At 39.4% G+C, this 45240-nt stretch carries 38 protein-coding genes, 1 tRNA gene and 2 pseudogenes; 20 read left to right on the forward strand and 21 right to left on the reverse strand.

The window, feature by feature from the left end:
• The coding region (locus tag ACSHXM_RS07705) for a hypothetical protein (RefSeq protein ID WP_435688172.1) at positions 1 to 436 on the forward strand (436 nt) is incomplete at its 5' end.
• Here ACSHXM_RS07705 and ACSHXM_RS07710 read toward each other — a convergent pair.
• Positions 423 to 1589, reverse strand: coding sequence for a LysM peptidoglycan-binding domain-containing protein (locus ACSHXM_RS07710; RefSeq protein ID WP_435688173.1), 1167 nt, complete (start codon positions 1587 to 1589; stop codon positions 423 to 425). The genes ACSHXM_RS07705 and ACSHXM_RS07710 overlap by 14 nt on opposite strands.
• Positions 1590 to 2099: 510 nt before the next feature.
• On the opposite strand from ACSHXM_RS07710, the gene ACSHXM_RS07715 reads away from it, so the two are divergent.
• The gene (locus tag ACSHXM_RS07715) at positions 2100 to 3455 is read left to right on the forward strand and encodes a sulfatase family protein (RefSeq protein WP_435688174.1); all 1356 of its coding nucleotides are present in this window, start codon (positions 2100 to 2102) and stop codon (positions 3453 to 3455) included.
• 514 nt (positions 3456 to 3969) lie between these two features.
• Here ACSHXM_RS07715 and ACSHXM_RS07720 read toward each other — a convergent pair.
• Entirely contained in the window at positions 3970 to 5067 is a 1098-nt protein-coding gene (locus ACSHXM_RS07720; RefSeq protein WP_435688175.1) for a helix-turn-helix domain-containing protein, read from the reverse strand.
• Between the two features lie 300 nt (positions 5068 to 5367).
• Here ACSHXM_RS07720 and ACSHXM_RS07725 point away from each other — a divergent pair, with 300 nt between their 5' ends.
• Positions 5368 to 6081 (forward strand): DUF2306 domain-containing protein, encoded by a 714-nt coding sequence (locus ACSHXM_RS07725; RefSeq protein WP_435688176.1) that lies wholly within the window; start codon positions 5368 to 5370, stop codon positions 6079 to 6081.
• A gap of 106 nt (positions 6082 to 6187) precedes the next feature.
• Here the strand turns inward: ACSHXM_RS07725 and ACSHXM_RS07730 are convergent.
• A tRNA-Arg gene (locus ACSHXM_RS07730) sits at positions 6188 to 6264 on the reverse strand.
• A gap of 211 nt (positions 6265 to 6475) precedes the next feature.
• Between ACSHXM_RS07730 and ACSHXM_RS07735 the strand changes: the two genes are divergently transcribed.
• On the forward strand, positions 6476 to 7843 hold the full coding sequence (locus tag ACSHXM_RS07735; protein ID WP_435688177.1) for an alkaline phosphatase PhoX: 1368 nt from the start codon (positions 6476 to 6478) through the stop codon (positions 7841 to 7843).
• Between the two features lie 63 nt (positions 7844 to 7906).
• On the opposite strand, the gene ACSHXM_RS07740 is transcribed toward ACSHXM_RS07735, so the two are convergent.
• From ACSHXM_RS07740 to cyaY, 9 genes are all read right to left on the reverse strand, one after another.
• Positions 7907 to 8914 (reverse strand): MBL fold metallo-hydrolase, encoded by a 1008-nt coding sequence (locus tag ACSHXM_RS07740; protein ID WP_435688178.1) that lies wholly within the window; start codon positions 8912 to 8914, stop codon positions 7907 to 7909.
• Between the two features lie 6 nt (positions 8915 to 8920).
• Entirely contained in the window at positions 8921 to 10087 is a 1167-nt protein-coding gene (locus tag ACSHXM_RS07745; protein ID WP_435688179.1) for a heme biosynthesis HemY N-terminal domain-containing protein, read from the reverse strand.
• On the reverse strand, positions 10084 to 11427 hold the full coding sequence (locus tag ACSHXM_RS07750) for a uroporphyrinogen-III C-methyltransferase (RefSeq protein WP_435688180.1): 1344 nt from the start codon (positions 11425 to 11427) through the stop codon (positions 10084 to 10086). The genes ACSHXM_RS07745 and ACSHXM_RS07750 overlap by 4 nt, the downstream gene beginning before the upstream one ends.
• A 29-nt stretch (positions 11428 to 11456) precedes the next feature.
• Positions 11457 to 12176, reverse strand: a complete 720-nt coding sequence (locus ACSHXM_RS07755) for a uroporphyrinogen-III synthase (protein ID WP_435688181.1) — start codon at positions 12174 to 12176, stop codon at positions 11457 to 11459.
• Between the two features lie 18 nt (positions 12177 to 12194).
• A complete protein-coding gene (gene hemC, locus ACSHXM_RS07760; RefSeq protein ID WP_435688182.1) occupies positions 12195 to 13136 on the reverse strand; it encodes a hydroxymethylbilane synthase in 942 nt (313 codons plus the stop codon).
• A 66-nt stretch (positions 13137 to 13202) separates the two neighbouring features.
• Positions 13203 to 13673, reverse strand: coding sequence for a GNAT family N-acetyltransferase (locus tag ACSHXM_RS07765; RefSeq protein ID WP_435688183.1), 471 nt, complete (start codon positions 13671 to 13673; stop codon positions 13203 to 13205).
• Positions 13674 to 13680: 7 nt separating this feature from the next.
• Entirely contained in the window at positions 13681 to 14157 is a 477-nt protein-coding gene (locus ACSHXM_RS07770; RefSeq protein WP_435688184.1) for a YHS domain-containing (seleno)protein, read from the reverse strand.
• 204 nt (positions 14158 to 14361) lie between these two features.
• A complete protein-coding gene (locus tag ACSHXM_RS07775; protein ID WP_435688185.1) occupies positions 14362 to 15033 on the reverse strand; it encodes an alpha/beta hydrolase in 672 nt (223 codons plus the stop codon).
• Positions 15034 to 15072: 39 nt separating this feature from the next.
• On the reverse strand, positions 15073 to 15390 hold the full coding sequence (gene cyaY / locus ACSHXM_RS07780; protein ID WP_435688186.1) for an iron donor protein CyaY: 318 nt from the start codon (positions 15388 to 15390) through the stop codon (positions 15073 to 15075).
• Positions 15391 to 15480: 90 nt separating this feature from the next.
• Here cyaY and gmk point away from each other — a divergent pair, with 90 nt between their 5' ends.
• The 12 genes and pseudogenes from gmk to ACSHXM_RS07840 all read left to right on the forward strand — a co-directional run bounded on the left by gmk (position 15481) and on the right by ACSHXM_RS07840 (position 27993).
• On the forward strand, positions 15481 to 16125 hold the full coding sequence (gmk, locus tag ACSHXM_RS07785) for a guanylate kinase (RefSeq protein WP_435688187.1): 645 nt from the start codon (positions 15481 to 15483) through the stop codon (positions 16123 to 16125).
• Between the two features lie 103 nt (positions 16126 to 16228).
• Complete coding sequence (gene rpoZ, locus ACSHXM_RS07790; protein ID WP_435688188.1) at positions 16229 to 16501, forward strand: DNA-directed RNA polymerase subunit omega; 273 nt, start codon at positions 16229 to 16231, stop codon at positions 16499 to 16501.
• A 102-nt stretch (positions 16502 to 16603) separates the two neighbouring features.
• A complete protein-coding gene (gene spoT / locus ACSHXM_RS07795; RefSeq protein WP_435688189.1) occupies positions 16604 to 18721 on the forward strand; it encodes a bifunctional GTP diphosphokinase/guanosine-3',5'-bis pyrophosphate 3'-pyrophosphohydrolase in 2118 nt (705 codons plus the stop codon).
• Positions 18722 to 18763: 42 nt separating this feature from the next.
• A complete protein-coding gene (locus ACSHXM_RS07800; RefSeq protein WP_435688190.1) occupies positions 18764 to 19150 on the forward strand; it encodes a RidA family protein in 387 nt (128 codons plus the stop codon).
• Between the two features lie 32 nt (positions 19151 to 19182).
• Positions 19183 to 19857, forward strand: a pseudogene (gene trmH, locus ACSHXM_RS07805) (tRNA (guanosine(18)-2'-O)-methyltransferase TrmH); the annotation flags it as partial.
• A 21-nt stretch (positions 19858 to 19878) separates the two neighbouring features.
• Positions 19879 to 20142 (forward strand): TfoX/Sxy family DNA transformation protein, encoded by a 264-nt coding sequence (locus ACSHXM_RS07810; RefSeq protein ID WP_435688208.1) that lies wholly within the window; start codon positions 19879 to 19881, stop codon positions 20140 to 20142.
• 19 nt (positions 20143 to 20161) lie between these two features.
• Positions 20162 to 20395: a PspC domain-containing protein gene (locus tag ACSHXM_RS07815; protein WP_435688191.1), complete on the forward strand. Its 234-nt coding sequence runs from the start codon at positions 20162 to 20164 to the stop codon at positions 20393 to 20395.
• A 287-nt stretch (positions 20396 to 20682) separates the two neighbouring features.
• The gene (locus ACSHXM_RS07820) at positions 20683 to 21459 is read left to right on the forward strand and encodes a substrate-binding periplasmic protein (RefSeq protein WP_435688192.1); all 777 of its coding nucleotides are present in this window, start codon (positions 20683 to 20685) and stop codon (positions 21457 to 21459) included.
• 60 nt (positions 21460 to 21519) lie between these two features.
• Positions 21520 to 23928 carry a response regulator gene (locus tag ACSHXM_RS07825; protein WP_435688193.1) on the forward strand — a complete coding sequence of 803 codons (2409 nt, stop codon included), beginning with the start codon at positions 21520 to 21522 and terminating at the stop codon, positions 23926 to 23928.
• 15 nt (positions 23929 to 23943) lie between these two features.
• Positions 23944 to 24552, forward strand: coding sequence for a LuxR C-terminal-related transcriptional regulator (locus ACSHXM_RS07830; RefSeq protein WP_435688194.1), 609 nt, complete (start codon positions 23944 to 23946; stop codon positions 24550 to 24552).
• Between the two features lie 196 nt (positions 24553 to 24748).
• Positions 24749 to 25507, forward strand: a complete 759-nt coding sequence (locus ACSHXM_RS07835) for a hypothetical protein (RefSeq protein WP_435688195.1) — start codon at positions 24749 to 24751, stop codon at positions 25505 to 25507.
• 233 nt (positions 25508 to 25740) lie between these two features.
• Positions 25741 to 27993, forward strand: a complete 2253-nt coding sequence (locus ACSHXM_RS07840) for a PEP-CTERM sorting domain-containing protein (RefSeq protein ID WP_435688196.1) — start codon at positions 25741 to 25743, stop codon at positions 27991 to 27993.
• Between the two features lie 273 nt (positions 27994 to 28266).
• On the opposite strand, the gene ACSHXM_RS07845 is transcribed toward ACSHXM_RS07840, so the two are convergent.
• From ACSHXM_RS07845 to ACSHXM_RS07855, 3 genes are read right to left on the reverse strand one after another with little or no spacing between them, the layout of a single operon-like run.
• Entirely contained in the window at positions 28267 to 29484 is a 1218-nt protein-coding gene (locus ACSHXM_RS07845; protein WP_435688197.1) for a serine hydrolase domain-containing protein, read from the reverse strand.
• Entirely contained in the window at positions 29468 to 30349 is an 882-nt protein-coding gene (locus ACSHXM_RS07850) for a hypothetical protein (protein ID WP_435688198.1), read from the reverse strand. Before ACSHXM_RS07850 ends, ACSHXM_RS07845 begins: the two co-directional genes overlap by 17 nt.
• Entirely contained in the window at positions 30346 to 31194 is an 849-nt protein-coding gene (locus tag ACSHXM_RS07855) for an alpha/beta hydrolase (RefSeq protein ID WP_435688199.1), read from the reverse strand. The genes ACSHXM_RS07850 and ACSHXM_RS07855 overlap by 4 nt, the downstream gene beginning before the upstream one ends.
• A gap of 165 nt (positions 31195 to 31359) precedes the next feature.
• Between ACSHXM_RS07855 and ACSHXM_RS07860 the strand changes: the two genes are divergently transcribed.
• Positions 31360 to 33582, forward strand: a complete 2223-nt coding sequence (locus ACSHXM_RS07860) for a winged helix-turn-helix domain-containing protein (protein WP_435688200.1) — start codon at positions 31360 to 31362, stop codon at positions 33580 to 33582.
• 186 nt (positions 33583 to 33768) lie between these two features.
• Here ACSHXM_RS07860 and ACSHXM_RS07865 read toward each other — a convergent pair whose 3' ends face one another.
• Positions 33769 to 34080, reverse strand: a complete 312-nt coding sequence (locus ACSHXM_RS07865; protein WP_435688209.1) for a DUF1330 domain-containing protein — start codon at positions 34078 to 34080, stop codon at positions 33769 to 33771.
• Between the two features lie 222 nt (positions 34081 to 34302).
• On the opposite strand from ACSHXM_RS07865, the gene ACSHXM_RS07870 reads away from it, so the two are divergent.
• On the forward strand, positions 34303 to 35448 hold the full coding sequence (locus ACSHXM_RS07870; RefSeq protein ID WP_435688201.1) for a hypothetical protein: 1146 nt from the start codon (positions 34303 to 34305) through the stop codon (positions 35446 to 35448).
• A 62-nt stretch (positions 35449 to 35510) separates the two neighbouring features.
• Here ACSHXM_RS07870 and ACSHXM_RS07875 read toward each other — a convergent pair whose 3' ends face one another.
• From ACSHXM_RS07875 to ACSHXM_RS07890, 4 genes are all read right to left on the reverse strand, one after another.
• The gene (locus tag ACSHXM_RS07875; protein WP_435688202.1) at positions 35511 to 39062 is read right to left on the reverse strand and encodes a family 16 glycoside hydrolase; all 3552 of its coding nucleotides are present in this window, start codon (positions 39060 to 39062) and stop codon (positions 35511 to 35513) included.
• Between the two features lie 200 nt (positions 39063 to 39262).
• Positions 39263 to 40513 carry a serine hydrolase domain-containing protein gene (locus tag ACSHXM_RS07880; RefSeq protein ID WP_435688203.1) on the reverse strand — a complete coding sequence of 417 codons (1251 nt, stop codon included), beginning with the start codon at positions 40511 to 40513 and terminating at the stop codon, positions 39263 to 39265.
• Between the two features lie 188 nt (positions 40514 to 40701).
• A complete protein-coding gene (locus ACSHXM_RS07885; protein ID WP_435688204.1) occupies positions 40702 to 41790 on the reverse strand; it encodes a helix-turn-helix transcriptional regulator in 1089 nt (362 codons plus the stop codon).
• Between the two features lie 133 nt (positions 41791 to 41923).
• On the reverse strand, positions 41924 to 42349 hold the full coding sequence (locus ACSHXM_RS07890; RefSeq protein WP_435688205.1) for a hypothetical protein: 426 nt from the start codon (positions 42347 to 42349) through the stop codon (positions 41924 to 41926).
• 281 nt (positions 42350 to 42630) lie between these two features.
• On the opposite strand from ACSHXM_RS07890, the gene ACSHXM_RS07895 reads away from it, so the two are divergent.
• Positions 42631 to 43038: a winged helix-turn-helix transcriptional regulator gene (locus ACSHXM_RS07895; RefSeq protein ID WP_435688206.1), complete on the forward strand. Its 408-nt coding sequence runs from the start codon at positions 42631 to 42633 to the stop codon at positions 43036 to 43038.
• A gap of 131 nt (positions 43039 to 43169) precedes the next feature.
• Here the strand turns inward: ACSHXM_RS07895 and ACSHXM_RS07900 are convergent, their stop codons facing one another.
• A complete protein-coding gene (locus ACSHXM_RS07900; RefSeq protein ID WP_435688207.1) occupies positions 43170 to 44636 on the reverse strand; it encodes an alpha/beta fold hydrolase in 1467 nt (488 codons plus the stop codon).
• A 164-nt stretch (positions 44637 to 44800) separates the two neighbouring features.
• Between ACSHXM_RS07900 and ACSHXM_RS07905 the strand changes: the two are divergent.
• A pseudogene (locus tag ACSHXM_RS07905) lies at positions 44801 to 45240 on the forward strand (hypothetical protein); the annotation flags it as partial.

Consider the following 45240-nt stretch of genomic DNA (forward strand, 5'->3'; position numbering starts at 1 on the left):
GGGTGAGCAATTCTCTAATGACCGAAAGTATAACGCCTTATTGCAGCTAGCTGATAAGTTTGAACTTGCCTATCCAGAGCATGATAAACCGAGAGAATTTAGGCTATTTGCTTACATTGAATTAGCAGAATTGAAGCTTAAGAAAAACGATAAAGAAGGTGCCATACCTTTATTTGAAAAAGCTATTTTAATCGAAAGTAAGCGCAAAAAAAGCTTAACTAAAAAGAATGAAGAACTAAAAAATCAACTTGCTAAACAATACCTAACATTGGGATTAAAGTCGTTTAAATCAGACTTAAATAAGGCAATAGAAATGTTCAATGAGAGTTTGAAATATAAGCCTAAAAACAATAAGGCACGTCAACATTTGATGCGTGCCACGCGTGTTCGAAATAACCTAAACAGAATAAAAAAACTAAACGCTAGTTCTTCTTAATTTTGTCTAATCTAGCTTTTAACTCAATTGCTTGAGCTCGATATAAACTAGCACTTGAATGATCTGGGTTCACTTCTAAGACTTGATCCCATTTTGCAATGGCTATATCCAATTCTTGTCTACGGAAAGCTGAAGAAGCTTCTCTGTGGAATTTGTCGGCGATATCTTTTTGCAAAATCAGCATATCTTCCATTGCTTGTAAATTATCTTGATCTAGATTAGTCGCCAATTTGAAATTTTTGAAGGCGGCTAATGACTCACCATTTATTAGGTTTAACTGTCCTGCATCTGCGTAATAGTTAGCGGCTGATTTATTATCAGTATCCGTTAATTCTTTAGCTCTGCCAATATAGGCTGTTAATGCTAAATTTCTCGTTTTTTTATCAAACTCACCAAAACTTTTTAAAGCTTCTACTTTTTCGGTTGCAGCTGAAAAACTGCCTTTTGAATTTAAAGATTCTAGCTCGTCAATCAAAGAACTGGCGGTAATTTCAGGCGCTTTCGGTGCTGCAATTTCAACCTCAGCTTCCTTAACTGTCTCAGCAACGTCTGGAGTGTCGGCAACAACATCGGCTTCCGGTGTTTCTGCTAATGGTGCTTCAGGTGCAACAACTTCAGCGGTAATAGATTGTTCTTTTTTACGTATCGTTTTTGCTAGTTGGGTTAATGGTATTTTAATTTGTTGGCCAATATCTACACGACTTGGGTTAGATATATCGTTATATTTTGCTAATGCATAAAACTTTAGAGCGGAACCTAAATAACGTTTGGCTAAAGTTGACAAACTGACACCAGAAGTTAAGTCCACCGTAAAAAAGTCAGCAGGAAAGTATTGCGTTGATTCTGTGGTTATTTGTTCAACTAAATTTTTGGCGCTATTACTGCGAGGAACGGCTTCTAAATATGCATTTAGTTCGGCCAATGCTTGACCTTCTTCGCCATTTTCTAGCTTTTCGAGAGCTTTGGTAAAGCGCTGTTTTGCTGTTAAACCAGCTTCAGCCGTGTAATTGATTAGCTCTTGAGTCGTTTTAGATTTGTTATTCGTGTTAACAGAGTCACTCTGTGCTGATTTCTCGCCAACGGCACCGCATCCCATCAAAACTAAACAACCAATAACGGCCGCTAATTTTGATTTACTTTCCATATAACTCATTGTTTATAACCCCTGAATATTATTAAGGCCTTTACTTTAAGGCTACTTGTTTCGAAAACACTATACTAAAAAATATGACGACTATTTGAGACTAGGCTTTTCGAGTTCGTATTTATACATACAACCATAACATTTTGAATATTATATAGTTATGTGTTTTTGTTGAAAACCTTAAAAAGGTAGATCGTAAACAAGAATTTTAATGCCCGAATAGGGCTTTGTATAAGGGTGTATTGCGTGAAGCTTCACCGACTAGCTGATTCTATTTACTGAGGCAATATTTAAACCTTACAATTTTTCTTTCAGAATCGACTCTTCTCTAGCATAGGTTAGTAAATCACCTGGTAAAATTAGGTTTGCATTAACGTATAAAATTATATTGTCTGTATTTATTTTTGACTAGTTGTAGTTAACTTTTTGTATCAGTTTGTCGCATTAACAGTCCTTTAAATTGCTAGTTTTCTAAATACTAGGCATAGTAGTTTTTTGACCTAATTCGGAATAATGGTAATGAAATTAACGCTTATGTTTGCACTACTGTGTATGGTTAGCTTTGGGGCTTTGGCTAAGCCAGTCTCAAGACAAACATCGCCTAATATCATTTTTATTTTTGCCGACGATTTGGGGTATGGTGACCTAAGTAGTTTTGGAGCCACTGATATTCAAACGCCTAATATAGATTCATTGGGCAAACAGGGTATTACTTTTACTGAGTTTTATTCTGCATCATCCATCTGCTCTCCATCGCGCGCTGGATTGCTTACAGGTCGAATGCCTCAAAGAATGGGTATTAATGGGGTTTTCTTCCCAGACAGTTGGACGGGAATGCCACCAGAAGAAGTCACAATGGCAGAAGTATTAAAAACCAAAAACTATCAAACCGGCATGGTGGGTAAATGGCACTTAGGCCATCACCAAAAGTTTTTGCCTTTGCAGCAAGGTTTTGATGAATATTTTGGCATTCCATACAGCAACGATATGGACGGCGTAGTTTATATGCGTGGTAATGATGTTGAAACAATGAAGGTTGATCAAAGTTTAATTACTAAAACTTACACCGATGAGTCACTAACATTTATCGAAAAACATAAAGATAAGCCATTCTTTTTATATGTTTCTCACAATATGCCTCACACTCCTATTTATGCTTCAAAACCTTTTTTAGGTAAGTCTAAACGAGGTTTATATGGTGATGTAATACAGGAGTTAGATTGGGGAGTTGGGCAGATAATCAATAAAGTTGAAGAGTTGGGGTTGTTAGAAAACACATTAATCATATTCTCTAGCGACAACGGCCCTTGGTTATCGATGAAAGAATACAGTGGTTCTGCAGGCGGTTTACGTGAAGGTAAAATGTACACGTTTGAAGGTGGTATGCGTGTACCTACTTTAGCCATGTGGAAAGGCAAAATTCCAGCAGGAAAGCAGTATCATAATGTGGTCACTCAGATGGACTGGTTTCCAACATTTGCAGCTATTACAAATACTACCCTCAATCACAATATTCCTATCGATGGTAAGGACATTACACAAGTTTTAACATCGAGTGGTGCTCGCCAAAATACTTTTGTGTATTTTGACAATGCAAAGCTGGATGGTTACCGAAGCGGCGATTGGAAACTAAAACTTCCTTTTAAGGGGTATAAAGGCTCTCCTTGGAAAAACGCTGTTGCTCCACATGGCCTGTCTTTGTTTAACTTAAAAAAAGATCCTGGAGAGACAGTTAATTTAGTTAAAAAATACCCTCAAATGGTTGAGCAGTTAACCAACGAAATGCACCAGCAAGCTAAATTATTAGGCAAGCTTCCTGCTACGATCACAGTGCGTCAAAAAGCGGATGAGAGCCAAGTGCCCTTTGTGAAATGAGCTTTTTGTAAGAGTAAATTGTTAATTAGTCTCCTTAAAAAACAAATTAATGTTAAGGACCTTTTTTTGACTAATAGTGCCATTAAATTGTCTAAATAATTTACACTTCTAACTTTGGTTTATATAAAAGCCAATATAATCAAACGCTTGCAGCTTGGCATACTAAGTGCTTTGTATTAAGTAGTAAAACAGTATCAAATTTTGTAAATGACCTATTCTATATGGGTCAGTTAATAGCCAAATTAATCTTTGGCGTTAAGGGAATCAGGTAAAGATCTTCCCTTAGATGTAAAGAAACTGCAAAGTAAAGCCCTAACGGGGTTTCATGAAATAACTTTGGTTACGTGCCAAAGTACTATAGCCGAAGCGGGACTTTCGGCTTTTTTTTGTCAATTTTTCTATTTCCTATTTAATCTGAGTACAATTTAAGAAAGTACCTAGCATAGTGCAGTATTAAAAAGCCCTAGAAAATTTAATCATGTGTTTGCTAAAGCCAGTTTGATTGTACTTTGTACTACAAGTACTCCGCCTCTAATGGTTGTTGCGCAATTGAAGGTTTTACAATGTTGTTGCGATATTGTTTAGGTAATTGCCCGGTATTCGCTTTAAAAACGCGATTAAAGCTGACTGCTGAAGCAAAGCCACTTTCCAACCCAATCACTAACATAGACCAGGGCCTTTTATTCGGGCATACCAGTAAGGTTTTTGCATGTTCTACCCTATAGTGATTTAGAAACTGATTAAAATTAGCTGCATTAAAATGTAATCTAATTGCTTGGCTTATTTTGTATTCTGGTACTTCTAATCGACTGGCAAAATCTACTATTTTAATATTTTCTTTTAGAAATATTTTTTCGTCTCTAATGAGAGCTCTAATGCCATCAATTAGCACTTGGTCTACTTCTTCTGATAATTCATCGGTATTGTCTTTTTGACTAAGCAGTGTTTGTTCTCTTTTTTGCAAACTTAAAACGATTTGTACGGCAAACATAACGAGCAAAGCAGAAGAAGCAATAAACCATGGTTCAGCTTGATCATAGTTGTTTTCATTAGTTAATATTTTGGACAAGATGGATGAATTAACCACTGCAACCAAAAAGCTACTAGCAAAAATATAGCTCTGCATTTTTTGTATTTTAGATTTTACTTTAAAATTTCTTAAGGCCTCCCAAAAAGACAAAATCAAAATACAGGAAGACAATAGTTGGGTGCTTTCATTCAAGCCAGTTTTAAAATGTGCCATGGCTGACACGATAGAAGGACTTTGGATATTCAATTCGCTAACGAAATGCCACCCTTGATTAAGTATTATCAGCATAGCTATCAAGAGTGCCACGCATACGTGTCGTCTTTGCACGGGGTTTTGTTTGCGAAACAGAGCCCGAGATAATAACCACATAACATTACAAGTAGCGCAAGTGGCCAACCCAACCACATATTGATAAGAGCCTAAGCTGTTGGCACTTAACTTCTGAATACACATCATGCTGATAGAAAAACAAAAAATGGCATACAAGTAGTTAGTTAACGCTTTGTCTTTAGTCAGCGCTTGCTGAAGCATAAAACTAAAACTGATAGTTAAAAGCAGCCAATAAGAAACTGTGTAATCCATATCAAACTCAAAAAAGACTCTAATCAAAAAATAATTATAGGGTTTTTGGTAGCAAAATAGGAACTCACATTTGTTAGGGAATATTTCATAAAACGGGTATACAAATTCGAATTTTGATAAGAAATTGCCAGAGCAGTCGTTAGTCTCAATAGCAACTTAAAATACTGTTGGGATGTATATCACATGCTGTCAAACACCGTACATAAGGTTTCCACAAACAACTTTTTTCAATTAAAAAAATTCCTTAATTTTAGTATTACTGCTTGGTTCACAAGCTTAATTATCGCTCAACTGGTTTTTGTGAGCTATCTACTTTTCGGATATGGCTATACCGCGACGACGAGTGGATGGTCAAAGTGGATACAATTTAACAATACGGCTTATGTAGAAAATGACATGCTGGGCAATCTAGCGTACGCAAGTCACGTACTGCTAGCTATAGCCATGATTTTAGGCGGGAGTCTGCAGGTTTTACCCAGTGTACGAAATCGTTTTAGAAAATTTCATCGCATAAATGGCCGTATTGTAGTTGGCCTAGCCTGTTTTATTTCATTGGCTGGTATGTACCTAATTATATTTCGCGGTACCGTCGGTAACTTATTCATGCACCTTTTAACAAGTTTTAGTGGCTTGGTCATTTTAGTGAGCGGTTACATGAGCATTAAAACCGCGAGAAACAAAAATTTCACAGCACATAAAGTTTGGGCTATCAGACTTTATTTAGCTGCGAATGGCGTATTGTTTTTTCGATTAATGATATTCGCTTGGTTTGCGGTGTTTGGTACTTTGGGTGTTAACACCGAAGATTTCACCGGCATCACAGTGATGTGTGTCAGCCTGGCTTCCTATGTTTTACCACTACTCATGGCGGAATGGGTAAGGGATTCAAACAAACATCTAAAGCCAATCATCGCTTTTCCTTGCGCTTGTATGTTGTTAGTCGTCAGCGCCATATTTTTACTAGGCTTGTTTGCCATCGCTGCAGGTAGTTGGTATCCGAGTGTTGTTAGGTAAAGATTGATTGTCGTACCTAGCAGGGCTTTTCACCTACGGGGGGCGTATTTAAAATAATGGTGAAGAACAACTAGAATTAACGTTTGTGAATACTTTGAAAGAGTAATGGCGCACCCGAGAGGATTCGAACCTCTGACCTCTGCCTCCGGAGGGCAGCGCTCTATCCAGCTGAGCTACGGGTGCCGATCATCATGGACGTGTATGTGACTCACTTAAGTTAAACAACTAAGCCTAGTACATATCCCACTTAATCAAGCGAGCGGTGATTCTAATGAATTGCGGGGTATTTTCCACTTTTATTTTGTCATAAATTCATTACTTTTTAAGTGTATAAAAGTATTGACCGATTTTATCGGGGTGTTATCGTTATAATGTAACACTAATTGGGGGATGTATGGTAACAAGAAGGCAATTTACTATTGGAGCGGGGGTCATGGCTTTTAGTGGCTTATCGACTAGCTTATTAGGCAAAGCGCAAACCAATAGTATGCAAAAAACCGTGGTGGGATATGGCCCTCTGGTGGTTGACCCTAATAAATTACTAGATTTACCTGCTGGTTTTTCATATCAAATTATTTCTGAACTAGACCAAGTTATGAATGATGGTTTTACTGTACCGAATAAAGCAGATGGAATGGGCTGTTTTTCATTAGATGAAGATCGAGTGATATTAGTCCGTAACCATGAACTGACTCCAGCTGATTTAGCCAAATTACCCTCTAAACTAAAGAATCATAAAACACCTTTGGCCTATGACCACACTGTTGATGGTGTGGCTCTTCCAGGTGGAACCAGTAACTTAATTTATAACTTAAAAACAAAAACTTTAGAGCAAGAATATTTGTCACTCGTTGGCACTATACGTAATTGCGCTGGTGGTGTAACACCTTGGAATACATGGTTAACATGTGAAGAGTCGGTAATGACTCCCAGTGATGGCTTAACTCAATCTCATGGGTTCATTTTTGAAGTGTCACCAGAGGCAAAAGGATTGGTAGAGCCTATACCATTAAAAGAGATGGGCCGTTTTAATCATGAAGCGGCAGCGGTCGATCCTCGCACGGGCATAGTGTATTTAACGGAAGATCGTGGCGACAGTTTGTTTTATCGATTTATGCCCAAGGAATATGGCCAGCTACAAAAAGGTGGTCAATTACAGGCCTTAGTCATCAAAAAACACGCTCAATTTGATAGCCGTAATTGGGCGAGTTCTTCCATGTTAGTTGGTGATTGGTATGACACACAGTGGATCGATATTCATAACCCAGAAAGTCCCAACGATGATTTACGTAAACAAGGTTATAAACTTGGTGCTGCAGTATTTGCACGAGGCGAGGGGATCCATTGGGGAGAAAACGAATTCTATTTTTGCTGCACCAATGGGGGAGCAAAAAAGCTAGGGCAAATAATGCGTTATCAACCTTCTATCAATGAGGGGAAGCCAAATGAAAATGAAAGTCCTGGGCGCATTCAGTTGTTTTTAGAAAGTATGGATAAATCTTTGTATAACTTTGGAGATAACTTAACTGTGACACCTTTTGGTCACCTATTAGTTTGCGAAGATCAATATACGGATGTGTCCGACAATCACCTACGAGGTGTCACACCTAAAGGTGAATTGTATTGTTTTGCCCAGTTAAGAATACAAACCGAAACCGCCGGTGCGTGTTTTTCTGCTGATGGTTCCACTTTGTTTTTAAATATTTATTCGCCGACTAAAACGGTAGCTATTACAGGCCCTTGGGATCACTTTGCAGTGTAAGTGTTTGAATTGTATGTGACACTCATTATTCCGAATTCAGGTTACGCAGGTCAGGTACATAACTTAAAGCAATAATTTTTGGCCTTGTTTTGCTAGAACAAAATCAAGATTCAAATTGTTTGCTTGGGCTAATTGTTGTTGAATAACGTCTCTGGGGTTTGGACCCTTTGCCAAGTCGTATTTGATGTGACTAATAATAATTTTACTATTCTGCAAAGCGCTTTTATCTACTAATAAATCGTTAAAAGTATTGAGCTCTTGCATGAGCCAATTAGGGGTTAAATGCCCAAACAATAGGTTGTCGGGTCTTTGATTGTTAAATGAGACTTCTATTACTAACCCTCTTAGGGTTTTATCTTTCATCAGCATGGCTAAGTGCTGCCATACTGCTTTTAACTTACCTTGTTTTTCAACTGCATCTGGCCCTGTGTCGCCAAAGTATACAAAAATGTCATTGTCTTTTTCTATGATAAAAGCAGTGGACTCTAGTGGATGGCTCAAACTAAAAGCCGTTACTTGGAGTGAGGTATCTTTTACAGCAACGGTTTGTTTTGCAGTTAAATCGACTAATTGATATTGGTTTAACCTAGGTTTCTTTCCTCGATCAGTGAAATTTGCCCATGCTTGCCAGTTAAAATAGGTATCTAACAGGGTTTGGTTTACAGAAGGCAAGGCATAAATGGGCTTAGCGCTATCTTGTGGAGACGATATCAACATGCCTGCTACGTGGTCTAAATGACCATGACTAATAAGATAGGCTTTGATGTGGTGTCGAAAAATGATGCCATTGGTTTGCCATTTGGGATCATGTGCTAATTGTAGTTCTGAGAACGTTTGATTTTCTTTTTGTAAGCCAACGTTTATACCATTAATTATACTGCCAGCGTCTAGCGCAATGTAGTTATTTTCAGATAGTGACCGTAGTAAAAACGAGCTCAAATTTCCGTCTTGGATGCCTCCTGTATCGCCTAAAGTGACCAGTTCAAAACTAGGCTCCAGGTTTGAGTTGTTTTCTTTTGCGTAGGCTTGGCACATACAACAGACTAATAAAAACAGGCATATTAGTTTCATGTTAGGTTATTTATCCTGTTGGGCAATGCTCTGCTTATAAAATTGTAATGCATGAGAGTCGTCGTGATCCGCCTCTTTTATTTCGGCCATTAACCTTAAATCTTGTTGGCGGTTGGCTAACTTAATCGCTTTACTCAATACTTTTTCAGCTAACACTTTGTCACCAGAATAATGGGCAATATGAGCTAATGCTGATAAAAGATCTACATTGTGTTCGTCTTGTTTAATCCATGTTTCCAATTGACGAATGGCGTTGACCGGGTTAGGCAATTTTATTTGTTTGAACAAGGGAACTAGCAAAGGATTAGGGCCAGATTTTTGATATTCAACGAGTACTTTTTCTGCGTCTGTAAACATACCTTGGTCAATCAGTTGTTGAATATAGGCCGCTTGTTGCCCTGGATCTTTTCGAGTTGCTCGAGGTTGAGCCTGCCAATTTTGTTTTAGTTCTGCGGCCCCTTGTTTACTAGCGATTTCGGCAAAACTTCCTTTTGAAGCTTGTTGCACCCAAGTTTGATAATCACTGCCTAACGCTTTTTTCCAGCCTTTTAATTTGGCTTTCAAGTTTTGCCACTGGTTAGCTTGACCTAAGGCTTCTGCCCAAAGTTTGATAACAGGTGTTTGCTGTTTTTGTTTGTCAGTTAAGGCTTGAATTAAACTTAAGGCCTGGTCGGGGCTTTGCTCTTGCAAAGCACTACGTATTAAACAAATGTTAGCGGCTAAGGTCGATTTATCGAATGTCGTGGCCATCTTCCAATAGGCCTTAGCTTGCTCTGGGTTGCCTAGTTGTATTTCTACATCAGCTGCCGCGAGTAGGTTGATACCGTCAAAATCTTCATTTTCTACCTTAGCGAGTTGGTCTTTTGCAGCTAAGTAGTTGGTTTCAGCAAGTGCAATTAGACCTTGCCTAAAGGCTTTTTGTTTTTTTCTGTATCCCCAATTTCCTAACCAGTTACGAGAGCCAGACGCGGCTTTCAGGGATGTTTTAATTAGCCAGTTGACCAGCATAAAACCAACGAAGATAAATATCAGACACATGGCTAAGGAAAATACGTTCATTTCCACTACCCAGCCACTAAATTCAACAAACACATAACCTTGGTCGTCGAATATCATAGCCCCTATCATTAGTGCAATGAGTAATACTATGAGCACAACACATATTCTGATCATAATGGGTTAGCCTCTGTTACAGGCTCAACTTGTTCTGCTGTTTCTTCTGATAAATTTTCTGGGTTCGTGGTTATGTCAGTAGCCACTTGTGGCGCAGGTTTAAAACGGTTATCTAGGCGCAATGCAATGGTGTCTTGCAGTAACGGAACCGCGCTAAATTGTTCTGGGTAAACTTTGTTAATATCGATATTTTGTAATGCTATTAAGCTTTGTATAAATTGCTGTACATTGTTTTCTTCGAGGTCAAAGTATTCCTGACTGACGAAAAGTGCTGTTTCTAAGAATTGACGATATAAAGTTTGGTTTTCGCGCAACACAGCCACTTGGGCTTGCAATAATGCGAAGGATAATTGTTGTTTAGACAGCCACTGTTCCTGATCAGTCATAAATGGTTTTATTTCAGCTGTTTTACGTTTCACACTAAAAAAGTTTTGAGTCACCTGTTGCCAATTGTTAGCCAAATTAGTGCGCCAGTCATTAACTGCTTCCGTGTTATTGGTTACTTGAACTGACTCTGGTTTTTTAAAAAAGGCTAAAGGCAGGTTATTAACTTGGTTAACTAATGCGCCCACTTGCAGCGCGACTGAGTCGATGGAAACAGGGTTAATTTGTTGCAAGCTTTGTATGTCATTCGCTAATTTTTCACGAATAGGCAGTAAACTTGGATCATTTAAATCTTCTAATCGAATATCTGCTGATTCGAGCATCATGCGAGAGGTTTTAACGTCGTTCTCTAACCATAGTTTTCTGCCAGCCATTCGAACTAAGTAGTCTGCTTCTGCAAGTAACCAATCTGATGGTCGCCTTCCTGTGACATCAGCTAAATTTTGTTTGTTGGTACTTACTTGTGATGTAACGCCTTCTAATTCAGTACTTAAACTTTCCACATTAGACTGCAATGTCTGATTTTGTTGTGCGAGTTGACCACCTATTTCTTGTGTAGCAGCAAGTGTTTGGTTTACTTGTTCTTGCTGATTGTGAATGGCTGAGTCTTGCTTAGCTAATACTTGAGATTGTTGTTGAGTTTGCCCCTGCCATTGCATCCACACCCAATAACCAGCGCCAATTACTCCTGCTAACAATAATAAATTTATAACTGTAAATAACCATAACAACCCGGTTTTCACTGGCGAAGCAGAAGACGATTTTGAACTTGCAGGCCGGCTTGTGGTTGCATTTGGCTTTTTTGTATTATTGCTAGACGTTGATGAATTTGATGTCACTTTTTTTGCTGCACCTTTAGTTGTGCTAGATGAATTTTTTTCTTTGGCTAATTGTTTTTCTAAATCAGCCAAAGTTTGTTGATCCGCTGGGGTGAGTTTGTCTTGACTGTCTGCCATTTAAAGCTCCGAAGAATGTCTTGCGCGAATTATAATTGTTTGGCGCATTGTATAAGTGCCTGATCACTGGCGTCTTTACTAATTGTTATTTGATCAGCTCCTAATTTAGAAGCTATCTGTGCAGTGCGTTGACTAACCACTATCCATTTTAGTGTAGTTAACCAAGAGGCATTAAAATAATCAAATGCCGCTTCGATCACTTCGCCACTAGTGGCAATAATGCAATGAATTTGAGCTGGACGCCAGTGCTGAGTGGATAAAGGTTTGCTGACTCTTTGCCTTTTATAAACTTCCCATTCTTGAACTAGGGCACCGCGCGCTTTTAAGGTGTCAGATAATAACTCTCTTCCGCCATAACCTTTCATAATAACCAAGGTTTTATGATTAACTTGATGCAACTCTTCTAAAGCTAAAAGGCCTTCTGTTCTGGCTTCTTGGGGCACAATAACCGATATACCCGCTTGGGTTAAAATAGTTGCAGTACTTTGGCCAACGGCAAAAAATTGTGCTGCTTTTGGCCATTGTTCTTTTAGTAATACACACTGCTGAGCTGCAACTGTACTCGTCACAATCACCAACACATCAGGCTTGTCTGCAAGTTGAGTAATTTTATCAGGTAACGTGGCAATCGCTTTGTTATCAATAACGGTATCAATTAAACCGCAAGCAAAGGTTTCCAAGCCTTCTAAATTGAAGGCTTTTGAACTAGCTTGGCATTTAGCTTGGGGTCTAAGTAGCAGGTAACTCAAGAATAAGGCCTTTGGTGTTTATTTAACGTGTAGCGCAGCTAAAATCTCACCCGCTCCTTGGTCTAGTAACAATTGTGCAACTTGCTCTCCAATTTGTTCGGCTTCATCTACTGTACCGCTTTGCGTAGCGTGCAGTAATGTTTTTCCATCGGTAGAACCCACTAGGCCACGTAAGGTTATTTCGTCTTCACTTTGTGACTTATTGATTACCGCAAAACTGCCTATTGGCACCTGGCAGCCACCATTTAATTTGGCATTCATTGCTCGTTCGGCTCGCACCCGAATTGAGGTGTCTAAATGATTTAATGGAGCCAGTAATTCGATTAGTTCTTGGTCATCGTTGCGACATTCAATACCGACTGCACCTTGTCCCACAGCCGGCAAAGATAGGTCAGCAGGAATTTGATATTGAATACGTTCTTGCATGCCTAAGCGAATTAATCCCGCTGCGGCTAATACTATGGCGTCATACTCACCCGCATCTAATTTTGCTAATCGCGTATTGACGTTCCCGCGTAAATCTTTAATCACTAAATCAGGGCGTAATTTGCGTAATTGGCATTGGCGTCTAAGGCTAGAGGTGCCAACTACGGCATTTTTCGGCAGTGCATCAATGTCTGCATAGGTATTAGACACAAAGGCATCAAAAGGATTTTCACGCTCACAAATAGCATGTAAACCAAATCCAGGAGGAAACTCTACAGGTACATCTTTCATTGAATGTACGGCAATATCTGCTCTACCTTCAGTCATCGCCACTTCTAGCTCTTTTATGAATAAACCTTTTCCGCCAATCTTAGCTAAAGGTGTATCTAGAATCTTGTCACCTTGTGTGCTCATTGGGACTAATTCCACCTGAATATCAGTGTGAGCTTCAAGTAATGCTGCTTTTACGTATTCAGCTTGCCACAAAGCTAAGGCGCTTTTTCTTGTGGCGATTCGTATGGTTCTTGCTGACATTTAAGTTCCGTCATAGAAAGAGATATTTTATGAGTCAATATTACCAGAAAAGCTCACAGAGTGGAGTTAAAGCTTGATGGATAATAAGGGTAATTGTCTACCAGGAATACTTTGGGAAGGTGTGTCACCTATTTTAGTGGCGCCTTGGGATAAATAGAAATCTTCGGCATTAGGGTCACTGTGAATAATGATCTTGTTCAATTTCTGTTTTGATACTTGTTGTCGAGCAGCATTCAATAAACTTTTACCGATCCCTTGCCCGATGTAATTTGGATCAATAAATAGTGCTATGAGCTCAACCAGTTTATTTGAATCAAAATGTAATGCATAAAAGCCCAAAATAGAGTGGTCTTCACTTTGAGCACTTTGAAAAAGCCAATTATTGTCGTTAATTTGTTCTGGGGTGTAAGTTAATTCGGTTTTACAGTTTGCTAAAAACTGCGCGTCATAGCCCCAGTAAGCTTTAGATTTTAAAGCCAAATCACTTAGTACTGGGGCGTCGTTTGGGTGAACATTGTGGATTAAATATTGTTTCACCGGTTGTTTATTTAGAGGTTTTATACTTGTTGATGTCCGTTGTTTGAGGGTAGAACCCATCAGCTTCAGCAATGTTAGAAATTTTATCTTCAAGCCAGCTTTCTTGTACGCTTTTACTGTAATTTAAGTACAGCTTGCCATCATGAATATGCCAAGCATCTTCATCAATTCGAACCGTGCGGCCTTCATCTGACATTGCATAGGCACACCAGCCTCCATATTGAGGAGCATATTTTTCTGGTTGTGCTTTGAATAAAGCTAAATTTTCTTGGCTGGAAAAACGCCAATTGGCTTCACGCCAAGTATATTGAAATTTTTTATTGCCTTTAATCGGTTTCGATTCAGTGAAATAGGCAACAGTGTCATATCCGTCAATAGCGGTATCATTAAATCGGCCAGTATTCACTGCGTCGTCTAAAGCTAATGCCGGTAGACTCAGGCAAAATGTAATAGCAACTACAATAGATTTAAATAGATTCGACATATGGGTTATTCCTAATAAAGTTTTATTTAACTTAAATAGTAAACCGAGTGTAGTCGACATTTATTTCTTCACATTTTTATCACAGATTAATTAACCCGTATTTTTAGGACTTTAATAAACCTATTTTAGTGAGTTTGCATAATGCTCGTCTCGGCCTTGAGACTGTGGTTGCATATCAAGGAATTGAAATTAAGCGGACACGAATCAGCTTAATTGTTTCTGTAACCAAGCAGAGATGTCGTTGAGTTCTTGCACACACACATTATGTTGCATCATGTAATCTTTCCAAGAAACCGGATAACCATTACTCTCTAATGTTTTAAATGCAGCGTTGCCCATAGCTATAGGTACTACATCATCTTGTTGTCCGTGAGCCACAAAAATATCTGTGTTTTTGTTGGCATTATGAGCTTCTGCTGTAAGTTTTTCTGGTTCACACATGTAACTAGACAAAGACATTATGCCAGCCAGTTTGTGTTCGTATCTTGTGCCCAGGTGCAATGCAACTACACCCCCTTGAGAAAAACCAGCCAAAATAATTTTATTGGCCGGAATACCTTGAGCAATTTCTGCTTCAATCAGCTGTTGTATTAATGCTGCAGATTCTTTAACCCCTGTGCTATCCGCACGGCTACCAAAATCCATACTTTTGATATCGTACCAAGCGCGCATTTGCATGCCGTTATTGATTGTTATTGGGCGAACCGGAGCATGAGGAAATATAAAACGAACAGCCAATTCTTGTGGCATATTAAGTTCAGGTACAATTGGCGCAAAGCCATTACCCGAGTCTCCTAAACCGTGTAACCAAATAACGGTGGCTTTAGGTGAACTTGTTGGATTAACTTCCACATAAGGTAATTCTTGTTCGCTCATTTTAATTATCTCAGTAAATTGTATTAGATAAGGTGTTAATTAGGCTCTAAGTGAAACAGGCTGTTCAGCTTGTTTACTGCATGCTTGATCCAGGAAAGACCAAAATTCAACGTCTGTTCGTTCGTCTATCCACTGTTCATTTTGAAAATTAAAATGATGCCCATTAAATTTAGTAGCCACCCATAATTGATGTAACGGTGGTTGTTTATTAATAATTATTTTGCTGCCATTTTCAAACGTCATGGTTAAAATGCTGCCGGCCGATTCGTAATCTATATCCACTTCACAGTCGTCTAACATTTCTTCAATGCTAATTAATAGGTCATCCGTCATTTGATGGTATTGGCTATCGTTCATAATATCTTGCTCGTTGTGTATTCTGTTGCTGGCAATATGCTAACATTGCTAGTTAATCGCGACATCATAATTAATGACTAATATATAAATATGCCACAGACTCTCGGAAATCTCTTTATTCTTACTGCCCCTTCAGGAGCGGGAAAATCTAGCTTAATAAAAGCTTTATTAGACAAACACCAATGTACAGATGCCCACAATAATTTGATGCAAGTTTCGGTGTCTCATACAACGCGTGCACCTAGGCCTGGTGAAGAAGACGGGGTGCATTACCATTTTGTGGACAGAGCAGAGTTTGAATCACTAATCGAACAAGATGCTTTTTTTGAATGGGCAGAAGTGTTTGGCAATTATTACGGTACCTCGAAAGTCGTTATCGAACAGACTTTACGTAAAGGTATAGATGTATTTTTAGATATTGATTGGCAGGGCGCACGTCAGGTTAAAGCACAAATTCCGGATACTGCGACTGTATTTGTCGCACCTCCTTCAAAACAAGAATTACAAAGCCGTTTAACCAAAAGAGGCCAAGATTCTGCCGATGTTATTGAGCAACGTATGGCAAAAGCCGTATCTGAGATATCTCACTACCATGAATTTGATTACATAGTGGTAAATGACGATTTTGACGCTGCATTAGCAGAGTTAGATGCCATAGTAATGACAAGACGTTTACGTAAAGAAAAACAAATCATTCGCCATCAACAGTTATTTGATAACTTATTAGGTGATTGATTTAAGTTAGTTTGATCATTTGTCGATCAAACTGCTTTTAAATCGTTTGATAAATCAGTACACTATGCGACCTTTTTTTATATTAACCCCGACGGAGATCATCATGGCCCGCGTAACAGTTGAAGATGCTGTAGATAAAATTGGCAACCGATTTGATTTGGTTTTAGTGGCTGCTCGTCGTGCGCGCCAAATTGCTATTGAAGGAAAAGAACCTTTAATACCAAGTGGCACAGATAAGCCAACCGTGGTTGCTTTGCGTGAAATTGAGGAAGGTTTGGTTACAGCTTCTTCGCTAGAAGAAGAGACACTTCGTGATCAACAAGAACAAGACCAAGCAGAATTTGCCTCAGTAGCGAATATTCTTTCAGAAGAATAAAAACATTTTTAGCTTTCGGCTGCATTTTCTTGATGTTAGCCGTTGGCTTGTTCGTTAAATCCCCGTATTCTTACTTTCTAATCTACTAATATAAGCGCTTACGTGTATCTGTTTGAGGGTTTAAAACAAAAGCTTGAGATTTATTTGCCTCCAAATAGGGTTGCAGATACTGAGCGTGCGTTTGTTGTTGCAAGAGACGCCCATAGCGGACAAATGCGTTCTAGCGGTGATCCTTATATCACTCACCCTGTTGCAGTAGCAGCTATTTTAGCCGACATGCGTTTAGATCATGAAACCATTATGGCGGCGCTGTTACATGACGTGATTGAAGATACCGATTGTAGTAAAGAAGATCTCAGTAAAGAGTTTGGTGACACAGTAGGCGAACTCGTTGAAGGTGTCAGTAAGCTAGACAAAATTCATTTCAGCAGTAAACAAGAAGCCCAAGCCGAAAACTTTCGTAAGATGATGATGGCTATGGTGCAAGACATTCGCGTCATTCTAATTAAACTAGCTGATCGCACCCATAACATGCGTACCTTAGGATCGTTAAGGCCAGATAAAAGAAGGCGTATCGCTAGAGAAACCCTTGATATTTATTCGCCCATTGCCCATCGATTGGGTATTCACGATATTAAAAATGAGTTAGAAGAGCTTGGCTTTCAAGCCATGTATCCGCTGCGTTATCGGGCACTTAAAGGTGCCGTAAAACAAGCGCGAGGTAATCGTAAAGAGATTATCGAAAACACCCAAAAAGAAGTCGAAAGCCGACTAGCAGAATTGAACATAGAGGCTGAAACCACTGGCCGTGAAAAACATCTTTATTCCATTTATCAAAAGATGAAAAATAAAGAATTGATGTTTAACGAAGTTATGGATATTTACGCATTTAGAGTGATAGTTGAATCAGTTGATCATTGTTACCGTGCGTTAGGTGCTATGCATGGTTTGTACAAACCCATCGATAATCGTTTTAAAGACTATATAGCAATCCCCAGAACCAATGGTTATCAGTCTTTGCACACTTCACTTATTGGGCCTCATGGTATCCCGGTTGAAATTCAGATCCGCACACAAGAAATGGATCAAATGGCAGATAAAGGTGTTGCGGCTCATTGGTTGTACAAAGATACCGATGATACCAGTGACACTACGGCTCAAGTTCGCGCCCGTAAATGGATGCAATCATTATTGGAATTGCAGCAAAGTGCGAGTTCATCATTCGAATTTATTGAAAACGTTAAGACAGATTTGTTTCCAGATGAAATTTACGTTTTTACGCCTAATGGCCGAATCATAGAGCTACCGTTAGGCGCTACCGCAGTTGATTTTGCCTACGCTGTTCACACTGATGTGGGTAACTCATGTGTAGGAGTAAAAGTTGAAAGGCGTCCTTTTTCTTTAAGTAAACCGTTAGTCAATGGGCAAACAGTAGAAATTATAACCTCGCCAAGAGCCAAGCCAAATGCGAATTGGTTAAACTTTGTAGTAAGTGCTCGCGCACGTGCTCATATACGTCATTACTTAAAAAATCAACGTTCTGAAGAAGCTGTGATTATGGGCGGCCGTTTGCTTAGACACGCATTAGGTAAAATTAAGTTAGACGACGTGCCTCAACAAGAAATTGATCGAGTAGTAGAAGAAACAAAACACAGTGGTTTCTCTGATTTATTAGCCGATATTGGCTTAGGAAACGAATTAAGTGCCATAGTTGCCAGACGTTTATTAGGTGAATCTACCGATTTAGAACATAAAGAAAGTAAAGTGGCAATTCGTGGCACTGAAGGTTTATTAGTTACTTTTTCTCGTTGCTGTCATCCCATACCAGACGATGAAATTGTAGCTGTGCTAAGCCCAGGTCGAGGCTTGGTGATCCACCAAACGGGTTGTAGTAATATTCGTAAACTCAGCAAAGAAGAGCCTCACCGGGTTTTAACTATGCAATGGGATGATGACGTGAATGGTGACTTTCACGCTTCTTTACGTATCGAAATGATTAATCATCAAGGAACCTTGGCTACTTTAACCAGTACGGTTGCAGCTGCAGGCTCCAATATTGTCCGTTTACAAACCGAAGAAAAAGAAAGTAACGTTTATTATATTGATGTTGAATTAACCATAACTAATCGCCTGCAACTAGCTAATGTCATGCGCAAAATTCGTATTATGCCTGAAGTACAAAAAGTGTCTCGCCACAGTCAGGCCAAAAAAAATACATAATATTCGCTACCACCTAACGAATGAATTTAAGGATAAACCTTTATGACTAAGTCAGTGATCCATACCGAAAACGCCCCTGCCGCTATAGGCACATACAGCCAAGCAATAAAGTCTGGTACTACGGTCTATTTATCTGGGCAAATTCCATTAGTACCAGCAACCATGCAAGTGATTTCTGAAGACTTTGCAGAACAAGCGCACCAGGTATTTAAAAACGTAAGCGCTGTATGTGAAGCGGCTGGTGGAAGCACAAATGATTTAGCAAAAGTGAATATCTTTTTAACTGACTTATCCAAATTTGCTACGGTAAATGAAATTATGAGCCAGTATTTTGATGAACCTTATCCAGCAAGAGCGGCCGTTCAAGTGAGTGCCTTACCCAAAGGTGTACAAATCGAAATCGACGGTGTTATGGAATTACCAGAATAAACGTTGTTTAAATCATGTTTTTAGATATTAAAATGTCGCCCGAACGTAATACACGTATCAGGCAATTACTCGCAGCACGCCAAACTAGTCTCACTCTGTGTTTAGAGCAGCTAGACAAACCCCATAATGTTTCGGCTATTGTGCGCAGTTGCGACGCAGTAGGTGTGCACGAAGTTCAAGCTATCTGGAAGAAAAAAGCTGAAATCCGTAAGGGAACAGCTATGGGCAGCGAAAACTGGGTGCACAGTCGAGAACACGCTTCTATTCAAGATGCGGTGGGATATCTAAAACAGCAAAATATGCAGGTGTTAGTGACCAACCTTTCTGAAAAGGCGGTCGATTTTCGCGAAATAGACTACACCAAACCCACAGCAATTATTTTAGGCCAAGAAAAACACGGTGCCACCCAAGAAGCCATTGAGCTAGCCGACCAAGAGATTGTTATTCCAATGGTAGGAATGGTGCAATCGTTAAACGTGTCGGTAGCAGCAGCGTTGATTTTGTACGAAGCCCAAAGGCAAAGGCAGATATCGGGCATGTACGATAAATTACAGTTGTCTGAAGCTGAATGCCAAAAGGTCTTATTTCAAGGTGGCTTTCCTAGGTATCGAGAAATATGTGACCGAAAAAACATTGAATATCCTTACGTAGACGAAAATGGGCATATTCAAGCTGACGAAGCCTGGTGGAGAAAATTACAATTATCTCCCTCCTCGCCTTATCAAGGTATGCGACTTAGAGACTTAAAGGGGTTCGGCATAAAAAGCGAAGAAATGTTGGCCAAGGTAGATATCCATTCTGTAGAACAATTTATGGCCGCTGATTCGTTCGAATTGTACAAACAAATAAAACAAAATATAGCGGGCACTGGTCTCAATTCGATTTATGCATTAATCGGAGCCAAAGAAGGCAAACATTGGCAAAATGTTGCAAAACATCAAAAAACAGAAATCCTATTAAAACTAGATGATATGGGACTGGCACCTAAATAATAAGGACTGACGAAACAATATGGACACGGATAATAAAGTCTTAACCCGGGCAAAGTACGGTGTGTTTACCGGCACCTTAGCCGGTTTTGCTGACTACTATAATTTGAATCTATCTGGACTTAGGTTTGTATTTATAGTGCTATTTTTATGTGGTTTTATGGGCTTAGTCTTGTACATCGTTTTACGATTAAGTCTTCCCGCCTTCGAAGAACGAGCCCATTTATTAGCTGAATTACAAGCTAAACAAGAATAAGGTGTACTCCTTCAATTCAATCCCACAATCCCTCAGTGTGAGTGCGTTACAAAGGCGGGAAGAATTCTGTTAGCAGTTATCTGCATGGTTGTTTCATTTCTTTCATGGGCAGTTGTAACAATGACCAGATCTAGCTCTTTAACCAATATGATGTATTGCCCCAACCCCCTTGAGCTGAAATAGTAGAGTAAGTTTAATCTTCAACTTTCATATCGATTTTCCAAAATCACATTGAAGTTCATTTTCCTGTAACATAATAAAATACTATTTAAATCAGGTGTTAATACATGCTGCTATGCAGATTCATTCTTGTATGCGTGTTTGCTTTCTCTGAATCGATTCAAGCCAAACCACTGCAAATTCTTACTATGGAGAATGCTCCCTATAGCTTTACCCAAGATGGTGAAGTTAAAGGCATTGGGGTTGAATTAGTTAAAGAAGCGTTTAAACGGATGAATCAGCCTGTCCAGATCTCAATCGCGCCTTGGGCAAGAGCTATGGAGCAAATAAAGAGTGGGGCGGTAGATGGTTTGTTTAATGTTTATAAGACGCCAGAGCGAGAATTATTTGCTGATTATTCAGCGCTATTACATGATGAAACTGTGGTTTTATTTGCTCGAAAAACTTCCGAAATTGAGTTTAATGGTGATTTGGCTGCCTTGAGTCAGTATAAATTTGGAGTGATTCGAGGTTACAGTTATGGTCAAACCTATGATAAAACTGTTAAAGATGGTGTGATTAAGAATATTGAACTATTGACGTTAACAGAACAGTCTTTACGAATGTTAATGATGAAGCGAATTGATATTGCACCGAGTGGTAGGCATGTGGGTAAATACTATCTACATAAATTGGGTCTACAGGCTGATATTAAAGAGTTATCGCCACAGCTTGAAACCGTACCAACTTATTTAATTTTTCCCAAAAATAACAAATCGAACGACATTCGTTTGCAGTTTAACCAAGCGCTCCAGTCAATGCGTGATGATGGAACCTATGAAAAAATATTTCAGGATTTTTACCCAATGTTGGAAGAGAATCTATCCAAAACAACTTTGAATTAAAATGGCTTTGTCTTTGAGTAGTTAAAAATTCAAACAAGGGTGAATTAACAAGGGACGTTTATGAAGACGATAAATAAAAGCATACGGGTAAGGCTGCTGTTTTATATCATAGCAGCAAGTTCAATCATCACTTTTTTGTTTATACTTTTACTGTTGTGGACTGATTTACAAGACAACCTTAGTGATGCCGATAGCCAAGTTGATCAAATGGAGTCAACCGTAATCCCCGCATTAAAAGGCAGTTTGTGGAAGTTTGACGAAAGCCAAATCAGGATCAGCATGGAAAGCCTGTTGTCACTGCCAAACGTTATCCATGTAGAACTTAATTGGAATGAAACCCAAACGGGTGATCAAAAAATTGAATTGGGCGAAAAAGAAAGCCAAACCTATAGTGACAATGCAATTCGGCAACATGATCTGGTTATTAAAGGCAACAATGCAGAAGACTACTATCTTGGTGAGCTAATTCTTACTACTTCAGATGAGAATGCATACAACAATCTATATAAAAGTGCGTTTTATATAACAGTCTTACAAAGCTTAAAAACAATCCTAATTTCGGTCATTATATTATTTATTATCCGCCAAGTTTTAACCCGGCATATTCTTGATATTTCCAATCAATCTAAAAAGATAAACCTGTCAAATTTGAAGGGCGTATTTTCACTTAATCGAAAAACGAACAATATTGATGACGAGTTAGACGAGGTGGTCTCTGCCTTAAATCAAATGCGATTGCGAGTCATGCAGGGTATTGAGCAAAAGCTTATTACCGAGAGTGCGCTGGCAAAAGAAATCGAAAACTCGCTCGAAAAAGAAAAATTGGCTTTCGCTGCAAAACAATCAGACCAAGACAAGAGTTTGTTTTTAGCCTCTATTAGCCATGAAATTCGTACCCCGATGAATACCATAATGGGTTTTACCCATTTATTGAAAAAAGCAGATTTAAAAGAGGATGACAGGCGGCACCTTAATTATATTGAAAAAGCAGCTAACTCTTTGCTGCTGTTGATAGATGATATTCTAGATATATCCAAGTTAGATGTAGGCAAAGCAGATGTAGAGTCGATTCCTTTTTATTTTGACGATGTGATTGAAATGGCAGCTGCTACATTTTCGCACCAAGCCAAAGAAAAGAATTTGCTGTTAGGTTTTACAGTGGAAAAATCTGTTCCACCAAAGGTGTATGGCGATCAAAATCGTTTACAGCAAATCTTGAACAACCTGCTGAGTAATGCACTTAAATTTACTCATCAAGGTAGCGTAAACGTCAATGTCACTTGTATTGATTGCCAAAATTGCCAAATCCAATCAGTAGATAAAGGCGATGAAAAGAACCAAGCACAAGAGCAGCAAATACAGTTTACTGTAACCGATACTGGTGTCGGTATTGATCCTGACTATATCCCTAAAATTTTTGAGGTATTTACCCAAGAAGATGCATCAACGACACGTCGTTATGGCGGCACTGGTTTGGGCATGCCTATTGTTTATAAATTAGTAAAACTGATGAGGGGCGAGATTACCGTTGAAAGTCAGGTAGCTGGAGTTAATCCTAACGCTAAAACCGGCAGCAGAATCACATTTACCTTACCGTTTAGCGTTTGTGCAGATTTTGAAAGCGAAGAATTGCAGTTAGATGAACAAGTCGCCACAGAATATAAATTGCAGGGTTACCATATTTTAGTTGCCGACGATGTTGAAATGAATCAGGCGTTAATGGTTTCAATGTTACAAAGCGTGGGAGCACAGGTATCCGTTGCAGAAAATGGTAAGGCTGCTTTAGAACAAGTTAAGCAACAGCAATATGATTTGTTGTTAATGGATATTCAAATGCCGGAAATGAATGGTTTTGAAGTAGCGAACAGAATTCGACAACTGAATGATGAGGTGGCCAACATACCCATTATTGCCTTAACAGCAAACGTAATGCACGGTGTAAAAAAACAATGTATTGCTGCAGGGATGAATGATTTCCTTAGTAAACCTTTTGACCCAGATACCTTATACAAAAAAATACAAAGTTGTTTGTCATCAGCGGCAAAGTCTTCAGATAGCACTTTTTCTAATAAAGCAGCCGAAGGACAGGTTTTACCGACCTTGGATGATCGTGTGTGGTCAGGCATTAATGTGGCCAAAGGTATGAAGCGTTGGCCCAATAACCCAAGTGAATACTTTCCTTATTTACTCGAATTCCTAGCAGAAATTCGACATAGTAGAGCGCAGATTGATAAATACCTTGAAAATAATCAGCTTGAGGATTTAAAAACCTTGGTTCACAAAATTTCGGGTTCCGCATCGTTTTTGGCTCTTGACTGTTTATCTACCACTGCGAGTTTGATCGAAAAAACCATTTTCGAATCAAACCAAGTAACTGGTTTGATGCTAGAGCAATATAGTAAAGCGCTTAAAGAAGTACTGGATAACCAGCAAAAAGTTGAAAAAAGAGCAAAACTTGAAGAGTCGTAAAGGTGGAATGAATTGATGAAAATAGCCATAGCCGATGACCATAACTTAATGCGAGCGGGTTTTAAAAGCCTGCTAACGGCATTGGGTCATGACGTTATTGCCGAGGTCGACGACATTCCCGCACTTGCGGCATTAATGAGCGATGCCGATGTTGACTTATTAGTTAGCGATTTTGATATGCCCGGTGGTGAACTATTGCCTCTTTTAGAGGAAATCAGACTCAATCAGCCTCATCTAAAAATAATTATTCTAACCGGCTTGCAATATGCGGCCGTGTTTCAACAGGTACTTGCCAGCCAAGCCAATGTACAAGGTTTATTATCTAAGTCAGTAGACCCTGACGTAATGCAGCAAGCAATCACTACCGTCAGTCAAGGTGGACAATTTATTCAGCAAGAAATTAGTCAATTGTTGCAAAATAGTGCCCATGATTTAACAAAAAGAGAAAGGCAAGTACTCAACTTGCTGGCCATTGGTCGTAGCAATACAGAAGTGGCGAATGAACTATTCCTTTCTATAAAAACCGTCGACAGCCATCGCATGAACTTAATGAGAAAACTCGAAGTGCGCAATATAGTGCAGTTGATTGAACGCGCCAGAGAATTAGGTCTGACCGGATTATAAATTTGTAGTACAACCTTTTCGCTCGGTAATTAATCAATAAATCCCTATTTTTCTGTTATTTATCCCTCAAAATCAGGTGATCACCTGATATGTCATTGTCTAATTTGTAACTATCATAGGCCGCACATAGCACCTTTTTTAACATTGTGGTTTTTCAAACCTAACTTTTATTATAAAAAACAGAAGCAGATTAATTATGAATAAAAAACTATTATGCTCACTACTTTTGCCGCTGCTTCTAACAGTATCCAGCAACGTATCTGCGTTACTGATAACACTGGAAGATAATATAGCTGACGGTATAAATATCTCTTCTAATGATACGGATTTTTGTCGTGCCTATCCCTTCGCATGTTTGTATGACGATTACGAAGTTGGCGAATTCGACCTTACAAGCTTAAACCTTATTTACAACAACCCAATATTTAATAGTGCAAAGATAATCTTTGATTTTGATGGAACCGATGTTAGAACCTATAACTCGTACACCACAAGGGTGACTAGTTCAATAACTGAGTATCATCGTGATAGTATTGATGCATATGAATCGGGCGTTGTAACGGTTGCAGGCGGTGCGAATTCTGCCATTCCATTTACTTCATCTAACAGCGAAACTCGTGAAATTATTAGAGACGAGCTTGTATTTAATCCTGTCTCATTTCCTCCTTTTAAGCGAATTATTGACGTGGAAGTACTTACTGAGGAAATTAACGGTGGTCCATTGCAGATGGAATGGTTTGCTAGCGCACTCGATCTGGAAAATATGATGACTACGGGAAGTTTGATGTATCAGGTGAGAGCTTTGTCAGGTGACTTTGATTTAAATTTTGCCCGATTGGAAATAGATTTAACTGCAGGGGAAACTATAACTGTTCCTGAACCGACAATGTTGTCGCTACTGGCTTGCTGGGTTATTTTTATTCTTCGGCGCAAAGGAATATCTGCTAGAAAATAAGCGAAGTTAGATTTATATCCAAGATGTTTAGCGTAATAACTCTACCCTAAAAATATAGGGGCCTTAATAAAAAAATAGGCTCCTATTTTTTGTTATTTATCCTCCAAAATCAGGTGATCACCTGATAGTCCTTTAGTGTCATTCTTATTAACATAAAACAAACTAGCCGTTATTACCGCGTAATTTATCAAACTTGTCATCGCACTTGATGTTTATAAGATAAGGAAAATCCCATGAAGCGAATTCTCAAACAAACCATTATGCCAATAGCCATTGGTTTAGCTTGCCTCTCAAGTCAGGTAAACGCTGCCGAATATAAGCTCTATTCAGATACGGGTCTTGTACTTAAAGACGGTGTGTCAGTAGACAATATTAATGGAGTCAAGTTTAAAAAGTTTCTGACCAGTGATGGAAAGCTTTTTCAATTGAATATTGCTGGTGATCTAACACTTGGAGCTACAGATTCGTTAACAGCGGCGGGAGGGGATCGCGGTGTATCAATTGTCGTAGCGAATAATGCCTATATTCATGCAGATGCCGTTATTGATTTTTCTAATGGCAAAAGTGGTGGTGGTTATGGTGGCGCTGGTGGAAGAGGAGGTACAGGTGGAGAAGGAGGCATAGGTGGCAGGGGAGGTCGAGAATTTGAATTAGTACTGTTTGGCTCACAGGCAGGTAAAGGAGGCGCGGGTAACAGACCTTCTTGTTTTGGTTTATGTGCAGTAGGTCATGGTGATGGCGGTGTTGATGGTGAAGACGGTTTAGATGGACATATAGGTGGACTAGGGTTCGCTGGCCAGGATGGTCAGGCCGGTCGTATTGGTTTAAATAACCATTATCTTGCTGCTGGGCGAGGTGGTGATAACTACGAACTAGGATTTACCCGTGGCGGTTTAGGAGGAACAGGAGGAGATGGTTCGTGGGGAGGCGAAGGTGGTAGAGAACAGGAGGTTGGTCTTGAAGCCACTAATGGAAAGGCTGGATTTACAGGAGACGATGGTTATGCTGGAGATAACGGAAATGATGGGGCAAGTGGTATAGGTGGTTCTGGGGGATACAATTGGGGGGCTGGCTTAGAAATATCAGGTGGTGCCTCTGGTGGTGGCGGCAGTGGCGGTAATGGTGGTAGCGGTGCTGGAGGTAGTGGCGGCGGCGGTGGCGGCGGTGGCGGTGGCGGTGGCGGCAGCACACTTACCGTTAATAAAATTGGCGAACCCATTAGGGGTGGAGATGGCGGTAATGGTGGTGCCGGAGCACAAGGCGCGCTTGGTGGTGATGGTGGCGATGGACAAAAAGGAGGTCGAGGAGGACATGGTGGTGGTGCCGTGGAATTTATCGTCAGAGGACAGTTAAATGCCAATGGTCATTTTAATGCGCAAGGTGGAAATGGACAGGCGGGTACGGGTGCTACCAATGGCTTAACCGGAGGTGCAACTCAGGCCGGTGATTTCGGACAAGTTGGTGAAGGTCGACAGCAATTAAGTCAAGACGCTGTAATTACCATAACCTCTGGTGGCGGTGGAATTGGTGGAAAAGGTGGTACTTCTCACCAAGGTGCGACAGGTGGTGACGGCGGTGAGGGAGGTATTGGTGGTGGTGGTGCAGGAGGCACAATTAAATTAGTGGCATCGGTATTAAATGTAGCAGGTGCGAGTGTCGACACGAGTGGCGGCAATAACGGACAAGTTAGCCAAGGTGGTAATGGTCGCTTTATCTCTGGTAGCAATGTATCAAGCAGTGGACCAACATTAACAGGTGCACGCACCACTAGTGCTCCTACGGGCGTGATGGGTGAAAATCCTTACAATAAACAACCAGGTACATTGATCCCCTTTATTCCTAACTTAGTCGGAGGAGCTGAAACCTTCGGTTTACTTGATGGTATTACTTCACAACACAACATATTCAACAGCTTTCTTGATGCTAAACCAAACGATGGCATTGGTGCATTACTGCGACTTGATAAAGGTCCTTTAGATTATGCCTTTGATTTTATAGGGTTTGATATGTTGCTGTTTTTGTCTTTATCGGATGGCGATCAGGCAAATCCAATGTTGGGTATTGATCCAACAGCTACCAACCCTAACTTTCTGGTTAATCTTATGCACGGCGGTTTTGCCAAAGATCTGAGTTTTGGAGGTTTAGGAGACACTATTATGAACTTCCTAGGTCCCTTCAAAATATTTGCCACGTTAATTTCAGAAAGTGATAATTTCTTCAATGCAACATTAGGTGATGCGTCTTTATCTGGCACAAGTTTGCAAAATGGTGAAATTGCATTTCTTAGAGGTTCTGCATATGTTCACCAAGACCCTATAGAAATTGGTGGTCCAATTGATGACTCAGGTACAGTAGACGTTGATAATCCAACTGATAACTCTGGGCCAACTGAAGTGCCTGAACCGAGAACGGCATTAATGCTGTTATTGGGGGTGGTAGGGTTGTTTGCGACACGAAAGGTAAAAAAGCATAATCGCTGCAATTAGAAAACCTCGTATTTCCGCTTTGCAGCTCTGGGGAACTATAGGTTAAGCAAAATGGCTCCTTTGGGAGCCGTTTTTGTTGTTTGTTGATTTGCACAACTAATTTTAATTAAACCACCAATAGCCGTTAACGTTCTCGACTGTCTCTAATCACTCTACCCTGACGGTCTAATCGAATCACTATTCATGCAACCAAGATCTGTCTAAGACTTATGAAAACAGCAATTCGGTGTTGGTAAGTACCTGCTTACATTGCTAGTATTATCTGGCAATCTCTTAGTTTGAGTGCGTTACAAATGCGGGAAGAATTCTGTCAGCAGTTATCTGCATCATTCTTTCTTTTCTATCATGGGCAGTTGTGACAATGATCAGGTCTAGGTCTTTAACCATTATGATGTATTGACCGCCACCCCCTTGGGCAGATGTAGTAAAATAGCTTTTATTTGCGACTTTCATATCGGCTTGCCAAAAGTAATAACCATAACCGGGATTAGTTACATTGTTTCCTGCAAAGAATATGTCATCTTCGTTTATTTGTAGCATTCTATTTGTCGCTTTTTCTAAATAGACCTTTGATATGAGTTGCTGGTTATTCCACTTACCTGTATTTATTATTAACATGCCCCACTTGAGCATGTCCCGTGATGTCATATTTGACCAATAAGATGCCATTGGCAGTCCGCTTACATCGTCTTTCCATTTAAAATTGGTGATGCCTAATTTGTCTAACAGTTCTTTTTGTATAAAGTCTTTGGCAGAATTAGGTACCACGGCATCCAGTACTTGCATGACTAATTTTGGATCGTTATTTTGATAGTGGAATTGTTGATATTCTGCGGTTATAGGCAGACTATTTTCGAAATAAGTTTGGACTTGTGCTTGTCCTAATAATTGATTTGAGCTTTGCGGAATCTCTTTTATTTTTTCTCGCTTTATTCGTATTCCAGTACGCATACTTAAAGCTTGATGGAGCGTAATATTTGCCGCTCCAGAGACAAATTGAGTAGGGTCTAGGTTGTTCAGAAAGCTGGTCAAAGGTTTGTGCAAGTCTTCCATGGTTAGGTAACCTAATTGAATTGCCCGCCCTATTGCTAAACTGACAAAAGACTTGGTAGTTGATGCTTGTTTATGGGGTAAATCTATTCGGCCCCGTGCATAATAAGACTCAAACACTAATCTGTCTTTGTGGGAAATAAGCAGGCTATCAAATGCGCCAAATTTGTTATTGGTTATCTCTGTAGCCAAATTAATAATGGCTTGTTTATCACCATTGTCTGCCCCTAGTTTACCTACCAAAATACCGTCATTCTTGGCAATCGGAATGGTGCTTATATAAGGTGTTTTGAGATAAGGGATATCTGCAAATGCGCCGTTAATCTCGGTTTGTGTTGCTTTGGGAGCAATATCGGCCTCGATGTTTTTGGTTGCATGTAAGCTAAAACTCCCCAATGCAGGCAGTATCATAACTATCATTAACTTAGAAAGAGTGAGCATTACTTTTCCTCAATGTTTGAATAATTTGCGCATCTACCCAGTAGATATCAACATTCTTGTTGTTATCGTCGATACCTCTATTGAAGAGTAGGTATTTACCGTCGGGTGTGACAGTGCCAAAAGCATCCCATTTATTTGAATTAACCTTTTCCCCCATGTTAATTGCAGCGCCCCAACTACCATCTACTTGTTTGAAACTAATATACAAATCAGAATCGCCAAAACCGTCTTCGCGCACACTGTCCCAAATTAAGTAACTTTCATCGGGGGCGATAAACGGATGTGCGGTCTTTTTTCCGGAGTTAATAACAGAATCTAGTAACACTGGGTCTTGGCGTTTGCCGTTCTTGACGGTGGATATACGAATTGCAGCACTTTTGAAGTCATCAAATACATAAGTGCCTTTGGCTGATGCGGATAAACGCATAATACCGTACTCTTTGCTATTGATTTTGGGGCCTAGTTTTTTGGTTTCTGACCAACCTTCGGCTGTTCTATCTTTATAACCCTTAGCCATGTGCATCCGAGACCCGTCTGGAGAAAACGTGACTTCGCCTTTGCGTTTGAACTCAGTGTGTTTTTTCCAAACATTGTTAAGTTGGCGAAACCCAATAACTTTACTTGGCGTACCTTCGCCTTCATTTGTAGTGAAATAGAATTCTTGCATGCCGGGTGCAAACACCCCTTCTAATTCCCAGCCTTGTTTGGATATGATCCCTGGGGCAAAGGGTTCGGCTGTTTTACCAGGTGGGGTTTGCCCCATATATGAGCCTTTAAGAACGGGGAATTCATGTTGACTATAACTTTTGCCACTTATGCTTAACAAAAATACAAACAGTACATAAAAACGATAATGTCTGTTCATTGTGTATTTTCCTGTTTTTGTAATTTTGATAACCAAGTGATGCTGTGAACACCCGTTAGAGGAAATGCACCAGCATGACTTCCATCAAGTACGCGGTGTGTTATAGATAAGCTTTTGTCCTGCTTATTCTTTAACATTGCAATGAGTTTTTCGGTCTCTTTGCCTAATTTATTCTCTAATGAACCGTATGAAATAAAGACATTGGTATTTTTGTTTTGATGTTTTTTTGCTGCTTGCTTTTCAAGCTCCAATAAATAAGGGATTCTTCCGCTCATTGATGGACTGCCTAAAATGTAATTTTTAAAAGTGTCGGGCTTTAACATCAGTATATAAGTACCGAACTGACCACCAAGTGAATAGCCGAAATAAGTACGATTGTCGGGCTGAGTGTTATATGTTTTTTCAACATACGGAATGACATCGTTACGAATAAAGTCTAAATGAACATTGGCTTGACCAAATTTATATTTGGCTTGTTTTTCAGGATCTTTTAACGCCTTAATTGAATAGTCTTTAAATCTACTTACGTGTGCTTTTTCGTTTTTGATGTTTTTCTGCCAAGAAATACCAACTAAAATCGCATTTTCCATTAAGTATTCAGTGGCTCCAGACAACATATCGATGTGCCAAACGGCGTCAGTAAAATAAATCACGGGGTAAGTCGTTGAGTCGTCTTTTACATATTTATCGGGGAGTTTTATGTAAAGCTCATACGGTTCACCTGTTTGAGTGTTTTCGATTGGCACTACTTGAGTTCTGGGCATTTCGTAGGATTTAAATTCACTTGCCTTTACGGCCAATAAAGGCAGTAAGCAGGCAAACATTATAAATAAGCGCGTCTTCATATTTATCTATTCCTTGTAGAGTTTAAATAAGGTCACAACGCCAATTTAAGTGTTTGCAGTTTAAATACTTGAAGTTAAGCTGATTTTTAGCTGATTTCTGTCTGATAAATAAAATATGTTTATTATCAGTAGGTTACAAAGTTGAATTTGGTGGTTAACGGGTTTATGCTAGCTTTATCTAAGTCGCTTCAGCGAGCGACACCCGCCACTTTTATTCTGGTAAGAGGTTATATGCAGGAACAATATTGGATTAGTGGTTTTTTTATTGATTTATCTAGGAACCAAATCACTCAAAATAAACAATCCCAAACATTAGCTCCAAAGGCATTAGCTGTTTTAACCTACCTAGCTGAAAACCAAGGGAAAGTGGTAAGCCATGATGCTTTATTAGCAAAAGTCTGGCAAGACACAATAGTCTCACCTAACACGCTTCAAAGAAGTATTGCTCAATTGCGAAAAGCTCTGGGTGATGATGAGAAAATTTATATCAAAACTCATGCTAAACAAGGGTATAGCTTAGAGTGTGACGTTAGGTGGGGAGAACAGACAAAACATAAAGCATTGCCAGAAAAAACAGCTCTGGTTGAGGATAATAATGCCGTCGAACCAAGCAAGATAAATATAATTGAACAGGAATCAGTTTCTGAAAAACCTGCGAGATCGGTATTAAGCATCTTTTCAATTGTCTTGGGTTTTTTGTTGTTGGTTGTTATTGGTTATAGATCTATCACCGTCGAAAAACCTGCAAAACTCACAATTGGTGAAATTCGGTTATTAACCACTACCGATAATAAAGAACTTGCCAGTGTTTATTCACCAGATGGTAAATACGTTGTTTTTCATCGTTATTCCGAACAATTTTGCGCCAATAATATTTGGGCAAAAAACACCAAGACACAAGAAGAGTTTCAGCTCACAAAAGACTTAGATTCACATGGGAGTCATAGCTTTTCCAAAGATGGTAAAAAACTCGTATTCATTAAAAGCGCCGGTTGCAGCAAACCGACTACCCAGAAACAATGTTATGAATTGATGAGTTTAGACTTTATGTCTGCACTAGAATCTCCGCAGTCACCTAGGGTGTTGGTAGAATGTAAAAATTCGAAAATAAAAACGCCCATATGGTTAAACAACAATAATATTGCCTTATTACAAAAATATACTGATCGTTGGAAGCTAATTACTTATTCAATTAGTGATAATCAAAGCGGGGTAATTTATGCGCTCGATGACGGCAATATAATTGATTACGATTATTCCCCAGTAGACGACCTTATTGCATTAACTAGCATTCATGCTGACGGTCACTATTACATCGAAGTTCTGAAAACAGATGGGCAGCTTGTATCCAGACACCGAATCAATTATCCAGAAGAAGTAGCAAAATTTAGGTTGGTATACCCCAATTTTTCGCCTTTAGAAAATCATCTGGTTTTTAGTACAGGACGACAACTGTTCACTATGTCTTTCGATGGTAAAGTCACGAATGTCAGCTTGCCTTTAGATAGCGCAATAAGTACACCTATATTTCATCCAAATGGCGATCGAATGATAGTGATCAGCGGACATTATGACAGTGATATTGCTGCTTTAACGTTATCAGAAATAAGTGATAATCAATCTATAGGCAAAATTAGCAAGGAACAAAGTTCTGTTCTAGAACGCTCAATACTTGCTGAAGACAACGCTATATTTCAGCCTAATGGTGAGCTTATCGCTTTTGAGTCTAGACGCTCTGGAGAATCTCAAATTTGGGTCACGAGCGGTAAAGGTGCAAAGCAACTTTCTGACTTTCCTATGGATACTTACATCTATGGTTTTGACTGGTCAGCCGACGGTAACAGTATTTTAGTGAATGCCAATAATGTTCTTACACAAGTGAACTTGGACTCCAGTCAGCATTCATTTGATTTGGTATATCCTGTGGTGGATCTTTTCCAATGGGACAGCCATAACAACATCGCATTAGCGTTGGTACGTATTAAGGGTATTGTAAAATTTGCAGAGGTTAACTTAGTTGATTCTGATGTCCGTATTATTAATGACAAATTGGTTAATTGGGCGCTAAAAAGCAACAAGGACGAATTGATTTATGTTGATCACATGGACCGATTTTGGCGCCAAGGTTCGGCAGAAGACGAAGTAATAGAAGCGTTAAATGGCCGAGGGAAAAATAAGCAAAAATTCCTGATAAATGGTGAAGTCATCTACGGTGTCAATGGCAAACTAGCATTGTGGTCTTACGATTTAAACAGTGAGGAATTTAAAACTTTAGGTAACCTTCCTAAAAATACTGATGAAATCACTGACGTAGATGAGACTCAGTTATTGATTTCGGTGCGTATTTCAGCAAGAAAAGAAGTGGCTGAACTTTCTCTAATTCCTTAAGGGCCTTTATTCCATATTTGGTCACTGTCGATTGTTGAGCTAGAAATTAACTCATGTCTTATGCTTGGGGTTTTTATACTGCTGATTTTAAGCAGGTATTTTCACTAACTAGTATAAAAATGCTCAGCGTTAACTCACTGAACTAGCGAAGGAGAATAGGGTATTTCGCTAGTCATTTTTAATGAGTTAAATACAGCCCTCAACTCTTAGAATTCGCCCCTCGGTAGATCGATCAAATATTTCCTTTAGTTCGGACCTTGAACGTTCTTCAATGAAATTGTCAGCAGTTTCGACAGAGGGAAATTCAATCACCACTAAAAATTGTGGAAGGTCACGACTGTCTCGCACTACTCTAGGTTCAGCACCTTTCACAATGTAGCGTCCACCATATTTTTCTATTAACTCTGGTATACGTGCAGCATATTCCATGAACTCTTCCATATCCTTTATGTTTACATCTACAACAATATATCCACGAATTTTTTTTCCTACTTTCAGTGTTGATTGCCTTGTCCGAGCTTATGGTACAGGTTTTCCTCTAATAGTCCGAAATAAGGAACATAAAGATTTCACTTCGAAAAACACTATCGTTAACAATATTTTTACATAACCATATGATTTTTATTAATTATTTTTAGTCGGTGGAAAATTTAATACTTGTAGATTTTTAGTGTTCCTCTTATAAAGAAGATAATGATGTCAATATTACTAGGGGGCAAGATGGCGCATTTCAGACCGTTGTTTAAATATATTAAAAATCATGATGTGTTATTCAGCGAACTAGCACTCGTTAGAGATGGTTATGCAGAAAGCTTAGGGTTAGCGAACTATGTGTACCATAAAACACCTAAGTTTATCACCGAGGATGGTCAACGATTAACCATAGAGCCAGAACGCAGTATAGTGGTTAATCACTATCAATCTTTAACCGGTATAAAAGATATCCTACAACAAGAGATTTCTGGCTTTTACATCATTAATAATAGTGATATTGGTTTTCGTTACCCTACTGCTGCTATTGCTGGGTTAGATGCGCCTTTTATCAAACGTTTCCGTTCTGAATATTTTCATGAAGCAGATGAAAGTCGCAATATGTGTCATCCAATCAACTTGTCTTATGGAATTAAAAGTCGTGGAAAAGCAGATAATCGTCAGGAGTATGAAATTTGGGTACCTGATGAAGCGTTAGAACAAGACACTTCTGCCTTGTTTATTGAAAAGTATGGTGAAGATTTGCCAGAAGATGTCCGAAATTTTGCGACTTTACCGCCAGTTGTTCATGGTTGGATGGGAGTGAAACGCGCTGCTTTTGAAGCCTTGTATATCAATAAAAAAGAGATGGGGGATATTGCAATTAATCTAGCCTTATCAGTAGATGCTTATAATATTGGAGCTAACCCCGATTTGTCTTATTCAGAACAAGCGGATAGCTCTATCGCCCTACATAATGCTGAATTTGAATGGGAAGTTATGGGTTACTATGCTCCAGAAAACAGTCATATGAGCCACGATCAAATATGGCAAAGCATTAATTTAGCCATAGAAGCAGTCAGTCAACCGCTTAACTCTATCTACCATTCTAAAATTATTCCTAGTAATGAAAGTAAAACTGAGAGGATACTGTCGACGGTCAAAAAGTTAGGGGTGACCGACCAACACATTCATGATGTAAACTTAAGGCCATCTGAGTTTTTGCAAACACACAGTTCAACCCGAAGTAAAGCACATGATCCGTCAAGACAAGTCAATTTGCTCGGTCGATTGAATCGTTTGTTTTACCAAGAACAACATAGATTACCATCATTAGCCTACATGCATGATCTCATTGCTCAGCCTAGCCCTAAGGCAACTCGGACCAAAGGCTAGGAGAATGTTTAGATAAAGTTAGAGCTGAATGAAATAAAACAGCTCTGCTCATCTCTAGTTGATTAATGAAGTGGCTTAATTTTGATATTTCTAAACCAGACTTTATCACCGTGGTCTTGCAACACTATGTGACCACCGGGCGACTTGGCAAAATGTTCCCAGTCTTTAAATTTACTGCCAGCGATAAGAGCCTTCCAGTTGTCATCGAACATTTGCACATCAACTAGTTTGTAACCATTTAGCCAGTGTTGTACGTGACCATTGTTGATTATTAGGCGTACTTGGTTCCACTCACCGGCAGGCAGCACAGTCACAAACTTAGCTTTAATTAAGTCGTAGTTGTCGCCTGAACGGTGTTTTTCAATCTTGCCATCACCGTGGTGTGGGTTATCCAAAATTTGCATTTCTGGGCCAGTTAAAAACGGGTACTCCAACTCTGGTCTTTCTTTTACATTGTATATAATGCCGCTGTTACCCGCATGTTGTACTTTCCATTCGAGGTTTAATTCAAAACTCTCAACGGGTTCTGGCGTGATCACTATGTCGCCGCCGTTTTCTGTTTGCCATCCTGTTTCGTTAGGTTTCTTTCCTGCGAAATGTAGCGTGTTATCAGCAACAGACCATCGCTGGCCAATATGTTGTTGGTTGTAGTTTCTATAGTGGCCAAGAGATTGACCGTCGAATAATAACTTCCAGCCTTGGGCTTTTTCATCTGCCGATAACGTATTGTGCGACACCTTATAATGGGTATTTAGCTCAACAGGTTTGTTTTGTGGAATAACGTTTAGCGTATACCAAGCTTCTGTTGTCCAAAGTTCGTGATTATTTTCACTTTCAAACCCACGTTTAATTCTGAAATACACCACGTGATTGGCTTTTAACCCATCAAGTTTTATGGCAATTTTAGTGCGATCTTCAGACAAACTGAGCCCTTGAATATTAAGTGTTTCTAGACCTTTTTTAGGGCCTCCATAATCAGCGGTGGGTTCGAAGTACCATTGTTGAATATCAAAATCGCTGGCTAATATTTGTCGGTTAGATTTAACCGGCTCGGTTAAGGTGATTTCAAAACCATCAGAGTGAGCGCTGATACTTAACATTTCAAAGGTAGAGTTTTGGTTGTAAGTCAGGCTTTGTAAACCATACCACTTTTTATCACCGTGGCCCCAGTTTCCTGGATTACCTACGCCACCTACCACAAGGCTGCCATTAGGTGCCCATTTTAAACGGTTGACTCCGGCTTCTAATCCTTGGCTAAAGCGGAATACTGCGCCTTGTAACCTGCCGTCAACACGTTCGGCAAATACCCGTTTAATACCGCCATGGGTTACGTCACCGTGGATCATTTGGTTTTGATATGGACCAATATTCAATGGAGCGGGTTGACTGGCTGAGTTGCCAATATCACCTTGTGGTAACCAAACAACCGGTAAAGTTTCGGTTAAGTTGGCCGTGCCTTCAAAGTCTACTGAACGAGAGCCATACCAAGCACCCGGCGTCAGCTCGACTATTTTACAAGCTGGTAACCAGTCACCTTGGTTATCGGCAATGAATAGTTTGTTGTCGATACCGCGTCCAATAGTATTAGGGGTGCGTAAACCATGAGCAATAAACTCTACTTCACCCGTTTGTTTTGAAATTTTTATGACTTTACCGCGGCTAGGGGCTTGAGGATTTGCACTGGCTCCCCCTGGTAAAATAGCTGTGGCTAGTGCGCCATAAAAATAGCCATCTTCATATTCTAAACCAAAGGCAAATTCATGGAAGTTGTCTGTTACAGCCCAGTCATTTGAAACCAGCTCATATCTGTCGATATATCCATCTTTGTCTGAGTCAACTAAACGGGTGAGTTCTTGTTTTTGTAAAACATAAATCTCTCCATCAACAACTTTAACACCGAGAGGTTCAGCTAAACCTTTGGCGATACGTTTTACTTTAATATCTGCTGATTTACCTTGGTAATTTTCAACTAGGTATACCGAACCTTCAGGATCCCAAGTCGTGACTACCATGCGGCCGTCTTCAAAAAAGTCGAGGCCGCCAACCATAGGTTTAAACTCTTCTGGGCGCGCTTGGCTCAAGCTAAAGGATGGATGAACGCCTGCCACTTCTTGTTGATCGCCCGGCACTGATTTAATAATGTCTGGGTCTGTGATGACTTCTTTTACTTCTTTTAAGTCAGTTTGTTGTACTTGCATCATGTTAGCAGGTAATACTTCAAAGGCTTTTGATTCGGGGTTTAACCACTGCAAGGATAAAGCTCCGCCACCGCCGGCTTGAAAATATATTATTTCTAATTCGTGTAATCCTGCGGGTAATTTTACATCAGCGTCTTTTGCTTCGGGCGCATGAAATCCCCAATTATTTATGATGCGCTCACCGTTTATGTATAAGTAGGCGCCGTCATCAGCAACTAACCTTAAAGTAGTGGTTAAAGGTTGCGTTAGATTTAAGTGGGTTTTTACTAAGTACATAAAGTTTTCAGGATTTGGCCCTAAATGTTCTGTATTAGAAAAATGTACTTTTGGTACCCAAGAACCTAATAATGGAGTGCTGGTACGTGCATGGTTTTCATCTGGGTCACCATTTAATAAATCCAGCTGATAAATATATGCGCCCTGTTTGTTGTCTTTAAATTCAGGGGTTTGAGGGTCTAAGCTGATCTTTGTGTTACCTAAACCAAGCAATATGCCATTGGTTTGTGAAGGCTCACTCACCTCTGTTTTTAAGCTAAATATGTAATCTAGCATCCCTTTAGCGTCTTCATCGGATAGTGCGCTGTGAGGCGTCATGGGTACATCACCCCAATTTCCGGCGCCACCTTGAATGATCTTTTGGCTCAGTGCTTGAAGGTTGTCATCTAATGAACCGTATCTATTAGCTATCGCGGTATAAGAAGGACCCACTGTTTTAACGTCTGCGTTATGGCATGCAGCACAGTCACTATTTTGAATTAGGCTTAGACCTGGGTGAACTTCTTCTTGAGGTGTTTGAATCATTTCCGGCTGTTCTTGTTGAATCTCAGAAAACTCTGCCTGCACATGAGTGTCGCCATTTTTTAGAATGAGTTGATTGTCTTGAATTTCACCTGCTCCAGAGACAGTTCGAGAATTGGCTGTAGGTAAGTTTTGTAGTGTTAACGAGAGTCCATCAGGCAGATTTTTAACGCTAAAATGTCGAATATAAGATAGGCCACTTGTGTTTGTTGCGGCACTTGGGCTTTCTTGAATTTGCGCTTCCCACGTTTTGCCATTTATCGACCCTGTGGCGCTATAAAGCAAATGGCCTTGATCATTAAGTACTTGATGACCACGATATGTGACTTGGCCTGTCTCAATTTTCCAACTTGAATCATGTTGGACAACAAAGGTTTTTCCGGTAGAACTGGGTTGTGGTCCATGTTTTTGGTCAAATACGGCTCCAGATAAGCTTAAATCACCTTTCCATAACTTAAACAGTTGCGCATTTTTGGTGTCGTAAGCAGCAGTAATATCGTCATTTAGTTTAAGATTGATGATACGAGTTTCGCCATCTAGTGTGGTTCGTGTGGCAATTAAACTAGGTTCCTTGGCCTCTGTAGTGACTGTTTGTTCAGTTGATTTGTTACACGCCAAACTTATACAAGCAGTGAGTGTAATGAACAAGTGAGTTCGAGGGAGAGTAGAGATTTTCCTTAATAGCATAAACGCGCAACCTTAAATTAACATATTTTTATCATACGCTTAGCTAGGTATTTGGCATAGCAATTTGCATACGTATTCAGCTAAATTTGAATACGTATTAAGCAAAATGTCGCAATAAAGATCAACAGCCCCTAGTGCACAGTATTATAAAACAATTGTGCTAATTCACGATAAACACTGGCGAAATCCCAAAACTCTTTTGTATTGATATTGGCATTAACTGCAATTGCCATTTTGTAGTCAGGAATGACAATTAACCAGCTTTGACCACCCCGAGATACGCCACCATGATGGAATGTTTTGCTTTTAGTCTTCCCTAGTTTGATATTTCCTTGTCGCCAGCCAATTGCGTATTTTTGAGGATTAACCAGGCCATTATTTAACGTTTGAGGCTGCCAGATTTGGTTGACAATTTCGTTATCTAAAAATTCTGGATTAAAATAACCTAAACCCAATTTAATTAAATCACTCGACGTTGATATAAACCCACCCCCAGCAAGTCTGTGACTAAGATCAACTTTTCGCCAAACTCTTAGTTTTGTTGATTTTTTTGTTTTATCCCGCCAATAAGGGGTTGCTAATGTTGGGCTAGCTTTTTCACCGAGTGTTACGTGCATCTTCAAAGGGTCGAGAACTTGTTGTTTGACCCACTTTTGATACTTCATACCGCTCGCTTTTTGCATTAAATTGCTTAATAACACAGTGCCTAGGCTTGAATAACTAAATTTTTCACCGGGAGGAAATAATAGTGGTGTTTGGTCAAACAACTTTGTTGCTTGTTCAACATCGTCATAATGTGTTTGAAGCCTCATAAAGTGCATTAACCCTTCAATATCTTTGGTTTCTTTATAGTGCGGTAGGCCCGCAGAATGCGATGCCAAGTGTCGTGGTGTAATATTTTTCCATTGCGGATTTGTCGGGGATTTAAATAGTGTTTTTAGTGGCTGATCTAAATCAATTAAATCCGCCTGCATCAAACGCGCTAACGCAGTCGCGTTGAGTGCTTTAGACGTGCTGCCAATTCGAAATTGCGTATCTACTGTGGCGGGTAATTCTTTCTCGATATCTGCCCAGCCAACGGCACCAGCCCAAACTTGTCTGCCATCAATGGCTACAGCAGCGGTAATGGCTGGTGCGTTGATATTTAGTCGGTGTTTGGCCAAGGCGGATAGAGCTTGCTTGCCTACATAAGTAAAGTCAGGTTGAGATACTTTCTGTTGTTGTGGTGCGGAGCTGGGGAATGTTAGCCATCCCCAAGGCGCATGTGCCCAGCCTTTTTGATGACTTAAAAAACCATAGACTGGCCACAGAAAATATAAGGTCCAGCATAACAATCCAATTAACGTTGCCCCAACAAGTTTTGTTCTATTGGTTACTCTCATTTTTACTCCATTTCATTTACGCCGCAAAAAAGCGGATAACTGTTTTAGTTGAGGAGCAAGTGTGGAAAATTTGGCATTTAAGAACTAACCAAAATCGAAAAAGTGTTAATCAATTTCAAAAATAGAATAGGCGATTTCAAAAAAGACAGGGCATTTCTGAAATAACATCGCCTTTACCTAGATCGGCATTATTTTTTTGTGAGCTGTCGATAGTCGCTGGGAGATTGACCAAATGCTGATTTGAATGCCCGATTAAATGACGTAATCGAACCATAACCAACTTCAAAGGCAATCTCTGTAATCGGTTTATTGCTATCCGATAGAAGCTGTTGACTGGCTAACGGTAAACGGTAGTCGTTTAAATAATGTGAAAAATTTCGATAACCTAATACTTGATTGATCAACGACCTTAATCTGTGTTCTTGGCTATTCAAATGTTCAGCGAGTCTAGTCAGAGTGAGATTTGTTTCGGTAAAGCCTCCTTGGTTCTTAAACTTATTCAGTTGTTGAAATAGCTCTAGGTACTGGGCGGGTACTTCAATCTGATTATCGGTTATGGAAGCGTCTTGTTCTACTTCGGATAACAAGTGTTGTGACGGCAATGAAGGTTGCTTTAAGCAGATGATGCCTAACATTGTCGAGAGCGATAACAATATAATAGCGCCAATAATTGAGCCAGTTTCACTGCGCATAAATAAGGTGCCACTAATTTCACTCATGACATAGACGGTTAGTATCAAGCTAGAGATAATCAGTAACACCGCTCGTAATCGACGCCGAGCATCGACTAGATCATCTTGCCATTGTTGTAGGCAGACATAAACTAAATGCAACACCGCTATAATCGCTAGCCAATGAGACACATTATGGAACCAGCCGTTACCCTCAAGGGCGATAAAAAAGTAACTATGCCAACTAAAATAGAGTAAGAGTATTGTGCTCAATGCGAACTTAGTTAGAGTCGAAATTTCATAACTAAACGGACGTTGCACATCTGATAACACTAAAACACCCCAGGCCCAAAGGGCAAACGGCAGTGCATCAACCAATACCAGCAAATAAGGCCTGAGTTCCAATAATAATGGTGGTCGGTAATTCATGGTTAGTATTACTGAACAAGCAACACAACATAATAGTAAGGCCAGTAAAGCTGCATCGACATTCAGCACTTTGCTTCGAACCTGTTGCCAACCCACCAGTGCAATAAACAACAACACTTGGCCTAAACACATTAGGCGTAAACTGATATCCAACAAGCTTAACTCTGATAAATTCAACGAGTTTCCTCTGGGTTAATTACCATCTGTGAACGACTCATAATTTCACAATTATAATCTCAAAGTAGTTGGATGTTAACTTAGCTAAAATTTATATGTTTTCTAGAGTAAAGAATAGCCATGCTTTTTTGATTTAACGCGTATTGAGGCTGTCTATTTTGCCGTATATTACACCGAGTGCGGTTCCAGTTAATAAAACCTGAATTAATTGAAAGCCTAAATTGTAAACTAGGTATGTAGAAATTGGATTGATGTCAATTTTAGCTGCCATAGCTAGTCCCATGACTGAATAGATCACAGCACCTATCAGCATATTAAACTTAATACCTTGCACTATTGGATGACCTGTTCGATAAAAAATTGGGTAAAGGTACGCAATTACAACACCTTGTATTACCATGGAAAACATTCCTAAGGGTACACTTGGGATTGGTCGAGTGTACGCTCCCATTTCTCCATATAAGTCATGAAACCAAATCATGTGCCAGGGATATGCAATCAACATGGTTAAAACAACATAAGATATTGTTGCCAGTAGGAATTTTTTTAAATTTAGCATAATTACATTTCCATCATTTCTGATACAAGCATTGATCCACCTATACTTATGTGAGGGCAAGCCTCTGCCATTTTAGCCATGAGTTTCGCTTCTTTTTCGGTGGTTTTTGGTATGTTTTCGCTGTAATACCTCAGCATATAGATTGTCATCTGGGTTATCCTTTTCTTAATGGTCTAATCAAAATAGATAAATCAACTTGCAAAATGCAAGTTGATTTATCTTAGGTATTCTACTTGTGATTTGCAAGTGCTATTATGAGTTCATGAAACCTAAGGAATAAGATGAAATATAGATCTCACTGCCCAATAAATTTTGCTCAGGAAACATTTGGTGATAAATGGAGCCTGCTGGTAATGCGAGATTTAATTTTTAAAGATAAAAAATACTACAATGAGTTTTTAGCTTCAGATGAGAAAATCTCAACCAATATTTTGGCTGATAGGCTCAGTAAACTCGAGATGAATGGATTGATTATTAAATCAACTGATAAGGAAAATCAGGCGAAGAAACGTTATTCTTTAACTAACAAAGGCCTCGATTTATTGCCCATGTTGTTAGAGATGATCGCCTGGTCGGCGAAATATGATAGCCAAACAGAAGCTCCCGATACCTTTATCCAAAGTTTAAAAAGTAACAGACAAGCTCTTATAGAAAAGTTGACTGCTGATCTTGGAGATATCACGGCCTAAGAAAGTCTGACTCCAGGATGAAAATCATTACTGGGCCATTTAATACCAATTGTTTAGATAAATTGAAACTAAATGGCGCCATCGTAGGGTTAATCATTCTGATGCAATGTGCTAATTGCATCAGAATGGAACTACATAACAAAGTTGGGTAGAGGAACAGTAATCTCGGTGATTGTGGTTTTTTCGTTATTTAAAAATTGTTTAATGATGTGTGTAACTTCAGGCGATACCATAAACAAGTTATGTCCGGCATTATGAATAGTCACTTGATGTAAATTAGATAAGCCACTTACTGCTTCAGCTTGAGATTTTACATAGGTGCGTCCATCCAAAGTACCTGTAAATAATAACGTCGGCACCGAGCTAATTGGTTTTTGCCTAAATTTATCGCCTAGGTCTAAATCAGGTATTTGCTGATTTAGATGAGGCATAGGAAAGTTTAAGTATTGGCCCAACAATGATGTCTTGGCTTGTTCTTCAACTACTGTGAGCCGCTCGTTGGTAATTCCGGATGCAACATCCATTGCTAAACTCATTAGGTTGAAAGAAATATGTTCTTGATTAAAGTAACCACTTTTAAGGGCAAGTTGAAGGACAGATTCTTGGCCATTAGCTAAGCCGTTATACATAGCTAAAAGTGGCGCAACCCCTCGTTGAGGATCAGAGATCATTCCTGAAGTCATTAATTGCATGTGACGTTTTTGGAATAGGAAATCTAAATGAGTTCCATCTTTTAGAGGAATTTGCGTTTTGATTGGGAGTTTATCTAGGTTCTCGAGCACATTTGTTATTAGTCCTATTATGTTGGGATACATTTTTGCTGCATCAGATTGTTGGTTGATAGCGGCTTGTAAACGTTGAAAATACGCTTCAGTACGAACTGGTAATTTAACGGTTTGATTGAGTCCTTCGGCACTGGCAATAACCACTTTGTGTATTTTTTCAGGCATCAATTTCAGTGCGGTTAATGCTAAATGGCTGCCATAAGAAATACCCCATAAGGTAATTTTTTCTGCATCAAAATGTTGACGTAAACTTTCTAAATCCAAGGCGTTTTGTATACTTGTATAGCCAAGTGGGTCTGCACCTTCTTTTTGCCAAAATGTAATACATTCCTTCGCTGCCAAACGGTGTCTTTTAGCTACCTCATTATCTGAAAGCGGTTCGTTTAAAGGAATTGTTTGACTGGAATTACATTTAGCGACGGTTTTCGAGGCGCCAGTTCCTCGTTGGTCGAGCGCAATAACGTCTCCGAACTCACGTAACGCCATAAATAATGGAAAACGAAAGTTAGGGTACTTAGCCGTTTTAATTCCTGAGCCGCCTGGCCCACCAGACAAGTAAATAATGGGGTGCCCAGGGGTATTGGAAGTGCTTGGAAATCTGACATATTTAATGGGTATGAGCCGACTATCTGCTTTATTGCGGTTCTCTGGAACCTGAATAACTCCTTCAAACGCGTCTGTGGTGACGCCATCCATAGTTGAAAATGTAATGCTTTTTTCGTTTTGAAAAGATTTAGAGTTTGCTTTTAAAGGTAGATTGATTAACAAAATTCCAGCGATAAATAGTATTTTAATTATTTGAGTCATGTTCATATTGAGTTCCTTGTTGGTTGATTAAAATTAAACAATATGAACTGACTTTGTGCTTTCTAAATTCTATTAAAGGTATTGATTTTAAAGATGAATTCTACGAAAGGTAGGTTATTTCCGGTAAACGGTGCTGTTAATAAACGTCCTATTTACTTATAGTATTTAGCATGAAAAATATTCCTTTAATTATTACCCTTATGCTCTTGCCAGCATTGTGGGCAAGTGAGACCGTTGCGCAAAAGTTTATTTCTGTCGACCGTCAGAATCTTATTACTTGTATATTCGATGAAGAGACAAATAATGAAGCGCTAATGAATATGCCTTCGTTTTCAGAGTCTAGTTGTAAGGAGGGAAGTGCTGCAGATTTGGATCCTCAGGATAGGCTAGTATGGGTCAAAGCAAACCTTCATATCCCCCATAATTATGTGAAAGAAAACCTGAGCTATGCTTTGTATCTGTTTGGTAAAACGTCTAGCGAGGTATACTTAAATAATCAAAAGTTAGGCTTCAATGGCACTCCAAATATTCAGCCAGACAAGGAGTTTGTCGGCAAGATGGATGTCAAATTTGTTATTCCTCAATACCTATTAAATGAAGGGGACAATGC

The sequence above is a fragment of the Paraglaciecola sp. genome (assembly GCF_051252315.1).
Taxonomy (GTDB): Bacteria; Pseudomonadota; Gammaproteobacteria; order Enterobacterales; family Alteromonadaceae; genus Paraglaciecola.

What these genes read in the sequence shown, in the direction of transcription:
- ACSHXM_RS07710 (WP_435688173.1), bottom strand. Translation starts at nt 1,589, where the DNA reads ATGAGTTATATGGAAAGTAAATCAAAATTAGCGGCCGTTATTGGTTGT.
- ACSHXM_RS07715 (WP_435688174.1), top strand. Translation starts at nt 2,100, where the DNA reads ATGAAATTAACGCTTATGTTTGCACTACTGTGTATGGTTAGCTTTGGG.
- ACSHXM_RS07720 (WP_435688175.1), bottom strand. Translation starts at nt 5,067, where the DNA reads ATGGATTACACAGTTTCTTATTGGCTGCTTTTAACTATCAGTTTTAGT.
- ACSHXM_RS07735 (WP_435688177.1), top strand. Translation starts at nt 6,476, where the DNA reads ATGGTAACAAGAAGGCAATTTACTATTGGAGCGGGGGTCATGGCTTTT.
- ACSHXM_RS07740 (WP_435688178.1), bottom strand. Translation starts at nt 8,914, where the DNA reads ATGAAACTAATATGCCTGTTTTTATTAGTCTGTTGTATGTGCCAAGCC.
- ACSHXM_RS07745 (WP_435688179.1), bottom strand. Translation starts at nt 10,087, where the DNA reads ATGATCAGAATATGTGTTGTGCTCATAGTATTACTCATTGCACTAATG.
- ACSHXM_RS07750 (WP_435688180.1), bottom strand. Translation starts at nt 11,427, where the DNA reads ATGGCAGACAGTCAAGACAAACTCACCCCAGCGGATCAACAAACTTTG.
- hemC (WP_435688182.1), bottom strand. Translation starts at nt 13,136, where the DNA reads ATGTCAGCAAGAACCATACGAATCGCCACAAGAAAAAGCGCCTTAGCT.
- ACSHXM_RS07770 (WP_435688184.1), bottom strand. Translation starts at nt 14,157, where the DNA reads ATGTCGAATCTATTTAAATCTATTGTAGTTGCTATTACATTTTGCCTG.
- ACSHXM_RS07775 (WP_435688185.1), bottom strand. Translation starts at nt 15,033, where the DNA reads ATGAGCGAACAAGAATTACCTTATGTGGAAGTTAATCCAACAAGTTCA.
- cyaY (WP_435688186.1), bottom strand. Translation starts at nt 15,390, where the DNA reads ATGAACGATAGCCAATACCATCAAATGACGGATGACCTATTAATTAGC.
- gmk (WP_435688187.1), top strand. Translation starts at nt 15,481, where the DNA reads ATGCCACAGACTCTCGGAAATCTCTTTATTCTTACTGCCCCTTCAGGA.
- rpoZ (WP_435688188.1), top strand. Translation starts at nt 16,229, where the DNA reads ATGGCCCGCGTAACAGTTGAAGATGCTGTAGATAAAATTGGCAACCGA.
- ACSHXM_RS07800 (WP_435688190.1), top strand. Translation starts at nt 18,764, where the DNA reads ATGACTAAGTCAGTGATCCATACCGAAAACGCCCCTGCCGCTATAGGC.
- ACSHXM_RS07810 (WP_435688208.1), top strand. Translation starts at nt 19,879, where the DNA reads ATGCGACTTAGAGACTTAAAGGGGTTCGGCATAAAAAGCGAAGAAATG.
- ACSHXM_RS07815 (WP_435688191.1), top strand. Translation starts at nt 20,162, where the DNA reads ATGGACACGGATAATAAAGTCTTAACCCGGGCAAAGTACGGTGTGTTT.
- ACSHXM_RS07820 (WP_435688192.1), top strand. Translation starts at nt 20,683, where the DNA reads ATGCTGCTATGCAGATTCATTCTTGTATGCGTGTTTGCTTTCTCTGAA.
- ACSHXM_RS07825 (WP_435688193.1), top strand. Translation starts at nt 21,520, where the DNA reads ATGAAGACGATAAATAAAAGCATACGGGTAAGGCTGCTGTTTTATATC.
- ACSHXM_RS07830 (WP_435688194.1), top strand. Translation starts at nt 23,944, where the DNA reads ATGAAAATAGCCATAGCCGATGACCATAACTTAATGCGAGCGGGTTTT.
- ACSHXM_RS07835 (WP_435688195.1), top strand. Translation starts at nt 24,749, where the DNA reads ATGAATAAAAAACTATTATGCTCACTACTTTTGCCGCTGCTTCTAACA.
- ACSHXM_RS07840 (WP_435688196.1), top strand. Translation starts at nt 25,741, where the DNA reads ATGAAGCGAATTCTCAAACAAACCATTATGCCAATAGCCATTGGTTTA.
- ACSHXM_RS07845 (WP_435688197.1), bottom strand. Translation starts at nt 29,484, where the DNA reads ATGCTCACTCTTTCTAAGTTAATGATAGTTATGATACTGCCTGCATTG.
- ACSHXM_RS07850 (WP_435688198.1), bottom strand. Translation starts at nt 30,349, where the DNA reads ATGAACAGACATTATCGTTTTTATGTACTGTTTGTATTTTTGTTAAGC.
- ACSHXM_RS07855 (WP_435688199.1), bottom strand. Translation starts at nt 31,194, where the DNA reads ATGAAGACGCGCTTATTTATAATGTTTGCCTGCTTACTGCCTTTATTG.
- ACSHXM_RS07860 (WP_435688200.1), top strand. Translation starts at nt 31,360, where the DNA reads ATGCTAGCTTTATCTAAGTCGCTTCAGCGAGCGACACCCGCCACTTTT.
- ACSHXM_RS07870 (WP_435688201.1), top strand. Translation starts at nt 34,303, where the DNA reads ATGGCGCATTTCAGACCGTTGTTTAAATATATTAAAAATCATGATGTG.
- ACSHXM_RS07880 (WP_435688203.1), bottom strand. Translation starts at nt 40,513, where the DNA reads ATGAGAGTAACCAATAGAACAAAACTTGTTGGGGCAACGTTAATTGGA.
- ACSHXM_RS07890 (WP_435688205.1), bottom strand. Translation starts at nt 42,349, where the DNA reads ATGCTAAATTTAAAAAAATTCCTACTGGCAACAATATCTTATGTTGTT.
- ACSHXM_RS07895 (WP_435688206.1), top strand. Translation starts at nt 42,631, where the DNA reads ATGAAATATAGATCTCACTGCCCAATAAATTTTGCTCAGGAAACATTT.
- ACSHXM_RS07900 (WP_435688207.1), bottom strand. Translation starts at nt 44,636, where the DNA reads ATGAACATGACTCAAATAATTAAAATACTATTTATCGCTGGAATTTTG.